Annotated in this window: 34 protein-coding genes and 3 pseudogenes; 30 read left to right on the forward strand and 7 right to left on the reverse strand. The window is 58.1% G+C overall.

Going from position 1 to position 41666, the window contains the following annotated elements:
- From AWB68_RS24855 to AWB68_RS24865, 3 genes are all read left to right on the forward strand, one after another.
- On the forward strand, positions 1-230 hold a 230-nt coding region (locus AWB68_RS24855; protein ID WP_235028486.1), incomplete at its 5' end, for a transposase.
- Positions 231-432: 202 nt separating this feature from the next.
- Positions 433-552 carry a hypothetical protein gene (locus tag AWB68_RS51115; protein WP_327383211.1) on the forward strand — a complete coding sequence of 40 codons (120 nt, stop codon included), beginning with the start codon at positions 433-435 and terminating at the stop codon, positions 550-552.
- A 78-nt stretch (positions 553-630) separates the two neighbouring features.
- Entirely contained in the window at positions 631-888 is a 258-nt protein-coding gene (locus AWB68_RS24865; protein ID WP_087647007.1) for a hypothetical protein, read from the forward strand.
- Positions 889-1086: 198 nt separating this feature from the next.
- Here the strand turns inward: AWB68_RS24865 and AWB68_RS24870 are convergent, their stop codons facing one another.
- Positions 1087-2427, reverse strand: a complete 1341-nt coding sequence (locus AWB68_RS24870; protein WP_087647008.1) for an MFS transporter — start codon at positions 2425-2427, stop codon at positions 1087-1089.
- A 263-nt stretch (positions 2428-2690) separates the two neighbouring features.
- On the opposite strand from AWB68_RS24870, the gene AWB68_RS24875 reads away from it, so the two are divergent.
- The 10 genes and pseudogenes from AWB68_RS24875 to AWB68_RS51505 all read left to right on the forward strand — a co-directional run.
- Entirely contained in the window at positions 2691-5006 is a 2316-nt protein-coding gene (locus AWB68_RS24875) for an acyl-CoA dehydrogenase family protein (RefSeq protein WP_087647009.1), read from the forward strand.
- An 11-nt stretch (positions 5007-5017) separates the two neighbouring features.
- On the forward strand, positions 5018-6241 hold the full coding sequence (locus AWB68_RS24880) for a CaiB/BaiF CoA transferase family protein (RefSeq protein ID WP_087647010.1): 1224 nt from the start codon (positions 5018-5020) through the stop codon (positions 6239-6241).
- Between the two features lie 121 nt (positions 6242-6362).
- The gene (locus AWB68_RS24885; RefSeq protein ID WP_087647011.1) at positions 6363-7550 is read left to right on the forward strand and encodes a CaiB/BaiF CoA transferase family protein; all 1188 of its coding nucleotides are present in this window, start codon (positions 6363-6365) and stop codon (positions 7548-7550) included.
- 50 nt (positions 7551-7600) lie between these two features.
- Positions 7601-8296, forward strand: a complete 696-nt coding sequence (locus AWB68_RS24890) for a carboxymuconolactone decarboxylase family protein (protein ID WP_087647012.1) — start codon at positions 7601-7603, stop codon at positions 8294-8296.
- Between the two features lie 103 nt (positions 8297-8399).
- Positions 8400-9155 carry a GntR family transcriptional regulator gene (locus AWB68_RS24895; protein ID WP_087647013.1) on the forward strand — a complete coding sequence of 252 codons (756 nt, stop codon included), beginning with the start codon at positions 8400-8402 and terminating at the stop codon, positions 9153-9155.
- A 184-nt stretch (positions 9156-9339) separates the two neighbouring features.
- Entirely contained in the window at positions 9340-9957 is a 618-nt protein-coding gene (locus AWB68_RS24900) for a glutathione S-transferase family protein (RefSeq protein ID WP_087647014.1), read from the forward strand.
- 4 nt (positions 9958-9961) lie between these two features.
- The gene (locus tag AWB68_RS24905) at positions 9962-10912 is read left to right on the forward strand and encodes an amidohydrolase family protein (protein WP_087647015.1); all 951 of its coding nucleotides are present in this window, start codon (positions 9962-9964) and stop codon (positions 10910-10912) included.
- The gene (locus AWB68_RS24910; RefSeq protein ID WP_087647016.1) at positions 10903-11664 is read left to right on the forward strand and encodes an enoyl-CoA hydratase-related protein; all 762 of its coding nucleotides are present in this window, start codon (positions 10903-10905) and stop codon (positions 11662-11664) included. The genes AWB68_RS24905 and AWB68_RS24910 overlap by 10 nt, the downstream gene beginning before the upstream one ends.
- A 329-nt stretch (positions 11665-11993) precedes the next feature.
- A complete protein-coding gene (locus AWB68_RS24915) occupies positions 11994-12176 on the forward strand; it encodes an enoyl-CoA hydratase-related protein (RefSeq protein ID WP_235028487.1) in 183 nt (60 codons plus the stop codon).
- 373 nt (positions 12177-12549) lie between these two features.
- Positions 12550-13206, forward strand: a pseudogene (locus AWB68_RS51505) (AAA-type ATPase lid domain-containing protein); the annotation flags it as partial.
- A gap of 179 nt (positions 13207-13385) precedes the next feature.
- Here AWB68_RS51505 and pqqA read toward each other — a convergent pair.
- From pqqA to AWB68_RS51510, 4 genes and pseudogenes are all read right to left on the reverse strand, one after another.
- Complete coding sequence (gene pqqA / locus AWB68_RS50840; RefSeq protein ID WP_087647033.1) at positions 13386-13460, reverse strand: pyrroloquinoline quinone precursor peptide PqqA; 75 nt, start codon at positions 13458-13460, stop codon at positions 13386-13388.
- 135 nt (positions 13461-13595) lie between these two features.
- On the reverse strand, positions 13596-13886 hold the full coding sequence (locus tag AWB68_RS51890) for a hypothetical protein (RefSeq protein WP_160110060.1): 291 nt from the start codon (positions 13884-13886) through the stop codon (positions 13596-13598).
- A 10-nt stretch (positions 13887-13896) separates the two neighbouring features.
- Positions 13897-14482: pseudogene (locus tag AWB68_RS24935) on the reverse strand (response regulator).
- Between the two features lie 253 nt (positions 14483-14735).
- Positions 14736-15104: pseudogene (locus AWB68_RS51510) on the reverse strand (PqqD family peptide modification chaperone); the annotation flags it as partial.
- A 447-nt stretch (positions 15105-15551) separates the two neighbouring features.
- On the opposite strand from AWB68_RS51510, the gene AWB68_RS24950 reads away from it, so the two are divergent.
- The 14 genes from AWB68_RS24950 (at position 15552) to AWB68_RS25015 (ending at position 36174) form a co-directional block, all read left to right on the forward strand.
- A complete protein-coding gene (locus AWB68_RS24950; protein ID WP_160110061.1) occupies positions 15552-17108 on the forward strand; it encodes a class I adenylate-forming enzyme family protein in 1557 nt (518 codons plus the stop codon).
- Between the two features lie 31 nt (positions 17109-17139).
- Positions 17140-18300, forward strand: coding sequence for an acyl-CoA dehydrogenase family protein (locus AWB68_RS24955; RefSeq protein WP_087647020.1), 1161 nt, complete (start codon positions 17140-17142; stop codon positions 18298-18300).
- A gap of 622 nt (positions 18301-18922) precedes the next feature.
- Positions 18923-19651: an enoyl-CoA hydratase/isomerase family protein gene (locus AWB68_RS24960; RefSeq protein ID WP_087647021.1), complete on the forward strand. Its 729-nt coding sequence runs from the start codon at positions 18923-18925 to the stop codon at positions 19649-19651.
- 40 nt (positions 19652-19691) lie between these two features.
- On the forward strand, positions 19692-20480 hold the full coding sequence (locus tag AWB68_RS24965; protein WP_087647022.1) for a citryl-CoA lyase: 789 nt from the start codon (positions 19692-19694) through the stop codon (positions 20478-20480).
- A gap of 1117 nt (positions 20481-21597) precedes the next feature.
- Complete coding sequence (gene leuC, locus AWB68_RS24970) at positions 21598-23007, forward strand: 3-isopropylmalate dehydratase large subunit (protein ID WP_087647034.1); 1410 nt, start codon at positions 21598-21600, stop codon at positions 23005-23007.
- Positions 23007-23645, forward strand: a complete 639-nt coding sequence (gene leuD, locus AWB68_RS24975) for a 3-isopropylmalate dehydratase small subunit (RefSeq protein WP_087647023.1) — start codon at positions 23007-23009, stop codon at positions 23643-23645. The genes leuC and leuD overlap by 1 nt, the downstream gene beginning before the upstream one ends.
- Complete coding sequence (gene leuB, locus AWB68_RS24980) at positions 23638-24759, forward strand: 3-isopropylmalate dehydrogenase (protein WP_087647024.1); 1122 nt, start codon at positions 23638-23640, stop codon at positions 24757-24759. The genes leuD and leuB overlap by 8 nt, the downstream gene beginning before the upstream one ends.
- Positions 24760-24794: 35 nt before the next feature.
- Complete coding sequence (locus AWB68_RS24985) at positions 24795-28292, forward strand: indolepyruvate ferredoxin oxidoreductase family protein (protein ID WP_087647035.1); 3498 nt, start codon at positions 24795-24797, stop codon at positions 28290-28292.
- Between the two features lie 23 nt (positions 28293-28315).
- A complete protein-coding gene (locus tag AWB68_RS24990; RefSeq protein WP_087647025.1) occupies positions 28316-29065 on the forward strand; it encodes an electron transfer flavoprotein subunit beta/FixA family protein in 750 nt (249 codons plus the stop codon).
- A 14-nt stretch (positions 29066-29079) separates the two neighbouring features.
- Positions 29080-30033 (forward strand): electron transfer flavoprotein subunit alpha/FixB family protein, encoded by a 954-nt coding sequence (locus AWB68_RS24995; RefSeq protein ID WP_087647026.1) that lies wholly within the window; start codon positions 29080-29082, stop codon positions 30031-30033.
- Positions 30030-30803 (forward strand): SDR family oxidoreductase, encoded by a 774-nt coding sequence (locus AWB68_RS25000; RefSeq protein ID WP_087647027.1) that lies wholly within the window; start codon positions 30030-30032, stop codon positions 30801-30803. Before AWB68_RS24995 ends, AWB68_RS25000 begins: the two co-directional genes overlap by 4 nt.
- Positions 30804-30936: 133 nt before the next feature.
- On the forward strand, positions 30937-32793 hold the full coding sequence (locus AWB68_RS25005; protein WP_087647028.1) for an acyl-CoA dehydrogenase: 1857 nt from the start codon (positions 30937-30939) through the stop codon (positions 32791-32793).
- A 44-nt stretch (positions 32794-32837) separates the two neighbouring features.
- Complete coding sequence (locus AWB68_RS25010; protein ID WP_160110062.1) at positions 32838-34931, forward strand: 3-hydroxyacyl-CoA dehydrogenase NAD-binding domain-containing protein; 2094 nt, start codon at positions 32838-32840, stop codon at positions 34929-34931.
- Between the two features lie 58 nt (positions 34932-34989).
- A complete protein-coding gene (locus AWB68_RS25015) occupies positions 34990-36174 on the forward strand; it encodes an acetyl-CoA C-acyltransferase (RefSeq protein WP_087647030.1) in 1185 nt (394 codons plus the stop codon).
- 162 nt (positions 36175-36336) lie between these two features.
- Here AWB68_RS25015 and AWB68_RS25020 read toward each other — a convergent pair whose 3' ends face one another.
- Complete coding sequence (locus AWB68_RS25020) at positions 36337-36855, reverse strand: transposase (RefSeq protein ID WP_125483030.1); 519 nt, start codon at positions 36853-36855, stop codon at positions 36337-36339.
- 94 nt (positions 36856-36949) lie between these two features.
- On the opposite strand from AWB68_RS25020, the gene AWB68_RS25025 reads away from it, so the two are divergent.
- Positions 36950-37204 carry a DUF4148 domain-containing protein gene (locus tag AWB68_RS25025; protein WP_087647037.1) on the forward strand — a complete coding sequence of 85 codons (255 nt, stop codon included), beginning with the start codon at positions 36950-36952 and terminating at the stop codon, positions 37202-37204.
- Between the two features lie 588 nt (positions 37205-37792).
- On the opposite strand, the gene AWB68_RS25030 is transcribed toward AWB68_RS25025, so the two are convergent.
- The gene (locus AWB68_RS25030) at positions 37793-38719 is read right to left on the reverse strand and encodes a LysR family transcriptional regulator (protein WP_087647031.1); all 927 of its coding nucleotides are present in this window, start codon (positions 38717-38719) and stop codon (positions 37793-37795) included.
- Positions 38720-39072: 353 nt separating this feature from the next.
- On the opposite strand from AWB68_RS25030, the gene AWB68_RS25035 reads away from it, so the two are divergent.
- Positions 39073-40371, forward strand: a complete 1299-nt coding sequence (locus AWB68_RS25035; protein ID WP_087647032.1) for an MFS transporter — start codon at positions 39073-39075, stop codon at positions 40369-40371.
- A 387-nt stretch (positions 40372-40758) separates the two neighbouring features.
- A partial coding sequence (locus AWB68_RS25040) for an NAD(P)/FAD-dependent oxidoreductase (RefSeq protein WP_143281971.1) occupies positions 40759-41666 on the forward strand: 908 nt, incomplete at its 3' end.

A 41666-nucleotide genomic window follows, 5' to 3' on the forward strand; every position in this document is an offset into this window, starting at 1 on the left:
GAAGCCCGTCACGCAGCCACCATGAAAGAGGCCGCCTGAGTTGCAAACCCGTGTCCAGACAATCCGAGCCGGTACACAAATGGCTCTCCGAACCGCCGAATGCCTGGGTAAAAAGCGTTCTCGGGTTTCGACAATTCAGCATGCGCGGACTGGCCAAGGCCCAGGCCGAGTGGAAACTCGTCTGTGCGGCGCTGAACCTCAGGAGAATGGCGAAAATGACGTTCGCGTAAGCCCCGAAGAGGGGGCAACTTTGTCCGATTTCGCTCTCGGGCAAACCATTTGACGCGCATTGGAGAGCGAAACCGGGCCCGGCGTTGATGCCGGTCGCTGCGGCGTCAGTATCGACGGCTCAAATTCCGTCTGCCGCGCACACTCCTAGGTCTAATCGACCTGTTTCAGGCTATCAGGGCTGAGCCCGCGTCGATCACCGGCATTGCAACGCGGCTTGGCCGAGACCGGAGCGCGGTAAAGCGGGATGTAGACGCGCTGCAGCACGCCGGCCTTGTTTCGGTCGAGACTGCAGTGAATGCCGGTCATGGCAATCACAAGTAGTGCGGGCGGTAGTGTCGCGGATCGATTTGCACGTGTTGATTGACTGACTGGAGCTGAGACGAATGGGGCAGAGAACAGGTGTGCTTCGATACCGAGCAAGTAACGGCAACGACTATCGAAAAATGCGCAACCGACCCGGTATCGCCATATCGGGTTGCCGATGACTATCTTGAGATGATCGGCTGGCTGCTGCTCGCCTTTTACGCATGGGCTCGGACGCTCCGTCTGGTTGCGCGTGCCTCAGGTGATGTCGCGTTCTACGTTGACAAGCGCGTAAGGGGCCGCTACTTCTTCGGCTTCAAGGTTGCCGAATTCTCGTATCGCAACAACTCGTAGAAGACGGGTGTTAGACCAATCTGCCGATCTTTAACCGGGCATTTGTCGGATTGTTATAGGGCGGCGAGCCCCCACACCTAATGGAGACCGCATGTCATCGACTGTACGCCATACGGCATCGCGGGCCTCACGCGCTGCATTGATGCCGTGTCTGTGTCTGCTCGCAGCGATACGAGATGCTGACCCGGGAATGCAACTTCAGGTGCCGTGTGTTTTTCCGGGCCTACCGTGCGGCCCAATCGCGATGACGGTCACGGCGCCGATCAGCATCAACGCGGCGAGGTAATACTGGCCCGCCGCGAGCGTGTGGGTCGACTCGTTGAGCCAGCCGACGATGCCGGGACTTACAAGACTGCCAAGACCTGCGAGGGTGCTGATCAATGCGATGCCGCCCGCCGCAGCCTGCTTGCTGAGATAGAGACTCGGCATTGACCAGAACGGACCCGTAGCCGCGAAGGTTCCGGCAGCGGTGACGACCAACGCTGCGACGGAAAGCGTGGGATTCGACGACACAAGCGGCAGTGCAGCCCAACCGATTGCTGCAGCGACCCCCGAAAGGGCAGCGTGCCATCTGCGTTCCTTGCGGGCGTCGGAGTGCCGAGCGACGAAATATTGGCAGACGAAGCCAGCGATGAAAGGCAGCGATGAGAGGACACCGATCGTTGCAATGTCTGTGACACCGGTCCTGTTAATGATCGTCGGCAACCAGAAAAACACATTCGACGTGCTGGCGAGCAGGGCGACGCCCATACCGGTCAGCAAATAGAAACGCGGCGAAAGAAGCGCTTGCGCAAAAGACTTGTGTTCCGTCGAGCGGGTCGCCTCGCCATCCGCTCGCAAGTCGCGTTCAATGATGGCGGCTTCATCCGACGAGAGCCACGGTGCCTTCGCCGGCGTATCGTGCAGCAGGCGAAACACCACGAAAACGAGTAGCAGCGGCGGAATGCCCTCAATCAGGAAAAGCCATCGCCAGCTTCGCAGTCCTGCCACCCCGTCCATCGTGTGCATGATGAACCCCGACAGCGGACCGCCGATGATGCCCGCGATGGGAATCGACGCCATGAACAACGCGGTGAAGCGCGCGCGGCGCGAGACCGGCACCCAGAAGGTCAGATAGAGCAGGATGCCGGGGAAAAGTCCCGCCTCAGAGGCGCCGAGCAGAAAACGCCATAGGTAATAGCTGTTCTGGCCGGTCATGGCAGCGAGGCCCGCGGAGCACACTGCCCAGAGCACCATAATCCGCAGGAAAGTCTTTCGTGCGCCGATCTTCGCCAACAGCATATTGCTCGGGATCTCGAACAGCATGTATCCCGCGTAAAAAATCCCCGCCCCGATACCGAACACTGCCTCTGAAAGGCCTAGATCGTGCAGGAAGCTGAGCTTGGCGAAACCGACATTGGACCGGTCGATGAAAGCCACCACGTAAAGCAACATGAGGAGCGGCATCAAGCGCCAGAGCAGCTTTCTGTAGACGGCATTCTCCGCGGTAACGCCTGCGGATAACTCGCGGGTATGCGACGCGGATGTTTGTATGGTCACGAATGTCTCCTCTTTGAACTGGCCCAGCCGAGGTATGAGAGCGCCTCGACAGCCGAATTAGAAAACTTGGCGGCATAAAAGTCAATAACATGTCCTATAGGGTTTTCACGAGCAGTATTGACGAACGAACCATATACAATGCGACGCAGGACTCCCAACATGCTCGACCAAGACCTCGGCTTGGCAGGCTCACGACTGTTTTGGTCGGATCCACAGCTGTCAACGGGCCTACTCGTAACGGACTCAAATTCGAGGGCGATCGAATGGATAGCGAAACTCAACAAGCATTCAAGGATAGCGCCAAGGATCTCATCAGCCGCGGCGTTCCAGCGCGACGGCGCACTCTGATGTTGACCGGCGACGGAGCCGTGGATCGCGTCGTCTGGCGACAGATGGCAGAGGCGGGCTGGACATCGGTGCTGATCTCCGAGGACGACGGTGGACTCGGGCTGGGTCTGGCCGAGGTGGTAGCCATTGCGGAAGAGGCTGGCGTAGCAGCGTTGCCCGAACCGTTTATTGCGAGTGCGATCCACGTGGGCGTCGTGCTCTCTGCGGCACGCGAGTCGGCCATGGCGCAAGAGTTGATGAGGGAGCTGATCGCCGGCGATCTGATTGCCGGCGTGGCCTGGCAGGACGAGCCGGGGCAACTGGAGCCGATCGACGGCACGCGTCTGCACTATCAGCGGAGCGCTGAAGGCGTCGTCCTGGAGGGAGAACGGCACTTCGTCACGCCGGTCGCGGGCGTGGACGGTTGGCTCGTCCTTGCGTCCGGCGAGGCTGGACCCGCTCTGATCTGGATTCGCGCGGACGTCCCTGGCATCACCGCAAATGGCGCGCCGGGAGTCGGTGGCGTGCCAGCCGGCTCGCTAAGTCTGAACCGCATCAGGGTGGCTTCGGAGCAAGTCCTTCTGTTCGGTGAAGCAGCGGTTGCGGCCGTCGCCTGCGCCAATGATGTCGCACGCATCGCCCAGGGTGCCGAACTGGTCGGGGTCGCACGCGCGGCGCTGACGACTACGATCGACTACATGAACACGCGTGTACAGTTCGGCAAGCCGATCGGCTCGTTCCAGGCGTTACAGCATCGTCTCGTCGATGCGTACATACAGGTCGAGCTTGCCGCCGCGGCCGTTCGCGATGCGACCCATGTGGATCTCGACTCTATCCGCCAACGCGCGGCCGCTGCCAGCCGTGCGAAGGCGCGCTGTGCGCAAGCGGCGCTCCTGGTGACACGTCTTGCGGTTCAACTGCACGGTGCCATCGGATATACAGAAGAGGGACCGATCGGAACTTACCTGCATCGCGCCATCACGCTTGCCGCGCTACTTGGCAACGAGTCGGCTCATCGCCGCCGTTACTTCGCAAACCAGCCAGCAATGGCGCGTGACGCCCATGACGAGAAAGACCGCTTGCGTCAGACCGTATTCCCGCGCGACGCTGACTGGGAAGCCATGTCCGATGAAGCTTTCCGGCAGATGCTGCGCGACTTTTTTGCGACGTATTACCCCAAAGAACTGCGCCACGCGCCGCGCCGGCTGCACTGGCGCGAGATCGGTGGCTGGTATCGCACGCTCGCCGCGCAGGGCTGGATCGCGCCGGCGTGGCCGAAGGCGTTTGGCGGCATGGCGCTCCCCCCGGACAAGCTGATCGCCTACATCGAAGAGCAGGAGTTTTACGGCGTCGGGCGTCCTCCTGACCAGGGGCTCATCATGCTGGGGCCGATCTTGTTTCGTTTCGGCACCGTAGCACAGCGCGAGCGCTTTCTTCCGAAGATCCTCTCTGGCGAGCACGTGTGGGCACAGGGTTATTCGGAGCCGAACGCCGGCTCTGACCTCGCATCGCTGCGTACGCAAGCAACGCTCGATGGCGATGTGTTCATCGTGAGCGGGCAAAAGACGTGGTCGACGCTAGCGCAGGACGCGACGCACATGTTCATGCTGGTCCGCACCGACAACAGCGGCAAAAAGCAACACGGCATCACCTTTTTGCTGGTCGATCTTAAGTCGCCCGGTGTGACAGTGCGGCCGATTCGTACCATCGCGGGCGACGAAGAGTTTTGCGAGGTCTTTTTCGACGACGTCCGGGTCCCGGTAGAGAACTTGGTGGGCGAGATTCACAAGGGCTGGGACATCGCCAAGCAGCTGCTCGGCTTCGAGCGGATTTTCTCGGGCAGCCCGAAGCACTCACAATACACGCTCGGCCAGGTTAGGGAGCTGGCGGAGTCGCGCGGGCTTCTCGCCGATCCGGTATGGGCCGATCGTTACGCCCAGGCCATGCTTGATGTTGCCGATCTGGGCTCTGCCTACGCCGGTTTCGCCGAGATGGTCAAGCGCGGCGACACGCTGCCTGCTGAAGTGTCGTATCTGAAAATCTGGGCGACCGAGACACACGAGCGTGTGGCCATGCTGCTCAACGACATGGCAGCCGAATCGGCGATGCAGCGCGGTGCTGTCGATGCTGGCGGCAAGCCGGTGCATGTCCATATGCCGCTTTACAGCGCCCTTGCGGCGAAGATCTTCAGCGGCAGCAACGAGATCCAGCGAAACATCCTGGCGAAGCAAGTGCTGGGATTGCCGACCTGATGGAGAGAATGATGAATCAACTGATGACCAACATTCGCGTGCTCGACATGAGCCGCGTGTTCTCGGGACCGTGGGTGGGCCAGATGTTCGCCGACTTTGGCGCGGACGTAATCAAGGTCGAACGGCCCGTGCAGGGTGATGACACGCGTCACCAAGGCTTTCGCGTGTGCAATGCCGACGGCGAGGAAACCGCGGAGACGTCGTCATTCGTCGCTATGAACCGTGGCAAGCGCTCGATCACGATCGATCTTTCGCAAGCGGACGGTCAGGCGCTGGTGAGGAAGCTCGCCGCACAGTGCGACGTACTAGTCGAGAACTTCAAGGCTGGCGACCTGAACCGCTATGGGCTCGGCTACACGGCACTGCGAGAGATAAATCCGCGGCTCGTCTACTGTTCGATCAGCGGCTTCGGGCAGACCGGGCCCTACAGCAGCCGGCCCGGCTACGACCCGATCTTCCAGTCGATGAGCGGGCTGATGGCGATGACCGGCGCGCCCGACGGCACTCCCGGCGCAGGTCCGCAAAAAGTGGGGTACGCGGTGTCGGACCTGACGGCAGGCTTCTACGCGCTGGCCGCCACGTTGGCCGCTCTTCACCATCGGGATACGGTGTCAGGCGAGGGCCAGCACATCGATATCGCGTTGCTCGACGCCCAAATAGGCGCGATTTCCCACATGGCCCAGAACTACTTCGCCTCGGGCAAGCAGCCCCCACGGCTTGGTACCAGCTCGGAGATCACATGCCCTTACCAGGCGTTTGAGTGCAGCGATGGGCAGGTAATGGTGTCGGTGGGCAACGACAGTCAGTTCCGCAAGTTCGCTAGCGCTATTGGCCACCCGGAACTTGCGACGGACGAGCGCTTTCTGACCAATCCCAAGCGTGCGGCGCATCGCGCCGTGCTAATTCCGCTGATCGCCGAAGCACTTGCAGAAAAGCCGGTGGCGCATTGGCTCCACGCGCTGGAGCAACAAGGCATTCCATGCGGCCCGATCAACGACTTTGCCCAGGCATTCGCCGACCCGCAAGTCGTCCATCGCGAGTTGCGACGCACGCTCGAACATCCGACGATCGGCGCGTTGCCGTTCGTCGCCAATCCGGTGAAGTTTTCCGGTACGCCGGTACGTTATCAGCGGCCGCCTCCGCTGCTGGGCGAGCATACGAACGAAATCCTCACTGAATTGCTCGGGATGAGCCTGTCCGAAATCGGGCGCCTGCGGGAAGCGCGCGTGGTCTAACACCCTTTAAAAGCCTCGTGACGAAGGCTTAAAGGTTAAAAAGATAAGTTAATGTATCAACGCGTTGTGCGTCTATATCGTTAGCGCCTCCTTCCCGATTATTGCATCAACGGACAACATCATGAGTGGACCTCTTTCTCACATTCGCATTCTCGACCTCAGCCGCATTATGGCAGGGCCATGGAGCGCACAGATTCTCGCAGACCTCGGCGCCGATGTGATCAAGGTCGAGCGCCCGGAAGTAGGCGACGATACGCGCAGCTGGGGACCGCCGTTTCTGAAGGATCCTGACGGCGGCGCGTCGAAGGAGTCGGGATATTTTCTCTCAGTGAATCGCGGCAAGCGCTCGGTCGCGCTGGACCTGGCAACACCCGAAGGACAGGAAACGGTTCGGGCGCTCGCTGCACAATGCGACGTCGTGCTCGAGAACTTCAAGACCGGTGCGTTGAAGCGCTACGGCCTGGCCTACGACGACTTGAAAACCGTGAAACCGGATCTGATCTATTGTTCGATCACCGGGTTCGGCCAGGACGGCCCGAAGTCCGAGAATGCGGCTTACGACTTCATGATACAGGCAATGGGTGGTCTGATGAGCGTGACGGGCGAGCGCGACGACGAGCACGGCGGCGGCCCGCAAAAAGTCGGCGTGCCGATCGTTGACATCATGACCGGGATGTACGCCACCATCGGGATTCTTGCCGCACTCGCGCGCCGCAGGGAAACCGGCGAAGGCGAGTACATCGACGTCGCAATGCTCGATGTTCAGGTCGCATTCCTGGCCAATCAAGCGATGAACTATTTGGTCTCCGGCAATCCGCCGGTTCGCAATGGCAACAAGCATCCGAACATCCAGCCGCAGGACGTCTTCAAGTGCCGCGACGGCTATCTGGTGCTGGCTGTCGGCAATGACGGCCAGTTCCGAAAATTCTGCGAAGTGATCACTCGCCCCGACCTCGCCGACGATGAGCGCTTCGCCTCGAACGCGCAGCGAGTCAGCAACCTCCCGGCCCTGCTCGCCATCATCCGGGAGGCGCTGCTCACCGACGACCTCGCAGTCTGGCTCGCTAAACTGGATGCCGCGACCGTCCCGTGCGGACCGATTAACACGATCCCGATGGTTTTCGAAGAGGCTCAGGTGAAGCACCGCCAAATGCTGCGCCACCTACCTCATCCAGTCTCCGGCACGGTGCCGCAGGTGGTCAGCCCGCTGCGCCTGCGCAACGCGCCGCTGAGTTTCGATCGCGCACCGCCTTTGCTCGGACAGCACACGGATGAAGTGCTCCGGCAACTCGGCATTGAACGACACTGAGGCCGGCGCCGCTAAGTTTGCCGAATGACATTAACTCTCAAGGATTGAACGTGGCCCGCATTCCTCTTTTCTCGCCCGAGTCGATGACCGACGAGCAGGAGCGCGTCTATCGCGCTGTCGTCGATGGACCCCGAGGGACCGTTGTTGGTCCCTTGCGGGCGGCGCTGCATCGTCCCGAACTGGCGGACCGCTGGCAGCGCTTCGGGGAAATTCTGCGCTTTGGCACGACGTTACCCGCGCGCCTGACAGAACTTGCTATCGTTGTCACTGCGCGGCGCTGGAACAGCCAACTCGAATGGCATATCCACGCCGGGGCGGGTCTACGCGCCGGCCTGAGCCAGGACGTACTCGACGCGATCAAGGTGGGAGCCGAACCCATCTTCGGGGACGCGGAAGAGGCCGACATCTATGAGTTCGCGCGGCAGCTGCAACAAACCGGCAATGTCGCCGAGGAGGTGTATCAGCGAATCATGCAGCGCTGGGGCAAGGTCGGCGTGGTCGAACTCGCAGCGGTAATCGGCTACTACACGCTCGTTTCGATGACCCTTAACGTGCATGAGATTCCGTTGCCCGATGATGTAGCACCTCCCCTCGATCCGATCCCGCATTCGAGCGCGGGGCCCGCTCACGGCGAGACCTTGCCGACGCTCGCACGCTGCTCGTTCGCGCCGAAACCATTCTCAACTGTCACCGTTTCTCCGTCCGCACGCTCGGAGCACGCGGCGGCGTCGCCGAAAAGTCAGTAGCCTATTCAACCGGTTCTTTGGATTAAACTAGGAGGGATTGTCTCCATGTGGCCCGGGCGATCAGCCCGGCCGGATACGCTACGAGACGCTAACCGGAGTTGCAATGAGCACAGAGGCCGCCCTGAAGGAACCAGCCATCGATTTCAGCCTCAGCGGCGTGGCCCGTTATATACAGCTTGCGACGCTGTTCAGGCGCCGGATCGAGTCTGGTCAATGGAGCGTCGGCGAGCAGATTCCGACCGTCGATGAGCTGGCCGAGGAGTGTGCTGTCGCCCGGGCGACGGTGCGTCAGGCGCTCGGCATCCTCGAAGTAGACAAGCTCATCGAGCGCTTTCGCGCCAAGGGCACGTTCGTCATTCAGAAGCCACAGAGCCAACTCTGGTGCGAGGTACCGACCGATCTGTCGGGCCTGCTGCTGGCGGCTGACGGCGCCAAGATTGAGCTTCTCAAGACCGAGAAGGGCGTGATGCCGGCCAACATCCTGCACACCACAGGCAAGCTCGCGCCGTCTTACCAACACTGGCGCAGACGCCATTCGCGCGAAGGTCAGCCGTACTATATTGGGGATGCCTACATCGATGAAAGGTTGAGCCGCCGTATCCCGAAGGCCGCATTCAAACAATACACGACGATGCGAATCCTGCGAGACATGCCAGATCTCAAACTCCAGGAGATTCATCAGACCATCACGATCGGCACAGCCGATGTCGAACTGTCGCGCATGCTGGAGATTCCTCTCAACGCACCAGTCGCACACGCCTATCGCACAGCAACTGATGCGGACGGGACGATCGTTTTCGTCGGCAACGGGGTGTATCGGGGAGATGTGGTGCGCCTGGATATCAAGGTAGCGTTGTGACAGGCGGGCGTCGGAACGCTCGGCGCCCCATGACGTGCACCATCGGTGTTTTCACTAAATTTTTTTTTGTGCGATATAGGTCAAACACCCATATAATTAACCTAAGAGCGGACGGCTCACGTTGCTGAAGTTCGATTCCGCCTGTTTCGTACATTCTCGCAATGTTCCCGAAGGATTTCCGCAGATGAAACTTCACTGGTCACCGCGTTCGCCTTTCGTTCGCAAGGTCATGGTGTGCGCGTACGAGACAGGCAACTCCGATAAGTTCGAATGCGTGCGTTCGCCAGTCGCGATGGACAAGCCCAATCTCGATCTTTTGCCCGACAACCCGCTGAGCAAGTTGCCCACACTCGTTCTCGACGATGGACTGGCGTTGTTCGATTCGTCGGTGATCTGTGAATACCTTGATACCCTGCACTCGGGCGCGCGTCTTTTTCCCGCCGAGGGCCGCGAACGGTTCGTCGCGCTGCAACAGCAGGCGTTTGCGGACGGCCTGCTCGACGTGTTGTTGCTCTGGCGTCAGGAGCGTAACAAGCCGCAGCAGCAACAGCGCCCAGAGTGGCTCGCCGCCTTTGGCGTCAAATCGACCGCATCGCTCGATGCGCTGGAGAAGCTGGCACCTTCCCTGCGCCTCGACGCAATCAACATCGGCGACATAACCATCGCCTGTGCCCTGTCTTATTACGATTTCCGTCTTCCGGACCTGCAGTGGCGCGACGGGCACCCGGCGCTCGCTGCATGGCATGCCCGTTTCGCGGAACGCGATTCGATGCGCCGCACTGGACCCGGCGATGGCGAATAGCTCCATGAACGACGCAATCGATCCCCTGCGTCCGGTCGATGTCGTGCCCGCAAAGATGCCAAGTCCGCCAGCCATACCGCTTCCACTGAACGCGTGCGACGCCCATTCGCATGTATTCGGACCCTATGATGATTTTCCCTTTGCTACCGCCTCAAGCTATCCTCCGCCGCTCGCTCCGGCAGCGACCTATCTGGCCATGCTGGACACGATAGGCGCAAGGCGCGGCGTGCTGGTGCAGCCGGCACCCTACGGCACGGACAACACCGCGCTGATGGCCGCGCTAAGGTCGGGCGTCGGCAGGATTCGCGGTGTCGCGGTCGTCAATGGGGACGTGCCAGACGAGGGACTGCATCGGCTCGAGCTGAGCGGGGTGTGCGCGTTGCGCTTCAACGAAATGCCGAGCCCGCAGACCGGCAAGCCTTTCGCGGGCAGTGTCGGCCTGGATGCCGCGCTAGCGCTTGCGAGCCGCATGAAAGCGCTCGATTGGCACGCCCAGGTCTGGGCTCGATGCAGCGACGTTCCGGCCATCACAGAGAAACTCGATCGGGTCGGCTTGTCGGTGGTGTTCGAGCACATGACGTGCTTTGACCCGTCGCTTGGCACCGGCCACCGCGACTTTCAAAACGTGCTGGCGCTGATCCGCGAAGGTCGAATCGGCGTGAAGCTGGCGCTCTGCCGGGTGTCGAAGCTGCCGCCGCATTACCAGGACCTGCGCCCGTTCCACGATCTCATGGTTGAAGCCAACGCGCGGCAACTCGTGTGGAGCTCTGACTGGCCCTACGTACGCATGGGCGATGCTGCGCCGGACGTGGGTGCGCTGGTGAATACGTTCGATGAATGGGTGACCGACGCGTCCTTGCGTCACACCATCCTTGTCGATAATCCTGCGCGCTTCTACCGTTTCGATGACTGGACCGCGCGACACATCTTCCGAAAAGGCAACCCATGTCACTGAGACTCGAAAAAAGCGATGATATCGCGATCGTCACGCTGGACCGGCCGCCGGTCAACGCGCTCACGCTCGCACTTTACGGTGAGATCGCCGATCTGTTCGAAAGCCTCGGCAACGAACTCGACGTCCATTGCGCGATATTCACCGGCGCCGGCAATCGCGCGTTTTGCGCGGGGCTCGATCTCAACGAATTTCTCAGCGCTACGCCCGAGCAGGACCCCGAGCGCGCGGCGATCGTGCGCAGGACGTTCTCCGCGGTCTATCGCTGCCCGATTCCCGTCATCGCCGCGATCAACGGTCCGGCGCTCGGAGCTGGCTCGGTGCTGGCCACCGTGTGCGACATTCGCATCGCCGCGAGCAATGCGCGGTTTGGCACGCCCGAAATCAATGTCGGGCGCTGTGGCGGCGCTGCACACCACGGCCGGCTGATTCCGCAAGGTGCATTGCGGCGCATGTATTTCACGGGCGAACCGATTGGCGCGCAGGAAGCGTTCAGGCTCGGCCTGATCGATGAGGTGGTTGAACCCGAAGACTTGATGCTGACGGCACTCAAGCTTGCCGCGAAAATTGCCGCCAAGAGCCCACTTGGATTGCGCTATGCAAAGCAGGCGCTCAACGACATCGAATCAATGCCGCTCGAGGCCGCTTATGAACACGAGCAGGGCTATAGCACGAAGCTGATGTACACGGAGGATGCGCGTGAAGCAACGCGCGCTTCCGTTGAGAAGCGTGCGCCTGTTTTCAAGGGTCGCTGATTTACTCAAACGCGAGAATAGCTCACGAGGACGTCAGAACAGAATGCCGCAGGCGTCCTGATCTGCGAGCGTCCCGAGCCGACGGTCGCGCTCATCCGCATTTAATCGCCCCGAGCGCCAAAACCCGCTCAGCCTGGAAGCCACGCGGCTGTTGGGAGGCGTTTGCCGCAGCGGAAGCTGACTCGGACGTGTGCGTGATCGTTGACCGGTAGCGATACGTTCTTCGTCGGCGGCACTGACATCGGCGAGATGTTGCACATGACTCCGGCGAACATGCGGCGCGAGACACGAGCCGAGTTTTTCGAACCATCAATGCGTGCCGCAAGCCCGTGATTGCGGCGGTCGAAGGCGATGCCCTGCGCCGTGGCTGTGAGTTGGCGTTCGCCCGCGACATGATCGTCGCAGGACGCGGGGCGCGATTCGGTCAGCCCGAGATTTGCGTCGGCATCATGCCTGGTGCGGGTGGAACGCAATGCGTCTGCTACGGACCAGCGGGAAGTATCTGCCAATGAAAGGTCCTGACCGGCGAGCGGGTCGATGCCGAGATGGTTTTCGCCATGGTCTCGTCTCCGAGGTAGCCGACGCAGGTTTTGACATGGAGCCATCGCTGGCGCAAGGCGTTTCCAGTTTCTCTTCGATACCAGCGATCAGGAGGAGGGCATGAGGTCGTTCCCCGAAAAGCGTCCACCGGTGTATCGCGGATCGTGAAGCTCGCATCTGCATCGTCGACGAAGACGAAGCGCCTGACTCATTTTCTAGCGGTTCGACGCTTGCCGCGGAACTTGTCTTCCGCGTCCATCCGCTCGAATCTACTTTAAAGCTCAGTAATCCTTCTAAAATCGACGAAGGGCTACGGCTTCGCAACTTTGAGCGCTCGCGCGGCATCTTCTCGCGTGGGCGGTGTTGATGGGAAGCGCAGCACCCACGCTCAGTGCCAGCGCCGAACGGCGGTTTTTGGGTCACGCGTGGCCCGGTAACGCCAGCGAACTGAAGAACGCGATGGAGCGATTGCGGGCGCTCGCGCGCAGTGCGCTCGTGACGGAAGACGACCTCGCTTTCCTCGATGCCTCGGCGGCGGCTTTGGCGCAAGCCGTCGCGTTGAACGATGCTCTGCCAGACTTGTCGCTGAACGAGGCCGTCGAACGGCTGGAATGGGCAGCGATCAAGCGAGTGCTTGCCGCATCGTCGGGCAATCGCGCGGAAGCGACGCAGGCTCCGCATCAGCCGGCAGTCGCTTCATACGAAAGCATCTTGCTGATCTGCGGGCCGTCACTGAAGAAACGCGGGCTGCCGCCAAGCGGTGCATTATCTGGGAGAGGCGCGCGGGCAGTGTCGGCCAGTCTCTCGAGTACCCGTCACGCAGCCAGCGAACACGCGAACGTCCGTAGTGAAAGTGTAAGGCTGCGCGCGTGGCAACTTATTGTCCAGCGTGTTGGAGGGGCGAAACGGCGCAAGGCTCACCAGACCGTCCTGAAGAGAACGCCCGCGGGTGCAATGTGGTGCCGGCCATTGCGCGATGCAGTCGTGACGATGGCTTCGTAAATCATGGCGGGGAAAGCTGGTCACGGCGACGGACCAAGGGCCGGCCGCTTAGCAAATACTATCCTAAGCGGAGCCGTTAGCTTACCTTAGCTTTTCAGCCGACAGCACGCTCAACGATCACGCTAAGCCGCACGTCAGTCACCTGCAAGGACAAACGGGCTGACGGCGGGGCCAGGCGCTTAACGCGTCGCGATATACATCGTGATCTCGAAACCAAAGCGCATATCGGTGTAGCCCGGTGTGCTCCATTGCATAGTCGTCTCCCTCAAGTTATCAAACGAAACTGCAGTGTAACCCGTCATCCATTTTTTCGGCAACATTCCACAGCGACAAGCAGCGCCGGCCTACGCATGGAAGACGCCGCGTCGGGCAAGGCCGTGTTCCAGCGCTCAAGGGATACGGGCGGCAACACGGATCTGTCGTGGCATCACGGCTCTGGTGTCGAAGTTCGCGTGCACAGCGAGCGAAAAAAAATCGATCTGACTCGGACTGCGAATGACAGACACGCTGAACGGAAAAAACATGACGAGGTCATGGTGATCATGGCCGACGACGTTCCAGGGATAGATTTGACAAAACCGTGTGCGGGCCTCGGATTGACCGGCATGCGCGAGCGTGTCGAGGCGATCGGCGGCGCCTTCTATATTGCCAACCAGCCAGCGGCTTTCTGTTCTGCGCACGCGTGCCGGTTCAGGCCGGACTGCCCGAGCAGAACGAGCTTAGCGAACCGGCCAAGTTGGCGAAATCGATGAAATGACGACCGATGCGGTTTGACATCTGCGCAAGCTGCACCCCGTTGTCCGCGCCGAGCTTCTGCCGGATCACCGATTGATGATTGGCAATGGTCTTCTGGCTCATGCCGAGTCTTTCCGCAATGCTCGGCAGTGTGTCACCTAGCGCGCACGCCTCGCCACTCCGCAGACCGCTTCCTCCGATACGTCGGGAGCGCTTGCCTTGGTCAGGTAGCCGCGTGCGCCAGCATCGAGCGCGCGTCGCACGAATATCGTCTTCTCGTGAACGCTGAGGATCAGCACCTGGGCGTCCGGCTCACGCGCGAGCATTAGGCGCATGGATTCAATGTCGCTTGCGCCCGGCAAGGCGAGATCCAGCACTACAACGTCGGGTCGCAGCGCGCAAAAGCGCTGGTACGCCTGCGCGGCGTCAGCGGCTTCGCCTGCCGTGCCACATCGGGACTGAGTTCGAGCAGGCGCCGGTAGCCTTCACGCACCACGGCGTGGTCATCGACCAGGAGCACAGATATATCGGCGGCGGTCATTTTCGGGCTCGGCGAGATCGGCAACGCTTTGATGGTTTAGGGTGCGGCCGTAGTGTGGCGCCGCTAACCGAAGTGAATTGCTGTCATTGCGAAACGTAACCAGGTGCTGTCAGGCTCGCGTTCAATAGCCGCTTTGCGCGCCACGTTGATGACGAGTTCGTGGTGTGGTGATTTATCGCAGACCGGGTCGGCGTTGGCCGGGTCCCGGTCAGCAGATACGCCTGGCAGCGGCAGCCGCCGGCGTCGAGGGCTCGCCGAGTGCACGCGCTTCGCGTAACATGCCGAGCCATTGATCGGTGGAAAGTTCGCTGCTGTGATCGGTGTAATTGACCGGGTTGTAGCAGAACGCACAATGCAACGGTCACTGGTACGTCAGGTCGGCGAGCAACCGCAGCGGCGAGGCAATATCGGTCATGTAGCCGCCTCCAGCGCATCCGTGCCGCTCTGCTGCCGCCACGAACGAACGCACTTCGCTGCCGATGTCCTGCGCATTGAAGGCTTGCTGCAAGTCTGGAATCAACGCATCTATGTCGCGTGTGCCATCGCAACGCTTCAGAATATCTCCGGCGCCCATCAGGCGGTCGCGGACGATTAGCTGCAATTTAAGCACGCATGGCCACATGCAGCACAATTACGGCGATGAGGGATCCAGGCGTGCGATCGGCGCGTGGTTACCGCTGGAAGCGCGGACATCGATACATGCGCGCCAAGACGGTCAAACACAGCCCGTCACCGTTATTCCTCGCTCCGCATCAACTATCAGGTAATACTATCCAATAGTGTTATCCAATTTATGGGTTCCCCGGGTGCTACGGGATACGCAATAAGCGATTGATTTGCCGCCACTGCACTCGGCTAACAATTGATAGCAGCCTGCAATCGCTGAATGATAGGTCAATGCGGGACGTTCTTCATATGCACGGCATGCATTCCCGGCATTAACGATGCCGCCTATACATCGCTCCCTACGGGCCGCGATACTTACATCGCACACTGGAACGCTGGGAAGGAAGGGATTTTAGAGAAGCGTTCCAATCGCTTATTCAGGCGGAATATTAAGGGAACAATCATGATTGTTGGAGACATCCTTCGTCGCAATGCATTTCTATACGGCGAGAGGCCGGCGGTCATTTGCAATGGCCGTGCCGTCACGCATGCCGATTTTCTTGAACGCACGCTCAGGCTCGCCCAAGGCCTGCGTTCGAAGGGCTTGCAGCGACAGAGCCGCATCGCCATCCTCGCCCAAAATGCCCCGGAATACCTTGAACTGTACGGCGCGTGTGAGGAAGCGGGGTTTGTTGCTGTTGGTTTAAATTACCGACTCTCAGATGCGGAACTGACGGATATTCTGATCGATGCGACTCCTGCGGTCCTCGCCTACGACGAAGAGTTCGCGAAGCGCGTCGACGCTATCATAAGTGGGCTCGGTGAGCCGGTGCAGCTCCTCGAAATAGGCGGCGACGCCGACAGTGAGTTCGCTTATGAGCGACTGATCGAGAACAGCCTGCCGGAAGAGAACGCGCCACGTGCAGATGAAGAAGATACCGTGTGTATCTTCTACACGAGCGGCACAACTGGTCGACCAAAAGGCGCAATGCTGCCCAACGGGGGCCAAGCGGCCCAAGCCGAGATCTACGCTCGGGCGGTCAAGGCGAAAGCAACCGATCGCATGCTGATCGTCATGCCGCTTTTCCACTGCGGCGGTAAAAACCTTGAAATGATGTACCGGTCTCAAGGCGCCGCAATCGTCCTTCACAAGTCCTTCAACCCCCAAAGCATCATTGCAAGTTTCCTCGAAGATGGGGTCACCGCGGCTCATCTGGCGCCGGTAATGATTCACCAGATCATCGACGAGTTGGATAAGGCGCCCAAAAAATTTCCCCTGCTGCACACGGTCCACTACGCATCGGCCCCAATGTCGGTCGCGCTGCTAAAGCGGGCGATCGGCCATTTTGGACTGGTCTTCGTTCAGAGCTACGGTATGACAGAAAACGGCGCCGGCACCTTCCTCGACAAATTCCAACATGTCCTCGAGGGGCCCGAGACCGAGGTCGCTCGACTTGCGTCAGCCGGTAAGCCGTTTGAGGACACTGAACTGCGCGTCGTCAACGATGATGGAAGCGAAGCTGAAATCGGCACGATTGGCGAAGTTTTGACTCGTGCTCCCGGAATGATGAGCGGTTACTGGAAAAATCCGACGAGCACTGCCCAGGCATTGAAAGACGGGTGGATGTGCACGGGCGACTTGGGGTATCTCGACAAAGAGGGTTACCTGTTCATCGTCGATCGTAAGAAAGACATGATTATCTCCGGAGGCGAAAACATTTACTCCCGAGAGGTCGAAGAAGCCCTTGCGAGTCATCCATCGGTCTCGGAAGCGTCCGTGATCGGAGTGCCTGATTCGAAGTGGGGCGAGGCGGTGAAGGCTTTTGTCGTGCTCCGCACCAACGCTGTGGCGACGGAAGTAGAACTGATCGACTACGTTAAGAGCAAGATAGCTAGCTACAAAAAGCCGAAGAGTATCGACTTTGTCGGTTCGCTGCCGCGTCTGTCGAGCACAAACAAAGTCGATAAGAAAGCGCTAAGAGCGCCATTTTGGGCCGGTAAAGAACGTAGTGTCGCTTAACCGCGTTACAAAAACGTCCAGGAGTAATTCGATGTATCCGATTGTATTGACCGACGAGCAACGAGCGATCAAGAATGCCGTGCGACGGCTAGCGACCGAAAAATTCGCGCCGAAGGCGGCGTATTGGGACCAAACTTATACTCCACCGCTCGAGAACCTGCAAATTCTGGCGGAAAACGGCTATACCGGGATCTGTCTTCCCGAAGAGTATGGCGGGTCCGGATTGGGCGTGTTTGAAAACGTATTGATTTTTGAAGAAATTAGCCGAGCCTGCGCGAATACGGCGATGTTGTTAAACGTCACGGAAGGTGCCGCATCACGCGTGATCATTGGTTTGGGCACAGAAGAGCAAAAGCAAAAATATCTGAGAAAGATGGGGAAGGCGGAAATATTAGCAGCGTGGTCAATGTCTGAGCCTAATGCTGGATCTGATCTCGCCGGCACGCAGACCAAGGCAGTCCTAAGGGGCGGCGAGTATATCGTGAACGGGAGCAAGCTGTGGTGCACCGCCGCTCAAGTCGCAGACGTCTTTATCGTCTTCGTGCGCGTTGGCGAGGAGGACGGATTGAGAGGAGTCGGCGCGCTCCTGATTGACAAAGACACATCAGGCATGACGATTGGAAAACATCTGGATCTTATCGGCCTGCGCGGAACTGGGATGGCAGAACTCGTATTTGAGGACGCACGGGTTCCGGCCGAGAATCTGATCTTGCGCCCAGGGCGCATGAAGGATCTATTTACCTTAATGGCGTCAGACCGCATCGCGGGTAATCCACCTATCGCGTTGGGAATTGCTCAAGCAGCATTCACCGCCGCCGTACAACATTTGCGAGACCGGAGCCAGTTTGGCAAGGCACTTATTGAAAATCAGGGGCTGCAATGGCTACTTGCCGACATGGCGACGAGCATCGAGACGGCACGCGCGTTGATTTACAACGCCGCCTTGCGTACCGACGCGAACGGCGGTGTCCCCATTTACGAGACATCAATGGCCAAGATCGTCGCCAATGAGATGGCGGTCAAGGTGACAAATCAGGCGATCCAGATGGGAGGTTCGTTTGGGCTGTCGAATGAATACCCATTTGAGCGCTACTTCCGTGACGCACGAGGTCTTTCGATCGGTTACGGGACGACCGAAGTGCACCGCAACTCGGTCGCCCGCGACATCGTGAGCGGTGCGTATAACTGCTGATATCGAGCTGTCTGCTTGGCGAGCATGGAAGCAGGGTTAAAAGGGCGGCGAGCGGGCGTGTTCTTTAATAAGCGGAGGGTCCTAACGGTCCCGCATGGTCTTGCCGAGATATGGTACTGAACTCAGCTTCTACACGCACGGCGAAACGTCGGACGCAAGTTGGCGCATCAATGCCGGAAGTTGGCCCCAACCTCCTCTTCCCCAAGTTCCGATAACCGGCGACAGGAACGCTCTTGACAGAGGTTAACGTCTTAACGTGGCTTTGGTTTGAATTGAATAGGCTATGAAACATATTCTTCTCGCTTTCAGTAGCCCGGTGACGGGAACGAAGCGGCTTTCGAGAAGTGGTACCGGGAGATACACATTCCGGAGATGCTCTAGCGGCCCGGATTCGTTGCCTGCGAGCGTTTCCAAGCAAGTTCTTCACAAATGGGGCGAACCAGGTCTCAAGAATTTCTAGCGATTTGGCAGATCGAGACGGAGAACCTGGACGCGGTGTATCGTGAACTCCGCGCTGACTTGTCGTCTCGTACGACCGGCACCGACGCTTTCGATACGGAAGCGACGGTAAGCCTCAGCTTCACAGCCCTATGGACCAAATGCTTGCGCGACGTTCAACCACATGTCTACCGCTGCTAGAGGACTGGAAATGCCTTTATTAATGAAAGAGGCCGACGAACGCGTCGCCTATTTGACATTGAATCGACCCGATCGCCGAAATGCGCTCAACAAGGAGTTGTGTGAACAGTTGTGTTCACAACTGGTCAAATGCGCTGAAGACGAAAGTGTCAAAGTCATTGTCATTCGTGGTGCGGGTACGGCATTTTGTGGGGGGGCCGACGTGACAGAGATGCGCGCATCTTCCAGTCAGGCGGATATAGTCGCATATGCCGAGCGGAACGCGCACCTGTTGAAGCTTGCACCCAGCTTGAGGGTTCCCGTCCTAGCCGCTCTGAACGGTCCGGCCGTAGGAGCCGGTGCCGCGCTGGCGCTTGCATGTGATGGCATTGTGATGGCCGAACACGCGACCCTCAGCTTTCCGGAAATCCATCACGGTATCGCGCCTCTTCTCGTTTGGCCTAGCCTGGAACGTCACGTCGGCCGCTTAGCGGCCTTCGAAATCCTGACGGGAGATGGCCCCATTACCGCATACCAGGCATTGGAACGGCGGTGGGTGAATCGAGTAGTGAAGTCCGAGGATCTCCAAACCGAAGTACGCGCATGGGCGCTGAAGATTGCGGCGCTGTCGTCGTCGGCGCTAAGCGGAATGAAGCGTATCGCTTTCGCGAGTGACGGTTGTTCGCTCGAGGGATCTCTATTGAAGGCAGTCGACGCATATAAAAATCAGTAGCGCCTCAATTTTAGAACGTACATATTCCACGGAGGCAGAAATGTCAGAAAAGAAGAGCGAAAAAGGCTCATCATCGATCGCAAAAGTTCAGATTGATAAAATCACAGTTCGCGGACTGGATTTGTGCGAGGACGTTATTGGCAAAACGAGTTTGACGGAATACTTCCTTCTCTTGTTGTCCGGCGAGAAGCCGAGTGCCGAACTGATCAAACTTGTAGACGCCTCCATGGTTTCCATCGCAGAGCACGGGCTCGTTCCGTCGGTACAAGCTGCACGTATGACGCTGGCGTCGGCTCCAGACGCACTTCAGGGTGCCGTCGCCGCAGGCTTGCTGGGTTGTGGATCCGTCATCCTAGGTGCATCAGAAACCGCGGGACGGCTGCTCGTCGAGATTGTCGCAGAGGTGGCTGGCGGAACGCCGCTTGAAACTGTCGTGAGAACGCGTTTAACCTCGATGCACCAACAGCGGATCTCCCTTCCAGGCTTCGGTCACCCGATTCACCGCAACGGTGATCCTCGGGCTGCCAGCTTGATCGCGTACGCGCAGCGATTGGGAACCCGCGGCAAGCATACTGAGGCGGTGGAGGAACTGGACCGGCAAGTTGAGGTCGTGTATGGCCGAAAGCTCCCTCTCAACGTCTCGGGCGCGATCCCGGCGGTTCTGCTGGACGCGGGCTTCCCAGTAGATTCGCTCCGCGGTATTCCAATCATGGCACGCACGGCGAGCTTGATCGCCCATTTGGCGGAAGAACGAGTTAAGCCGATAGGGTTCAAGCTCGCCGCGGCCGCAGATCGCTCAATTGACTTTGACGGTGTCGAGGCGATTTAGCGGGTGACATTGCGAGAGGCGGTGTCCGTAGGCGGGAAGCGGACGACCGATCTGGGACGGCGCGCCAGTGAAGATGAGCAGATCAACGGCTCCGTGGGCGCGCGATCTGATGTGTGATGCCAAATGACCAAAGAAAGAGGCACCCTTCGACGGCAAAAGGAAAAGTGGTTTGCTGGCGCCCCCGTTCGAATAACGAGATGCGAGGTGCGTACGCCAGTGAGATCTCGCTGCGTCCGCATAGAGTCTTCTTTTGAGAACAACCGGTTGACAATCATTTTCTTCCGCCACGGAAACGGCTCCTGGCAGCTTTTCCCACCCGCAGGCAGTCTTCCTGCCATGGGCCACGCCGGCTTTCGCGTTGTTTCCGGACTCGTGGAGGAAGTGACGGCCGACCCTTGATGAGGAGCCAAGCTCAACTGTCATTGACGGACGCGCGGCGGCTACAAACCGCCGGCAAAGGTGAGCCGTAAGACCGTATGCCGAACTGCAGTGTGGGCAATCACACCTTGTGCCAGTACACTGGATTGGATTGTTCCTTCCAGCCAGTATGCGCCCGCACAGGCCTTCACAGCGACTGCCATCGTTCACATACGGTCATTGGCAAGGAGGGTTTAACTGCCTCCCTGTCGCTATCTCGCCCCTACAAACGTGTTTGTGCACGTCTCGCGCGCGAAGTAGCAAGCAATGCTCAGCCGCATCGATCTTGACAGTGAGCCACAACACGACACCATATCAACTTTCCCAGGGACAATTTGTTCCCAAATGGGGTGGAACGATTCTAATGCGGTGGGGCCCGACTGGGCCGGATGCCAGTAAAGAATCGATTCCCCAGACGTTCTGGCAGCGGCGGCAGGCATCGATGTGCCTTCGCACACTCAATGCGAATGTCAATTTCGCGCACACACTCCCTTAATTCTAGCCTCAACTCCGGGCCGACCGTAACCGGACCGAGGTTCTTGCAAGCGGGGATAGTCCCCAACAGTGCTTAGATAGGGCTATGGGCGCGCGGTATGCCATGCGCCCGATTCATTCAATGTATGCAGTGGGTCGTCTGTACAGGTTTGGACAGACTAAACAGAATGACCTCTACGTTAGAGCACTAGAAGAGGCGACGGAGATGACTCATGAAACACCCAGGAGCTTGTTTGAGAAGGTTTGGGACGCCCATGTCGTAGCGTCGCGTGGTTCCGACGCAGCACTACTGCACGTCGACCGCCATTTGGTCCACGACTTGTCGGGCGGTGAAGGACTGTACGAGCTCAAGGCAAGAGGGTTAAAGGTCCGAAATCCGGAGCTAACCATTGCCACGCCGGATCACACAATTTCCACAACGCCGGGTCGTGCAGACACGATTCCCGTTGCGCAGCGGCTTCTCAGGGACTTCCGCACGCTTACGAATGAGGCAGGCATACGCTTGTTTGACGTCGACACGGTGGGCCAAGGAATTGTTCACGTGATTGGTCCGGAGCTTGGCCTAAGTTTGCCGGGATCGGTAATCGTCTGCGCCGACAGTCATACTTGCACTCACGGCGGACTCGGCGCGTTGGCATTTGGAATTGGAACAAGTGAAATGCAACACGTGTTTGCGACCCAGACAATCGTGCAGAGACAACCGAGACTGATGCGCGTCGTCTTCGTTGGCAAGGCAAACGGAATCACGGCAAAGGACATGGTGCTCCATCTGATTGGAAGAATAGGAGCAGGCGCCGGCAGCGGCTTCGCCGTCGAGTACTCAGGGGAAGCAGTTCAAGCGCTCGAAGTAGAGGCACGTCTGACACTATGCAATCTTTCGATCGAACTCGGTGCGAAGGTCGGTATGGTCGCTCCCGACGACGTAACGATCGAGTATCTCGCTGGTCGACCATTCGCGCCTGCGGGCCCGCTTTGGGACGAAGCGCTGAAAAATTGGCACTCCCTCAAAAGTGATGAGGGTGCCGCTTTTGATAGGGAAGTCTTGATCGACATATCCAACCTTGCGCCGCAGATTACGTGGGGAACGAGCCCTCAGGATGTAATTGATGTCAGCGGCACAATTCCGGACCCACAAAACGAGAAGGATCCAAAGCGTAGGCAGGAAATGATCGATGCACTGAAGTACATTGGGCTTGAACCAGGACAGCGTATCGAGGGAACGCCTGTCGATGTTGTCTTCATCGGTTCATGCACAAATAGCCGTCTCTCCGACTTGCGTGAGGCAGCAAAGGTAGCCCGCCGCGGAAAAGTTGCGCCGGGCGTAAAGGCGTGGGTGGTACCAGGGTCTGAGTCCGTCAAACGGGCCGCCGAAGCCGAGGGCCTCAACCGCGTATTCACGGACGCCGGTTTTGAATGGCGAAGTCCGGGTTGCTCGATGTGTCTCGCCGTCAATGGTGAAACGGTAGGGCCAGGTCAAAGAAGTGTGTCCACGTCCAATCGGAACTTTGTTGGTCGCCAGGGCCCGCGCGCTCGGACCCATTTAGCTAGTCCAGCGATGGCAGCGGCGGCGGCGCTCGCCGGATGCATTGTCGACGTCCGTAAGCAGGAGCAGTGATGGAAACGTTCACTACGTTGACTGGCCGTGCAGCCCCACTTGTGCGAGCCAACATTGATACCGACGTCATTATCAGAATCGAGCGTCTCGCTGCCCTCAAGCGGTCCGAGCTAGGCGCCTACGCTTTCGAGGCTTTGCGCTTTAAGCCTGATGGGAGCGAAAACCCGGACTTCGTATTGAACACGGCCGACTACCGCGGCGCGCCGATTTTGATTGCCGGCGCCAACTTCGGTTGCGGAAGCTCGCGCGAACACGCTGTATGGGCTTTGCAGGGCCTCGGCATTCGATGCGTCATCGCACCTAGCTACGGCGACATTTTCTTCGGTAACTGCTTTCAAAACGGATTGCTGCCCGTCGTACTGCCGCAGCAGACAGTTTCTCGCATCGCGTCGTTGATCGAAGCGAGTCCAGCTACGACGGTCTCCGTCGATCTCGAACGTCAGACGGTGACACTGTCCGACGGGGAGGGATTTTCGTTCGTGGTAGAGCCTGCGCGGCGCACTCAGATGCTTGAGGGACTCGATGAGATCGCCGTGACGCTGTTATCCGAAAGCGTTATCGATACTTTTCAGACCGCAGATCGGATCCGGCGTCCATGGATTTACTTGCCTACCGATGGAGCGCTAGCAAATGACTGATAAGAAGAAAGTTCTGTTTTTGGGCGGAGACGGCATCGGACCCGAAGTGGTGGCAGAAGCGCGACGGATTGCCGCATGGTTCCTGGAGCATGGGCTAAACGCGACACTATCGGACGGTTTGTACGGGATGTCTCAATATCGGATCGACGGACGTCTGATTTCCGTGGACGTGCTCATGCAATGTAAGCAAGCCGATGCAATCATTTTCGGTGCGACCGGCGGGGCAGAGATTGAGGCCCTGCCTGCAGATGTCATCGAGAGCGGCGGACTGCTTTTCCTGCGCAAGGAACTCGATCTATTCGCGAACCTCAGGCCAATCAAAGCGATCGATGCCCTACGAGATGCGTCTACGCTAAAGCCCAATGTGATCAAAGACGTCGACTTCGTTTTCGTTCGTGAGCTGTGCGGTGGGATCTATTTTGGAACCCCACGTGGCATCGAAACCTTGCCGAACGGTCAACGGCGCGGTGTCGACACCCAGGTATATACCAGCGGCGAGATTCGAAGGGTCGCGCGCGTGGCCTTCGAACTCGCACGCAGTAGGAACAAGCATCTTTGTTCCGTCGAGAAGTCGAATGTTATGGAGTCCGGAAAGCTATGGCGTGAGGAAGTTCAGAGGATGCAGGCCGAGGAGTTCGCGGACGTAGAGCTTACCCATATGTACGCCGACAACTGTGCGATGCAACTCGTGCGGCGCCCGAGCCAGTTTGATGTCATCCTCGCAGATAACCTCTTTGGTGACATCCTTTCCGACTGTGCAGCGATGATTTGCGGGTCGCTGGGCATGCTGCCGTCGGCCTCGCTCAGCGCACCCGATGAACGCGGGCGACACAACGCACTGTATGAGCCTATCCATGGCAGTGCCCCTGACATTGCAGGAAAAAGCCTCGCGAATCCATTGGCGACCATCCTCAGTTTTGCAATGGCGCTGCGTCATTCGCTCGGTGCTGCGGGTGACGCCGATTTGTTGGAACAGGCGGTGCGAAAGGCCCTCGATGATGGTGCACGGACCGCAGACATGGCCGGGCCAGACGAGCGCAAGCTATCGACCGTGGGTATGGGTGATGCCGTGATCCGTGCCTTAGAAGAACTGTCGGCCCCGAGTGCTCAATGAACGCGCGGGGCCCGAATGGTGGGAAGGGGAAGTACATGACAAATGCTAACGTTACGATCGAAGACAAGTACACCCAGGAATCGGGACGGGTTTTCATCTCCGGAACGCAGGCCCTGGTGCGCTTGCCACTCATGCAGCGAGAGCGCGATCTCGCTGATGGCAATAATACCGCCGGCTATATCTCGGGATACCGGGGATCGCCGTTAGGGACGTACGATACTGAATTATGGAAAGCGAAGACCTTTTTGCAAGAGAAGCACATCCACTTCGCTCCTGGTGTTAATGAGGACTTGGCCGCTACTGCCGTGTGGGGAACACAGCAAGCTCACACGTTTCCTGGGGCAAAGTACGATGGTGTTTTCTCAATCTGGTACGGAAAGGGCCCAGGGGTCGACCGCGCTGGTGACCCGATGAAGCACGCGAACCTGGCCGGCACCGCTCCACTAGGGGGTGTATTGGTGGTGTTCGGAGACGACCACGCAGGGAAGTCCTCGACCGTGGCGCATCAGAGCGAGCAGGCGCTCGCCGCGAACAGTATCCCCGTCCTTTACCCCGCGACGATCCAGGACTACATCGACTTCGGCCTCTCAGGATGGGCTTTGTCCCGCTATAGCGGGTTATGGGTCGGCCTTAAGTGCGTCAACGAAACCGTTGAGAATACGGCGTCCGTCAACATTGACGAGAGCAGAAGTCGAGTTGTGCTGCCAACGGAGGTCGCGTTGCCGCCCGAAGGAGTGAACTTCTCCGCGTCCTCGCAGTTGGAGTTTGCGCCCGCTGCTGACGAAAAGCGGCTCGTACGCTTCAAACTACCGCTCGTGCACTCCTTCGTGCGAGCCAACAAGATAGATCGCGTTATCTTTTCCGGACCTCAGGCCAAGTTCGGCATCGTCGCAGCGGGTAAGTCTTATCTCGACGTGTTGCAGGCGATGCAGTTGCTGGGCATCGACGATGCGAGCGCGTGCGAAATGGGCATTGCGCTATACAAGCCCGGCCTCATCTGGCCGCTGGAGCCGAAAGGAATCAGGCGCTTTGCGAAAGGCCTACAAGAGTTGCTGTTCGTCGAAGAGAAGCGGCCATTCCTTGAAGACCAAGCTGCGCGATTGCTTTACGATTGTCCGTCAAACGAACGTCCGCGGATCTCCGGCAAGACTGACGGGTCAGGTGCACCGTTATTGTCGTCAGATTACGTTCTGGAGCCGCAGGAGATCGCGAGAGCAATTGCCGCCCGGTTGCGCGAATGCGGCATTTCTACCGTAGAGATCGATCGACGCTTTGCTAGCGCCCAGACGCGGACCTCGCTCAAACTCTCATTGGCGACCTCCGGAAACCCGCGCACGCCCTATTTCTGCTCAGGTTGTCCCCATAATTCATCGACCAACCTCCCTGAGGGCAGCGTCGCCGTAGGCGGTATTGGCTGCCATGGGATGGGGATTTTTATGGGCCGAACGCTACGGTCCGCTCATATGGGCGGAGAGGGCCTTACTTGGACCGGTATTGCCCCTTTCACTGAGACGAAGCACATCTTTCAGAATCTCGGCGACGGCACGTACTCACACTCGGGAATGCTTGCGATTCATGGAGCGGTCACGTCCAAAGCGAACATAACCTACAAGATCTTGTTTAATGACGCGGTCGCGATGACTGGAGGTCAGCCGGTTGAAGGCGGAGGCCTGTTGACGGTGCAGGCCATCACCCACCAGGTGAAGGCTCTGGGAGTTGCAGCGATAAGAGTTGTCACGGATGAGCCGGACAAATACCCCGACCGGGGGGCCTTCGCGCCGGGTGTATCGATTCATCATCGACACGACCTGGACAGCGTGCAGAGGGAGTTGCGAGAGGTGAAAGGAACTTCCGTTCTGGTCTATGACCAGACCTGCGCAGCCGAAAAGCGCAGGCGACGCAAGCGCGGAACACTGATCGACCCACCGGTACGCGCGTTCATCAACGACGCAGTATGTGAAGGCTGCGGCGACTGCTCTGTCAAATCAAACTGTGTGAGTGTGGAGCCTCTCGAAACCGAGCTCGGGCGTAAGCGTGTCATCGACCAAGCAAGTTGCAATAAGGACCTGAGTTGCATAAGCGGCTTTTGTCCATCATTCGTCACCGTGCACGGTGGAAAGCTCCGGAGACCCAAGCTCGTTCAGCTCGAGGACGCTGACCTCGCGCTTATTCCGGAACCGTCGCCTGCTCGTCAGTCCGATACCTTCAACATACTGATCGCAGGAGTGGGCGGCACGGGTGTCGTGACGATCGGCGCGGTTCTCGGCATGGCAGCCCACATTGAAGGCAAAGGAGCGTCCGTGTTCGACATGACGGGTATGGCTCAGAAGGGAGGCGCCGTCTTTAGTCACCTGAAGATTGCCTCCAACCCTGACGAGATCCATGCGGTAGCGATCGGTTCGGACGAAGCGGATCTATTGTTGGGGTGCGACGCGCTAGTAGCCGGATCGCGCGACGCACTGCGAAGCGTACTTAGAGAACACACGCACGTGGTCATGAATACGCATCTGGTCCCGACCGGCGCTTTTCAGCGAAATCCCGACATTGATTTTCAGATCGATCGGACCTGCGAACTCGTATCAAATGCGGCAGGCATCGACCATACGCTTGCGGTTGACGCAACTGCGCTGGCGCTGGCGTTTACCGGTAACGCCCTGTCCGCGAACATGATTCTCGTCGGCTGCGCGTATCAACGCGGGGCGCTTCCTCTGACTCGCGCGTCGATCGAAAAGGCAATCGAGCTAAACGGCGTATCGATTGACCAAACAAAGCGTTCCTTCGCACTGGGAAGGCTCTTCGCACACGATCCACGCCGCTTCAAGAACGAAACTTCGAAGGGGGCATCGGCGACGGAAATGCCGTTGAGCGAGTTCATCGAACGTCGAGCGCTCGACCTGCGAGCTTATCAGAACGACGGTTATGCTGGGCGCTACCGGCAACTCGTCGAGAAAGTCCGCGAGGCGGAACTCGCTGTCGCACGTGTCAATCCTTCTGAGCTGGCACTCACTCGGGCGGTTGCCAAAGCGTATTTCAAGCTGCTTGCTTATAAAGATGAGTATGAAGTCGCGCGGCTTTATACCAGCGGAGCTTTCGAGCAAAAGCTGGCAGAACAGTTCGAGGGCGAGTTCACGTTAAGCTTTCACCTAGCGCCGCCGCTGCTGTCGAAGCATGATCCGCAAACCGGCGCAGTGTTGAAGAGAAACTTCGGGCCATCTACTTTCCGGCTTTTTAAGCTTCTCGCGCCGCTGAAGTTTGTCCGGGGGACCCCACTCGACATTTTCGGGTACACATCGGAGCGCCGAATGGAGCGTAGCTTGATCACCGAATACGAGGAGACCATCTCCATGCTGCTGGGGCGCTTGTCGCAAGAGAACATTGCGGGGGCAGTGTCGATAGCTGCACTTCCTCTTGAAATTCGGGGCTATGGTCACGTCAAGCTGCAGAATGTTCAGAAGGTTAAGTGCCGCGAGAGCGAAATGTTAAGAGCATATCTCGAGCCTCGAGTCGTTGAGACGAGCCTTTCCGCTGCGTAATAGAAGAAATCTGGAGATGAAATATGAAGGTACTGGTCGCTGTGAAACGCGTAGTCGATTACAACGTCAAGGTTCGCGTGAGGTCCGATGGAAGCGGCGTCGATGTCGCGAACGTGAAGATGTCGATGAATCCGTTCGACGAGATTGCTGTGGAGGAGGCGGTCCGAATGAAGGAAACGGGCGTTGCGACTGAAGTGATCGTAGTGTCATGCGGCGTGACGCAATGTCAGGAAACGTTACGCACTGCGATGGCCATCGGTGCGGATCGGGCGATTCTCGTCGAATCAGCCGAGGACTTGCAGCCGCTGGCAGTCGCGAAGATTTTGAAGGCGCTCGTCGACAAGGAACAACCTTCGCTGGTGATTCTTGGCAAGCAGGCCATCGACGATGATTCGAATCAAACTGGTCAGATGCTTGCCGCGTTGGCCGGCTTGCCGCAGGCGACGTTCGCCGCGAAGGTCGTGGTTTCTGACGGCAAGGCCACGGTCTCGCGCGAAGTCGACGGCGGCTCCGAAACGCTGTCTTTGACCTTGCCCGCAGTTGTGACCACCGATCTGCGCCTGAACGAGCCGCGCTACGTCACGCTGCCGAACATCATGAAGGCTAAGAAGAAGCCGCTGGAGACGATCAAGCCCGCGGACCTCGGTGTGGATGTCGCGCCACGCCTCAAAACGCTGAGAGTCGTCGAGCCGCCCAAGCGCTCAGCCGGCGCGATGGTGCCGGACGTGAAGGCGCTGGTCGAGAAACTCAAGACCGAAGCCAAGGTTCTGTAAGGGAGACGCACGAAATGACGATTCTGGTAATTGCGGAACACGACAACGCATCGATCAAGGCCTCGACGCTGAACACAGTCGCCGCGGCGCAAAAGATTGGTGGCGATATCCATGTGCTGGTCGCGGGTTCGAACGCACAGGCCGCAGTGGATGCCGCTGCGAAGATCACCGGTGTTTCTAAAGTCCTATTTGCCGACGCACCGCAACTCGCTGAAGGACTGGCTGAGAACGTCGAAGGGACAGTGCTGAATATCGCGAAGGACTACTCGCACATCCTCGCGCCGGCAACGGCCTACGGCAAGAACATCGCGCCGCGTATCGCTGCTCACCTCGATGTCGCGCAAATCAGCGACATCACCGCAGTCGACGGACCGGACACCTTCGAGCGCCCGATCTACGCGGGCAACGCTATCGCGACGGTTCAATCACAAGATCCGATCAAGGTCATCACGGTTCGTTCGACCGGGTTCGATCCAGCGACAGCGGAAGGCGGCAGTGCATCGGTGGAAAAAATCGAAGCCGCTGCCGACGCAGGCATTTCGCAGTTTGTGTCTCGTGAACTGACGAAGCTGGATCGTCCGGAACTGACGTCGGCGTCGGTAATCGTTTCGGGCGGCCGGGGTCTGGGCGACGGCGAGAACTATGCCAAGATCTTGATACCGCTTGCGGACAAACTGGGCGCAGCGCTCGGCGCGTCGCGTGCCGCAGTCGATGCGGGATTCGCGCCCAACGACTATCAGGTTGGTCAAACCGGTAAGATCGTCGCGCCGCAACTGTATGTCGCAGTGGGCATCTCGGGCGCTATCCAACACTTGGCCGGCATGAAAGACAGCAAAGTCATCGTAGCGATCAACAAGGATGCTGAAGCTCCGATCTTCGGTGTGGCCGATTACGGCCTGGTGGCTGACCTGTTTGTGGCGGTTCCCGAGCTGACTCGACTTTTAGGCGAGAACGGGGGTACGCAATGAGCCTTAAGTCCCTGCTTGACCTGAAGGGTCGTATAGCGCTTATAACCGGGGGCTCCCGTGGGCTTGGTCTTCAAGTGGCCGAAGCCTTGGGTGAGATGGGAGCCACGGTCGTAATTACCGCGCGAACGAAAGAAGAGCTTGACCTAGCCGTAAATGCGCTTGAGGCGCGCGGCGTCACGAGCCATGCGTTCGTTTGCGATCTGTCAGTGCACGAGTCAGTGTCACCGTTAGTCAAGGACATTATCGAGAAGCTAGGTTCGATCGACATCTTGGTGAACAACGCCGGAGCCACGTGGGGCGCTCCCGCAAGCGAATACCCGCTCGAAGCATGGAACAAGCTTGTCAACTTAAATCTGACTGGACTTTTCTTGATTACACAGGCGGTCGCGAGGCTTTCGATGATTCCGGGCATGTCAGGGAAAATTCTCAATATGGCTTCGATCGAAGGTCTTATAGGCGTAGACCCCCGGCATATGACGACAGTTGGATATAACGCCACCAAGGGAGGGGTTGTGAATTTAACGCGTGCGCTTGCCGCCGAGTGGGCCCAATACGGCATCACCGTCAACGCCATTGCGCCGGGATTCTTTCCGACCAAGATGACGAAGGGCGTGTTGGATAAGGCGGATGGACTCGTGTCTTTGTGTCCCATGCGGCGATTTGGCGGCGACGAGGACCTGAAAGGGATTGCAGCACTGCTCGCGTCAGACGCATCGGCTTACATCACCGGTCAGATAGTCGCGGTTGACGGCGGAATGACTGCTGTGTGACGAGTGTCGGGCGGTAACCCGACCGGTCGGATGATCGGCGCCCAAGGGCGTCTCCTATCGTACGCATAGTAGCCGAGGCCCAACGATGGGTCGCCCGTCGACGACCTGCTCAACCAGGAAAAACCCGAATCTCATGCGAACAACTCTTGACTTCCTTTTGTATGACTGGCTGAACGTGGAGAATCTCACGGAGTGCGAACGATATGCGGAGCATTCCCGGGAGACTTTTGATTCGGTCCTGGACACGAGCGCGCGAATTGCCAGGGAACGCTTCGCACCGTTCAACCGGCTTGTCGACCTTGAAGAACCACAATTCGACGGCGAACGCGTCCATTTGCCCAGGGAAACCGGCGAAGCGGTAGCAGCATATGCACAAGCTGGACTGCTTGCCGCAGGACATGACTATGGACATGGCGGTATGCAATTGCCGTATGTTATTGACATGGCGGCGAACAGCTTCTTCGCCATGGCTAGCATCGGTTTGAGCGCGTACGGCATGCTTACTTACGCCAATTGCAACCTTTTGCTAGCACATGGGACGCAAGCGCAGATACGAGCGTTTGCGTCGCCGGAGATGGAAGGGCGCTTCTTTGGCACCATGTGTCTGAGTGAGCCGCAAGCGGGATCGAGCCTCGGAGATATCCAGACACGCGCATTACCGGATGCAGGCGCGTATGAGGCAGATCCCCTTGGGCCCCGCTATCGGATCTTCGGAAGCAAGATGTGGATCTCCGGCGGCGAACATGATCTATCGGAGAACATCGTTCATCTTGTACTCGCGAAAGTCCCTGGCGCAGACGGCGCAATGCGCGCCGGTGTTAAGGGGATCTCCCTTTTCGCGGTACCGCGTGAGCTGGTCGATGGTGACGGACGCTGTACGGGTCGTCGCAACGACATCGCGCTTGCCGGCTTAAATCATAAACTCGGTTATCGTGGGACGGTCAATACGCTGCTTAACTTCGGTGAAGGCCGCTTTCCGGTAGGCGGGGAGGAGGGGACCGACACGGGCAACGGAGCGATCGGATACCTGATCGGCAAGCAGGGTGAAGGGCTGAAGTACATGTTTCACATGATGAACGAAGCCAGGATTAACGTCGGCATGGGAGCGAGCATGCTGGCATATGCGGGCTATCTTGCCTCACTTGACTACGCGCAGAACCGTCCGCAAGGACGTCCGTACGGCCGTGCAGGAAAGGACCCGTCAATTGCACCCGTCCCCATCATCCAACATGCGGACGTCAAACGCATGCTTCTCGCTCAGAAGACGTACGCTGAAGGGGGGCTCGCCCTCGGGCTGTACTGCGCGCGATTGGTCGACCTAAAGAACACTGGCGGGCCCCGTGAAAGGGCTGATGCCGAGCGTCTGCTGCAGGTGCTTACGCCTATCGCGAAGAGCTGGCCGAGTGAATGGGGACTGGAGGCAAACAACCTGGCGATCCAAGTTCTTGGCGGGGCGGGCTATACACGCGATTTTCCTGTCGAGCAGTACTGGCGTGACAACCGTCTCAACATGATTCACGAAGGAACCCACGGCATACAGGGATTGGACTTGTTAGGCCGAAAGGTCGCTGCGGACAGCGGTGCTGATTTTAAGCTCCTGGTCGAACGGATTGAAGCCACGATCGTAGCGGCTAGATCACACACGGAGTTGAGTGACTTCGGCCTCGCCCTTGAGCAGTCGCTGATCGACCTGACCGAAGCCACCACGGCGGCACTGACTGACGTAAGCGCCGAAGTTGGACTTGCGAACGCGACGTTATATCTACAGGGATTTGGGCACACGGTGATGGCGTGGATATGGCTCGACATTGCCGCCGCTGCAATCACCTGTGCCAAGCAGGACGGAAGTCGGGACTCGGATTTTTACCAGGGTAAGTTACAAGCCGCTCGATACTTTTTCAGATACGAGTTGCCCAAGGTAGAAGCGTGGCTCAGGCCATGTGTAACACACGATGATACATGTCTTCGAATGCAAGAGACGTGGTTCTAACCGCGCCCAATAGGATATATCTGGAAACCATAGGGAGATCGATCATGACATCACTAGTACATCTCACCCGTAACGGCGCCATCTTGTGGATCGAGATCGACAATCCGCCGGTAAACGCAGCATCGCAAACGGTGCGGCAGGAATTGATGAACGGACTTCTCGCAGCTCGGGTGGACCCTTCCATTGAGGCAGTGATCCTCTGCGCAGCGGGTCGGACTTTCATGGCTGGTGCTGATATCACCGAGTTCGATTTGACGGAGATTCCTCAACCCGATCATAGCGACGTCTTCAACGCGGTCGAAGCGCTTGCCTGCCCAGTGATCGCAGCGGTGCATGGGACAGTGCTCGGTGGCGGCCTCGAACTTTCACTCGCGGCTCACTACCGCGTCGCGCTAGCCTCGACAAAGCTAGGGCTGCCCGAAGTGAAGCTCGGCATTCTTCCCGGTGCTGGGGGCACCCAACGGCTCCCGAGACTTGCAGGAGTCCGCGCGGCGTTGGACATTATGACAGGGGGAGTACCAATTTCAGCTAGCAAGGCGAAGCAATTGGGCATCGTCGACGTGGTTGTTGAAGATGGACTTCGGGACGCCGCCCTCGCGCTGGCGGTTAAACTAATCGAAGGCAAACGTCAGCTTCGCCCCACTCGCGAAATCACTGTGGACGCTTCGACTATTGAAGAAGGGTTCTTTTCGTCGTATGCCGAGGCGCTTCCGCCTCCGGACAAAGGAGGGCTCGCCGCACACGCGATTGTTCGATGCGTCAAGGCCTCGCTTGACCTTCCATTCGATGAGGGCCTGCGCCTCGAGAGAGCGGAATTCAATGTCCTGAAGGATACGCCAGAATCGATTGCGTTGCGCCACATCTTTTTTGCCGAACGTGAGGCGATGCGAATCCCTGGTCTACCCCGTGATACAACTCGACGCGAGATATCGAGTATCGGAATCGTCGGCGCGGGGACGATGGGGAGCGGCATTGCTATGTGCTTTGCCAACGCAGGCTTCCCTGTGACCATCGCTGAGGTGAGCAAGGAAGCGTTGACAAAGGGCCTAAGAACAATTCAAACCAACTACGAATCTAGTCTTCAGAAGGGACGCATTACAAATGATGAAGCACAGCGGCGTGTCGGTTTGATATCGGGTGTCACTGACATGCTCGAGTTGCGGGACTGCGATTTGGTTATCGAGGCCGCCTTTGAGAGCCTAGACGTAAAAAGAACAATCTGTAAGCAGCTTGGTGGTATTTGCAAGGTTGGCGCAATCATTGCGAGCAACACCTCGACGCTCGATATAAACGTTCTTGCGGAAGCGACAGGGCGACCATCTGACGTCGTCGGAATGCACTTCTTTAGCCCCGCATACGTCATGCGACTGTTGGAAGTGGTTCGAGGAGACAAGACGGCACCGGAAGTTCTTGCAACTGTTATGGCGCTCGCCAAGACAATCGGCAAGTCCGCGGTCGTTTCCGGCGTGTGCTATGGATTTATTGGGAATCGAATGCTCGAACCCTACCTGCGCGAAACAGAGACACTGCTGATGGAGGGTGCTAGTCCAACCCAGATCGACCGAGCGATTGAGAAGGTCGGGCTGGCAATGGGCCCGTGCCGGATGATCGATATGGCCGGAGTGGATGTCGCAGCGAAGGTTGTCATTGAACGCAAGAAGGCCGGCGCATTGGCTCCGGACCCGTCGTATCGGGCGGTTGTCCAGCAATTGTTCACGTTGGGTCGACTGGGACAGAAGTCTGGTGCGGGTTACTACCGCTACGAAGGAAGAACCCCCGTCGAAGACCCTGAGGTGACGGCGGTGTGCCACCAACTTGCGGAAACGCACGGAATCGAGCGTCGCGACAATATCTCCGACTCGGAGATAGTAGAGCGCTGTCTCTTTCCGCTCATCAACGAGGGCGCGCAAATTCTTAGTGAGGGGATCGCGTACCGCGCCGGTGACATCGACGTTGTGTGGGTCAACGGCTATGGGTTCCCGGCCTACAAGGGAGGGCCAATGCACATGCTTGCTTATGTCGGAGCGGCGCAAATTAGAGAGCGGCTGGCGGCCTACGCGTCGATCCGTGGCAATGCTTTCGGCTACTGGGATATCAGCCCACAAATCTCAGGAGGTGAAAAGCTAAGCCTATCCTAGGTGCCTGCTATTCACCATGAGTTATGGCAACAACGCAACTGTCCCTGAGGGATTCGCAATGACCGACGCTGTAATTGTTTCGACTGCCCGTACACCGATTGGAAAGGCTTTCCGCGGTTCGCTTAACGATATTAAATCGCCGACACTTATGGGCCACGCAATACGGCATGCGGTAGGCCGAGCAGAAATTGACCCGGAACGCGTTGACGACGCGGTAATCGGCACTGTTTTAACGGCAGGAACGGCCGCGTCGAACATCGGACGCCAAGCCGTTTTGGCCGCTGGTTTGCCCCATACCGTCAGCGCACAAACGATCGACCGTCAATGCGCTTCAGGGTTGATGGCGATCGCGACCGCCGCAAAGCAAATATTGGTGGACGGAATGGACATCGTCGTAGCCGGTGGTCAAGACAATATCTCGCAGGTGCAAAATCGATATTTCGAATGGATGCAGGAGGACAAGGATCCAGCCGTCATTGAGCTAGCGCCACATACATACATGCCGATGCTTCATACGGCCGAATTTGTGGCGACGAAGTATGGAATTTCTAGAGACGCACAGGATAACTATGCACTGCTGTCTCAGGAGCGGACCGCAAGGGGTCAACTCGATGGTATGTTCGATGACGAAATCGTCCCGATCACTGTGACAATGAAGGTAATCGACAAGGAGTCGAGGCGAGTCGACTATAAAACCCTCACGCTGTCGCGAGATGAAGGCAATCGTCCAGAAACGACCATGCTGTCGCTTTCGAAGCTGTCGCCGGTTGTTGAAGGAGGCTCAATTACGGCCGGAAACGCAAGCCAGCTATCGGACGGAGCGAGTGCTTGTGTGTTGATGAACGGAAAGCTTGCGGAGCGGATGGGCCTCGCGCCACTTGGTGTTTATCGGGGCATGGCGGTGGCGGGCGTTGCGCCGGAAGAGATGGGCATCGGACCGGTATACGCCATTCCGAAATTGCTGAAGCAGCATGGTCTCACTGTCGAAGACGTCGGATTGTGGGAACTCAACGAAGCCTTCGCCTGTCAAGCGCTGTACTGCCGTGACGCGCTCGGGATCGATCCCGACAAATATAATGTGAACGGTGGAAGTATTTCCGTTGGACATCCGTATGGTATGACTGGAGCCAGACTCACCGGACACGCGCTAATTGAAGGAAAACGACGGGGCGCGCGCTATGTCGTCGTTACAATGTGTGTAGGGGGAGGCATGGGGGCGGCAGCGTTGTTCGAAATCGCTTGAACGACTGTTAATTTGTAGACGGCAGTATTTGACTCGACCGACAGTGTCAGGCCATTTGGTCGTGCCCGACTTGGTAGCTTGCTCAGGAGCGCCAAATGCTATCACGTCGCCCAACCATTTTCTGGGTCTTCGCGGAAAAGCATGATGAAAAATCGCCATTTTTCAGATTCGGGGCAGCATGAAAGTGAGGATCTTCAGGCGCAGATACTCCTCATCTCGCAATCCGTACGCGCGTCGTTGGATGACCCGAATCTTGTTGAGTCCCTCAACGAAGCCGAGCGGCACCTTGTTTTCTGGCTTGCAATCGGAAGCAATCCCGTCCCAATGACGCTCGACCGTCGCGGCAAACTTCTCGTAGGGCTTCAAACGCTGCCACTTCAGGCTGGATTTCCAGCTCTCGAAGAAGCGACGTGCCCAGCCTTCGCGCTCGTAGTCCCACAACTGCCCGAACGACTCCTTGAGCAGGTACGCGGTATTCAGACGTCGGTTCGCTGCGAGAAGCGAGGCGATGAGAAAAGAGTACACGCAAGCTTGGTCAAGCGCGAAATCGTTGGTCGCGAGATCCTGGCGTCTGAGCGGGTCTTCGTGTAGTGGAGCTGATCGGACCGGGTCGATGACATGCTTTCGAGGCTTTCCGAAGAGAGGCTCCCGCCGCTGGCTGTCGTTCGGGTTTCCTTTCATACTCAAATCAGGCTAGACAATTCTTTCCAAGGACTGGGACATTAAAATGAACGAGACGATTCGAACCATTCTAGTGGCGGCTGCCGTCGTCATTATGAGTGCCTCCACCGTTCCCCAAGTGTACGCACAGGAAACTGGCGCTAACGCTACGAGCGCAACGCAAGCCGCTCCGGTAACAAAAGCGGAGAAAAAGGCAGCTCGAAAAGAGGCACGAGCGAAGAAGAATGCGGAGTTGAAGAAGCTCGAGGATGCGGGCTATAACCCGGCGAAGGCTAACGATCCGAACTATCCTCAAGATCTTCAAAATGCTCAGAAAAAGGCAAGGGTAGGGGCGAGCGCAAGTCAATAAGTTCCCTGCGATGTCAGCGACGAGATTTTAGTTGCGCACAGGTAAAGCCGCGCCGATCAGCGCTTCAAGCGCCCCCTCACGGGGGCGAGTTGCTACCATTTGGACGTGCGACGGCGCGTCTTTCTTCGTCAGCGGAAAGTCCAACGAGCCAGCACACATGGTATGGATCACCGACCGTCGCTAAGTTTGCCAGAAACACTGTACTGCTGTTCTTGCCTGGAGCATCATGGCGAAGTGCGCGACGCGGGCTACCGAGATGATTTTTCTTAAGGAATTTTCGACTTCTCGCCTAGGTCAAGCGAATCGCCAAGTCTGTCCCGAATCGGCCAACCAGGTCCGTCTTCGTCGATGCATTACATAGGTCCACCCATGCCAAGTACCCCGCGACGCCTTGCGGGCGCTATCCTACAAGTCGGTCCGGCAAAGCTGGCCGAAATTCCAGAACTTGTACTTGGTGAAGTTCGGAGAGGATCTTTCGTTACCTCGTGCTATCCGGTCGACGGTGGCGATAATGCGGAGCAGCCAAGATCGAGAACGTTTGTATTGGGGCGATGATATACCGTTGCGCGCCGGCCTTGCAACGGCGGGCTAACCGCCGTCGCTGAATAGTTGATGAACGACCCGTCTTAGCCATTGATTATCCTCGTCATCGTGAAATTTTTCGTGCCAAAACTGACGTATCACGAGTTGGTTAGTCGCGAACGGCAATTTCACGTTTCGTAAGAAGTCGCTTGCCGACTCGATCTCGATAAAACCCATCGGTACCGCCGCGATCAAGTCGGTCGCTGAAAGAATCTGTGCGGCGACGTGAAAGTCGGGAACCCGAAGGGCAACACGTCTTTTTTCCCCGGTATTGTAGATGGCAGTGGAAAGCGAGCCGCCATGTGCGGTCCCAGGGGGCGCCACGATCAAATGAGATTCGGCGAGAAACATTTCGATCGTCAATACGTCTTTTACCCTGGGATGCCCTTTGCGTACGGCACAGACCCAAGAGCTTTCATACAAGCGCTGCTGGTAAAAACCTGCCTCTAATCCCCCGATAGGACCTATCGCCAAATCTATAGCGCCGGATTGTAGCCCCTCGCGCGTAGCGTCGGGTGCCAGCGGGTGAATCGCGAGATCCACACGGGGTGCCGCCGTCGCCAAGTACGGCATCAACTTTGGCAGATACATCGTCTGACCGATGTCTGTCATCGCGATATTAAAGGTACGTGTCGACGTAAGCGGATCGAATACGCGACGTCGCTCCACAGTCCCTTCTATCAACAGCAGCGCTTCCATGATTGGCTTGGCCAGCTCGACGGCTCTGGGCGTTGGTTCCATTGCCCGTTTGCTCCTTACGAACACAAACAACGGGTCTCCGAAGAAGGCTCGCAAGCGATTAAGTGAATGGCTCGTAGAGGACTGAGTCAGACCCAGTTTCTCGGACGCGTCAGTTATGCTCCTCGTTCGCTGCACTGCGTCAAAGACGCGGAGTAAATTCAAGTCAAGTGACGCTACGTGCTCGCTAGGCATCCGATTCCGTCCTAAATGTCAATGGAGCCAATTACCAGCGACTCGCACCGCTAGTGCGCAGCAGGCACCGAACCGTGACGGAACGTCTGCCCACGTGTCACTCTTTGCCAAACATTGGCGCCACCGGGATTGACCGTAGAAACCCTACTCGGGCCGTTCTGCATCGATCTTCCGCGAGGACTCGTGCTTTGCTTCTTGTATCAGTCGCGCCATTCAACTTCCTGGTTATATGCATGCAGTGCATTATAGCTATTGTTCAAGACGTCTGTACGGGGACGACAGCTCGATAAATACTCTGAACGTCGACCGGTCCCGCAACCCGGCGCCAATCTATAACCGATGCAGGAGACATTATGCAAGATGAAAGCGCAATCATCCGACGAGTCACGCGGCGTGTGTTGCCGTTCTTGATCGTGTGCTATTTCGTCGCCTATCTGGACCGCAGCAACCTAGGAATTGCGGCTCTCACAATGATGCCGAGCCTTGGGTTGTCATCCACCGAATATGGGTTCGCTGCGGGGATTTTTTTTCTTGGTTACGTGATTTGTGAAGTTCCGTCAAATCTTCTCCTTTCGAGGTACGGAGCGCGTCGATGGATTGCCCGGATCATGATTACCTGGGGGCTCATTGCGGCATGTATGGCATTGGTCACTGGGCCGAAGGGGCTCTATGCCGTGCGCATTTTGCTTGGCATCGCCGAGGCCGGATTTTTCCCGGGCGTAATCTTCTATCTGACTTTCTGGTTCCCGGCGCGATATCGCGCGCGCGTATTTGGTTACTTCATGACCGCGATACCTCTATCCATCGTTCTCGGGGCGCCACTCTCTGCGTCGCTCCTGTATCTCGAGGGTCGCGCTGGCCTGCAGGGTTGGCAATGGCTCTTTCTCATCGAGGGCATCCCAGCTGTGGCTTTAGGGATAGTGTGCTTTTTCTACCTTACCGACACTCCGGACGACGCTAAGTGGTTATCGCCAGAGGAGCGCGCGTGGCTTGTCGACCATCTGCGGCGCGATGTCGAAGGGTCCGATTCGGGAGACCACTCGTCGCTTCGTGACGCCCTGCTGCATCCCAAGCTTTGGTTGATGAGCTTCGTAAACCTTGGCCTGATCGCGGGAGCGTATGGGATTGTGTTTTTCCTTCCCCAAATAATCTCCGGTTTCGGCTTTTCGAAGATGGAAACCGGCGTTATCACCGCACTTCCCTTCCTAGCAGGCGCCATCGGGATGGTGGTGTGCGGCCGCGACTCTGACCGAAGCGGTGAGCGCCGACTGCATCTCGCCATACCTATGTTCATCGCTGTCGCTGGATACCTTTCCGCCGGGTTGGTCGAGGGCGCGGTTCCAAAGACCATTGCTCTGATCGCCGCCGCATTTGGAACGTTCAGCGCCTACGCTCCGTTCTGGCCGTTTCTCCCGATGTTTCTCAAGAAGGGAGTTGGAGCAGCGGCAGGAGTAGCTGCAATCAATACGATCGGTAGTTTGGCGGGCTTCGGGGCTCCGTATTTGATGGGGTACGTCAAACAGCACACTGGCTCCTATAACGGGGGTCTTCTGGTCATCGCGTGCTTGATGCTATTGGCGGCGCTTGTCGCATTGACCTTTCCATCCAAGGACGTTCGTACCGTGGGCGTTCCTTCGATGAACGCGCGATAGGCCAACGACTGGGATCGTGGCTCGCACGCGGCGATTTATGGTAACGCTGAACAATGCACTGAATTCGCGACGATCCGACGATTGGTAGTTCGCAATTCGTGCTGGCGCCGCTTCTTTTCGGCTTTGCGGGCTTAACGCACGGGCAGATATAGAGCCCTCGCTTCTATCAATGTTTTGAAGTCGCCATCATCAATCTATGAAGCAGTTGTGCGAGTTGGCCTTAGGCATCGGTTCGAAGGCCTTTGTATGCGAACTTGGATGTAGCATGCGTCCGACGGTATTCCCTTAGTCCTCGGCGCGCCTTGAACATAATTAAAGGCTTCGTCAGGGCAACCAGTTCGGTGTGTTACTTGGCGTAGTAGTCTGAGGGTTGGAGAAAGCGAACGCATGACGGAAAGCCCTTTGTTGCAGCAGTACGGTGCCCGCGAGTCGATGGAATACGACGTCGTGATCGTCGGCGGCGGCCCCGCCGGACTGTCGGCGGCCATCCGGCTCAAGCAGCTTGCACAGGAAAAAGGCGTCGAGATCGGCGTGTGCGTGCTGGAAAAAGGCTCCGAGGTCGGCGCCCACATTCTCTCGGGCGCCGTCATGGACCCGCGCGGCCTGAATGAACTGATCCCCGACTGGAAGGAAAAAGGCGCGCCGCTCGACGTCGAAGTGTCCGAGGACCGCTTCCTGTTCCTGACGAAGGACAGCGCGAAGCAAGTGCCCAACTGGCTCTTGCCCGACAACTTCAAGAATCACGGCAACTATGTCATCAGCCTCGCGAACGTCACGCGCTGGCTCGGTCAACAGGCAGAGACGCTCGGCGTCGAAATCTTTCCGGGTTTTCCCGCAGCCGAAGTGCTTTATAACGAAGACGGCTCGGTGCGCGGCGTCGTCACCGGCAACATGGGCGTCGGCAAGGACGGCCAACCGACCGAGAACTTCCAGCTCGGCATGGAATTGCACGCGAAATACACGCTCTTCTGCGAAGGCGCGCGCGGGCATCTCGGCCGTCAACTCACCGACCGGTTCAAGTTGCGCAAGGACGCCGACCCGCAGGTCTACGGCCTCGGCATCAAGGAACTGTGGGAAATCGATCCCATCAAGCACAAGCCCGGTCTCGTGATCCACACGGCCGGCTGGCCGCTCGAGAACGACACCTACGGCGGCTCGTTTCTCTATCACATGGACAACAACCAGGTGGTGGTCGGCTTCGTCGTCGGGCTGGGGTATTCGAATCCGTATCTGTCGCCGTTCGAGGAATTCCAGCGCTACAAGACGCATCCCTCGATCCGCGCGTTCCTCGACGG

The sequence above is a fragment of the Caballeronia choica genome (assembly GCF_001544535.1).
Taxonomy (GTDB): Bacteria; Pseudomonadota; Gammaproteobacteria; order Burkholderiales; family Burkholderiaceae; genus Caballeronia; species Caballeronia choica.

Coding starts and splice junctions, on each gene's coding strand:
- AWB68_RS24875 (WP_087647009.1), top strand. CDS start 2,691: ATGGATAGCGAAACTCAACAAGCATTCAAGGATAGCGCCAAGGATCTC.
- AWB68_RS24880 (WP_087647010.1), top strand. CDS start 5,018: ATGAATCAACTGATGACCAACATTCGCGTGCTCGACATGAGCCGCGTG.
- AWB68_RS24885 (WP_087647011.1), top strand. CDS start 6,363: ATGAGTGGACCTCTTTCTCACATTCGCATTCTCGACCTCAGCCGCATT.
- AWB68_RS24895 (WP_087647013.1), top strand. CDS start 8,400: ATGAGCACAGAGGCCGCCCTGAAGGAACCAGCCATCGATTTCAGCCTC.
- AWB68_RS24900 (WP_087647014.1), top strand. CDS start 9,340: ATGAAACTTCACTGGTCACCGCGTTCGCCTTTCGTTCGCAAGGTCATG.
- AWB68_RS24905 (WP_087647015.1), top strand. CDS start 9,962: ATGAACGACGCAATCGATCCCCTGCGTCCGGTCGATGTCGTGCCCGCA.
- AWB68_RS24910 (WP_087647016.1), top strand. CDS start 10,903: ATGTCACTGAGACTCGAAAAAAGCGATGATATCGCGATCGTCACGCTG.
- AWB68_RS24950 (WP_160110061.1), top strand. CDS start 15,552: ATGATTGTTGGAGACATCCTTCGTCGCAATGCATTTCTATACGGCGAG.
- AWB68_RS24955 (WP_087647020.1), top strand. CDS start 17,140: ATGTATCCGATTGTATTGACCGACGAGCAACGAGCGATCAAGAATGCC.
- AWB68_RS24960 (WP_087647021.1), top strand. CDS start 18,923: ATGTCTACCGCTGCTAGAGGACTGGAAATGCCTTTATTAATGAAAGAG.
- AWB68_RS24965 (WP_087647022.1), top strand. CDS start 19,692: ATGTCAGAAAAGAAGAGCGAAAAAGGCTCATCATCGATCGCAAAAGTT.
- leuC (WP_087647034.1), top strand. CDS start 21,598: ATGACTCATGAAACACCCAGGAGCTTGTTTGAGAAGGTTTGGGACGCC.
- leuD (WP_087647023.1), top strand. CDS start 23,007: ATGGAAACGTTCACTACGTTGACTGGCCGTGCAGCCCCACTTGTGCGA.
- leuB (WP_087647024.1), top strand. CDS start 23,638: ATGACTGATAAGAAGAAAGTTCTGTTTTTGGGCGGAGACGGCATCGGA.
- AWB68_RS24985 (WP_087647035.1), top strand. CDS start 24,795: ATGACAAATGCTAACGTTACGATCGAAGACAAGTACACCCAGGAATCG.
- AWB68_RS24990 (WP_087647025.1), top strand. CDS start 28,316: ATGAAGGTACTGGTCGCTGTGAAACGCGTAGTCGATTACAACGTCAAG.
- AWB68_RS24995 (WP_087647026.1), top strand. CDS start 29,080: ATGACGATTCTGGTAATTGCGGAACACGACAACGCATCGATCAAGGCC.
- AWB68_RS25000 (WP_087647027.1), top strand. CDS start 30,030: ATGAGCCTTAAGTCCCTGCTTGACCTGAAGGGTCGTATAGCGCTTATA.
- AWB68_RS25005 (WP_087647028.1), top strand. CDS start 30,937: ATGCGAACAACTCTTGACTTCCTTTTGTATGACTGGCTGAACGTGGAG.
- AWB68_RS25010 (WP_160110062.1), top strand. CDS start 32,838: ATGACATCACTAGTACATCTCACCCGTAACGGCGCCATCTTGTGGATC.
- AWB68_RS25015 (WP_087647030.1), top strand. CDS start 34,990: ATGACCGACGCTGTAATTGTTTCGACTGCCCGTACACCGATTGGAAAG.
- AWB68_RS25020 (WP_125483030.1), bottom strand. CDS start 36,855: ATGAAAGGAAACCCGAACGACAGCCAGCGGCGGGAGCCTCTCTTCGGA.
- AWB68_RS25025 (WP_087647037.1), top strand. CDS start 36,950: ATGAGTGCCTCCACCGTTCCCCAAGTGTACGCACAGGAAACTGGCGCT.
- AWB68_RS25030 (WP_087647031.1), bottom strand. CDS start 38,719: ATGCCTAGCGAGCACGTAGCGTCACTTGACTTGAATTTACTCCGCGTC.
- AWB68_RS25035 (WP_087647032.1), top strand. CDS start 39,073: ATGCAAGATGAAAGCGCAATCATCCGACGAGTCACGCGGCGTGTGTTG.